The sequence below is a fragment of the Streptomyces sp. NPDC002125 genome (assembly GCF_053593715.1).
Genome location: NZ_JBSFDD010000029.1, coordinates 57672 through 113555, shown reverse-complemented (window position 1 = coordinate 113555; position 55884 = coordinate 57672). Strand labels below are relative to the sequence as shown.

The 55884-nt window shown below is 71.3% G+C and carries 50 protein-coding genes, 1 tRNA gene, 2 pseudogenes and 1 riboswitch (2 of these 54 running past the window's edge); of the genes and pseudogenes, 23 read left to right on the top strand and 30 right to left on the bottom strand.

Features of this window, described 5'->3' with window-relative positions; all coding sequences use genetic code 11:
• Nucleotides 1-1124: the 5' portion of an aldehyde dehydrogenase family protein gene (locus ACWCQM_RS34190; RefSeq protein ID WP_450918958.1), read on the bottom strand. The gene continues 325 nt to the left of window position 1, outside the view; 1124 of the gene's 1449 nt are visible here — the first part of the coding sequence; its start codon is at nucleotides 1122-1124; the stop codon falls past the left edge of the window.
• A gap of 203 nt (nucleotides 1125-1327) precedes the next feature.
• Between ACWCQM_RS34190 and ACWCQM_RS34185 the strand changes: the two genes are divergently transcribed.
• On the top strand, nucleotides 1328-1615 hold the full coding sequence (locus ACWCQM_RS34185) for a putative quinol monooxygenase (RefSeq protein WP_450918957.1): 288 nt from the start codon (nucleotides 1328-1330) through the stop codon (nucleotides 1613-1615).
• A gap of 62 nt (nucleotides 1616-1677) precedes the next feature.
• Here ACWCQM_RS34185 and ACWCQM_RS34180 read toward each other — a convergent pair whose 3' ends face one another.
• From ACWCQM_RS34180 to ACWCQM_RS34125, 12 genes are all read right to left on the bottom strand, one after another.
• Nucleotides 1678-2727, bottom strand: a complete 1050-nt coding sequence (locus ACWCQM_RS34180) for a methionine synthase II (cobalamin-independent)-like protein (protein WP_450918956.1) — start codon at nucleotides 2725-2727, stop codon at nucleotides 1678-1680.
• 3 nt (nucleotides 2728-2730) lie between these two features.
• Nucleotides 2731-3201 carry a GlcG/HbpS family heme-binding protein gene (locus tag ACWCQM_RS34175; protein WP_450918955.1) on the bottom strand — a complete coding sequence of 157 codons (471 nt, stop codon included), beginning with the start codon at nucleotides 3199-3201 and terminating at the stop codon, nucleotides 2731-2733.
• Nucleotides 3198-3989, bottom strand: a complete 792-nt coding sequence (locus ACWCQM_RS34170; RefSeq protein WP_450918954.1) for an alpha/beta fold hydrolase — start codon at nucleotides 3987-3989, stop codon at nucleotides 3198-3200. The genes ACWCQM_RS34175 and ACWCQM_RS34170 overlap by 4 nt, the downstream gene beginning before the upstream one ends.
• Nucleotides 3990-4019: 30 nt before the next feature.
• Entirely contained in the window at nucleotides 4020-4391 is a 372-nt protein-coding gene (locus tag ACWCQM_RS34165) for a VOC family protein (protein WP_073749176.1), read from the bottom strand.
• A 28-nt stretch (nucleotides 4392-4419) separates the two neighbouring features.
• Nucleotides 4420-5208, bottom strand: coding sequence for a fumarylacetoacetate hydrolase family protein (locus ACWCQM_RS34160; RefSeq protein ID WP_450918953.1), 789 nt, complete (start codon nucleotides 5206-5208; stop codon nucleotides 4420-4422).
• A 6-nt stretch (nucleotides 5209-5214) separates the two neighbouring features.
• Complete coding sequence (locus ACWCQM_RS34155) at nucleotides 5215-6663, bottom strand: NAD-dependent succinate-semialdehyde dehydrogenase (RefSeq protein ID WP_450918952.1); 1449 nt, start codon at nucleotides 6661-6663, stop codon at nucleotides 5215-5217.
• A gap of 37 nt (nucleotides 6664-6700) precedes the next feature.
• Nucleotides 6701-7624, bottom strand: coding sequence for a VOC family protein (locus tag ACWCQM_RS34150; protein ID WP_450918951.1), 924 nt, complete (start codon nucleotides 7622-7624; stop codon nucleotides 6701-6703).
• A gap of 158 nt (nucleotides 7625-7782) precedes the next feature.
• Nucleotides 7783-8694, bottom strand: a complete 912-nt coding sequence (locus tag ACWCQM_RS34145; RefSeq protein WP_450918950.1) for a LysR family transcriptional regulator — start codon at nucleotides 8692-8694, stop codon at nucleotides 7783-7785.
• Between the two features lie 176 nt (nucleotides 8695-8870).
• Complete coding sequence (locus tag ACWCQM_RS34140; protein WP_450918949.1) at nucleotides 8871-9827, bottom strand: sugar ABC transporter substrate-binding protein; 957 nt, start codon at nucleotides 9825-9827, stop codon at nucleotides 8871-8873.
• A gap of 33 nt (nucleotides 9828-9860) precedes the next feature.
• Complete coding sequence (locus ACWCQM_RS34135; protein WP_450918948.1) at nucleotides 9861-10874, bottom strand: ABC transporter permease; 1014 nt, start codon at nucleotides 10872-10874, stop codon at nucleotides 9861-9863.
• Entirely contained in the window at nucleotides 10871-12409 is a 1539-nt protein-coding gene (locus ACWCQM_RS34130; RefSeq protein ID WP_450918947.1) for a sugar ABC transporter ATP-binding protein, read from the bottom strand. Before ACWCQM_RS34130 ends, ACWCQM_RS34135 begins: the two co-directional genes overlap by 4 nt.
• A 38-nt stretch (nucleotides 12410-12447) precedes the next feature.
• Nucleotides 12448-13041, bottom strand: coding sequence for a carboxymuconolactone decarboxylase family protein (locus ACWCQM_RS34125; protein ID WP_450918946.1), 594 nt, complete (start codon nucleotides 13039-13041; stop codon nucleotides 12448-12450).
• Between the two features lie 186 nt (nucleotides 13042-13227).
• Between ACWCQM_RS34125 and ACWCQM_RS34120 the strand changes: the two genes are divergently transcribed.
• Complete coding sequence (locus tag ACWCQM_RS34120; RefSeq protein WP_450918945.1) at nucleotides 13228-13632, top strand: cupin domain-containing protein; 405 nt, start codon at nucleotides 13228-13230, stop codon at nucleotides 13630-13632.
• 536 nt (nucleotides 13633-14168) lie between these two features.
• On the opposite strand, the gene ACWCQM_RS34115 is transcribed toward ACWCQM_RS34120, so the two are convergent.
• The 7 genes from ACWCQM_RS34115 to ACWCQM_RS34085 form a co-directional block, all read right to left on the bottom strand.
• Nucleotides 14169-16382, bottom strand: a complete 2214-nt coding sequence (locus ACWCQM_RS34115) for a catalase (protein ID WP_450918944.1) — start codon at nucleotides 16380-16382, stop codon at nucleotides 14169-14171.
• A 183-nt stretch (nucleotides 16383-16565) separates the two neighbouring features.
• Nucleotides 16566-18599, bottom strand: a complete 2034-nt coding sequence (locus ACWCQM_RS34110) for a CocE/NonD family hydrolase (RefSeq protein WP_450918943.1) — start codon at nucleotides 18597-18599, stop codon at nucleotides 16566-16568.
• A gap of 34 nt (nucleotides 18600-18633) precedes the next feature.
• Complete coding sequence (locus tag ACWCQM_RS34105) at nucleotides 18634-19950, bottom strand: ATP-grasp domain-containing protein (RefSeq protein WP_450918942.1); 1317 nt, start codon at nucleotides 19948-19950, stop codon at nucleotides 18634-18636.
• 113 nt (nucleotides 19951-20063) lie between these two features.
• Nucleotides 20064-20690 (bottom strand): alpha-ketoglutarate-dependent dioxygenase AlkB, encoded by a 627-nt coding sequence (locus tag ACWCQM_RS34100; protein ID WP_450918941.1) that lies wholly within the window; start codon nucleotides 20688-20690, stop codon nucleotides 20064-20066.
• Nucleotides 20691-20759: 69 nt separating this feature from the next.
• Nucleotides 20760-21542 (bottom strand): phosphatase PAP2 family protein, encoded by a 783-nt coding sequence (locus ACWCQM_RS34095; RefSeq protein WP_450918940.1) that lies wholly within the window; start codon nucleotides 21540-21542, stop codon nucleotides 20760-20762.
• Complete coding sequence (locus ACWCQM_RS34090; protein ID WP_450918939.1) at nucleotides 21543-22496, bottom strand: YihY/virulence factor BrkB family protein; 954 nt, start codon at nucleotides 22494-22496, stop codon at nucleotides 21543-21545.
• Between the two features lies 1 nt (nucleotide 22497).
• Nucleotides 22498-24270 carry a diacylglycerol kinase family protein gene (locus ACWCQM_RS34085; RefSeq protein ID WP_450918938.1) on the bottom strand — a complete coding sequence of 591 codons (1773 nt, stop codon included), beginning with the start codon at nucleotides 24268-24270 and terminating at the stop codon, nucleotides 22498-22500.
• A 407-nt stretch (nucleotides 24271-24677) separates the two neighbouring features.
• Here ACWCQM_RS34085 and ACWCQM_RS34080 point away from each other — a divergent pair, with 407 nt between their 5' ends.
• From ACWCQM_RS34080 to ACWCQM_RS34050, 7 genes are all read left to right on the top strand, one after another.
• A complete protein-coding gene (locus ACWCQM_RS34080) occupies nucleotides 24678-25139 on the top strand; it encodes a DUF5709 domain-containing protein (RefSeq protein WP_450918937.1) in 462 nt (153 codons plus the stop codon).
• A 135-nt stretch (nucleotides 25140-25274) separates the two neighbouring features.
• Nucleotides 25275-25841 (top strand): DJ-1/PfpI/YhbO family deglycase/protease, encoded by a 567-nt coding sequence (locus ACWCQM_RS34075; RefSeq protein ID WP_450918936.1) that lies wholly within the window; start codon nucleotides 25275-25277, stop codon nucleotides 25839-25841.
• A gap of 251 nt (nucleotides 25842-26092) precedes the next feature.
• A riboswitch (TPP riboswitch) is annotated at nucleotides 26093-26187 on the top strand.
• Complete coding sequence (locus ACWCQM_RS34070; protein WP_450918935.1) at nucleotides 26178-27584, top strand: purine-cytosine permease family protein; 1407 nt, start codon at nucleotides 26178-26180, stop codon at nucleotides 27582-27584. Its footprint overlaps the riboswitch before it by 10 nt.
• A 63-nt stretch (nucleotides 27585-27647) precedes the next feature.
• The gene (thiM, locus tag ACWCQM_RS34065) at nucleotides 27648-28457 is read left to right on the top strand and encodes a hydroxyethylthiazole kinase (RefSeq protein ID WP_450918934.1); all 810 of its coding nucleotides are present in this window, start codon (nucleotides 27648-27650) and stop codon (nucleotides 28455-28457) included.
• Nucleotides 28454-29131, top strand: coding sequence for a thiamine phosphate synthase (gene thiE, locus ACWCQM_RS34060; RefSeq protein ID WP_450918933.1), 678 nt, complete (start codon nucleotides 28454-28456; stop codon nucleotides 29129-29131). Before thiM ends, thiE begins: the two co-directional genes overlap by 4 nt.
• The gene (thiD, locus tag ACWCQM_RS34055; RefSeq protein ID WP_450918932.1) at nucleotides 29128-29925 is read left to right on the top strand and encodes a bifunctional hydroxymethylpyrimidine kinase/phosphomethylpyrimidine kinase; all 798 of its coding nucleotides are present in this window, start codon (nucleotides 29128-29130) and stop codon (nucleotides 29923-29925) included. The genes thiE and thiD overlap by 4 nt, the downstream gene beginning before the upstream one ends.
• Before the next feature lie 305 nt (nucleotides 29926-30230).
• Nucleotides 30231-30971 (top strand): esterase/lipase family protein, encoded by a 741-nt coding sequence (locus ACWCQM_RS34050; protein ID WP_450918931.1) that lies wholly within the window; start codon nucleotides 30231-30233, stop codon nucleotides 30969-30971.
• Between the two features lie 63 nt (nucleotides 30972-31034).
• On the opposite strand, the gene ACWCQM_RS34045 is transcribed toward ACWCQM_RS34050, so the two are convergent.
• The 3 genes and pseudogenes from ACWCQM_RS34045 to ACWCQM_RS34035 form a co-directional block, all read right to left on the bottom strand.
• Complete coding sequence (locus ACWCQM_RS34045; RefSeq protein WP_450918966.1) at nucleotides 31035-31652, bottom strand: SUKH-4 family immunity protein; 618 nt, start codon at nucleotides 31650-31652, stop codon at nucleotides 31035-31037.
• A 66-nt stretch (nucleotides 31653-31718) separates the two neighbouring features.
• Nucleotides 31719-32809 (bottom strand): annotated as a pseudogene (locus ACWCQM_RS34040) (helix-turn-helix domain-containing protein); the annotation flags it as partial.
• Nucleotides 32810-32927: 118 nt separating this feature from the next.
• Nucleotides 32928-33497 carry a TetR/AcrR family transcriptional regulator gene (locus ACWCQM_RS34035; protein WP_450918930.1) on the bottom strand — a complete coding sequence of 190 codons (570 nt, stop codon included), beginning with the start codon at nucleotides 33495-33497 and terminating at the stop codon, nucleotides 32928-32930.
• A gap of 115 nt (nucleotides 33498-33612) precedes the next feature.
• Here ACWCQM_RS34035 and ACWCQM_RS34030 point away from each other — a divergent pair, with 115 nt between their 5' ends.
• Nucleotides 33613-34305, top strand: a complete 693-nt coding sequence (locus ACWCQM_RS34030; RefSeq protein ID WP_450918929.1) for an SDR family oxidoreductase — start codon at nucleotides 33613-33615, stop codon at nucleotides 34303-34305.
• 169 nt (nucleotides 34306-34474) lie between these two features.
• A complete protein-coding gene (locus ACWCQM_RS34025) occupies nucleotides 34475-35479 on the top strand; it encodes an NADP-dependent oxidoreductase (protein ID WP_450918928.1) in 1005 nt (334 codons plus the stop codon).
• A gap of 161 nt (nucleotides 35480-35640) precedes the next feature.
• On the opposite strand, the gene ACWCQM_RS34020 is transcribed toward ACWCQM_RS34025, so the two are convergent.
• On the bottom strand, nucleotides 35641-36033 hold the full coding sequence (locus ACWCQM_RS34020; RefSeq protein ID WP_450918965.1) for a MerR family transcriptional regulator: 393 nt from the start codon (nucleotides 36031-36033) through the stop codon (nucleotides 35641-35643).
• A 17-nt stretch (nucleotides 36034-36050) separates the two neighbouring features.
• Nucleotides 36051-37052: an MDR family NADP-dependent oxidoreductase gene (locus tag ACWCQM_RS34015; RefSeq protein WP_450918927.1), complete on the bottom strand. Its 1002-nt coding sequence runs from the start codon at nucleotides 37050-37052 to the stop codon at nucleotides 36051-36053.
• Between the two features lie 332 nt (nucleotides 37053-37384).
• Between ACWCQM_RS34015 and ACWCQM_RS34010 the strand changes: the two genes are divergently transcribed.
• From ACWCQM_RS34010 to ACWCQM_RS33975, 8 genes are all read left to right on the top strand, one after another.
• Nucleotides 37385-38185, top strand: coding sequence for a maleylpyruvate isomerase family mycothiol-dependent enzyme (locus ACWCQM_RS34010; RefSeq protein ID WP_450918926.1), 801 nt, complete (start codon nucleotides 37385-37387; stop codon nucleotides 38183-38185).
• A 169-nt stretch (nucleotides 38186-38354) separates the two neighbouring features.
• Complete coding sequence (locus tag ACWCQM_RS34005) at nucleotides 38355-39095, top strand: IclR family transcriptional regulator (RefSeq protein WP_450918925.1); 741 nt, start codon at nucleotides 38355-38357, stop codon at nucleotides 39093-39095.
• A 199-nt stretch (nucleotides 39096-39294) separates the two neighbouring features.
• Nucleotides 39295-41388, top strand: coding sequence for a hydantoinase/oxoprolinase family protein (locus tag ACWCQM_RS34000; RefSeq protein WP_450918924.1), 2094 nt, complete (start codon nucleotides 39295-39297; stop codon nucleotides 41386-41388).
• 14 nt (nucleotides 41389-41402) lie between these two features.
• Nucleotides 41403-43160, top strand: coding sequence for a hydantoinase B/oxoprolinase family protein (locus ACWCQM_RS33995; RefSeq protein ID WP_450918923.1), 1758 nt, complete (start codon nucleotides 41403-41405; stop codon nucleotides 43158-43160).
• 45 nt (nucleotides 43161-43205) lie between these two features.
• Entirely contained in the window at nucleotides 43206-44072 is an 867-nt protein-coding gene (locus tag ACWCQM_RS33990) for a DODA-type extradiol aromatic ring-opening family dioxygenase (protein WP_450918922.1), read from the top strand.
• Between the two features lie 17 nt (nucleotides 44073-44089).
• Nucleotides 44090-44416 (top strand): extradiol ring-cleavage dioxygenase, encoded by a 327-nt coding sequence (locus ACWCQM_RS33985; protein WP_450918921.1) that lies wholly within the window; start codon nucleotides 44090-44092, stop codon nucleotides 44414-44416.
• Nucleotides 44413-45384, top strand: a complete 972-nt coding sequence (locus ACWCQM_RS33980) for an acetamidase/formamidase family protein (RefSeq protein ID WP_450918920.1) — start codon at nucleotides 44413-44415, stop codon at nucleotides 45382-45384. The genes ACWCQM_RS33985 and ACWCQM_RS33980 overlap by 4 nt, the downstream gene beginning before the upstream one ends.
• A gap of 46 nt (nucleotides 45385-45430) precedes the next feature.
• Nucleotides 45431-46291: an alpha/beta fold hydrolase gene (locus tag ACWCQM_RS33975; protein ID WP_450918919.1), complete on the top strand. Its 861-nt coding sequence runs from the start codon at nucleotides 45431-45433 to the stop codon at nucleotides 46289-46291.
• A 99-nt stretch (nucleotides 46292-46390) separates the two neighbouring features.
• Here ACWCQM_RS33975 and ACWCQM_RS33970 read toward each other — a convergent pair.
• Both ACWCQM_RS33970 and ACWCQM_RS33965 read right to left on the bottom strand, forming a co-directional pair.
• Nucleotides 46391-46464: transfer RNA gene (locus ACWCQM_RS33970), tRNA-Pro, on the bottom strand.
• A gap of 50 nt (nucleotides 46465-46514) precedes the next feature.
• A pseudogene (locus ACWCQM_RS33965) lies at nucleotides 46515-49174 on the bottom strand (ATP-binding protein).
• Between the two features lie 107 nt (nucleotides 49175-49281).
• Between ACWCQM_RS33965 and ACWCQM_RS33960 the strand changes: the two are divergent.
• The 3 genes from ACWCQM_RS33960 to ACWCQM_RS33950 all read left to right on the top strand — a co-directional run bounded on the left by ACWCQM_RS33960 (nucleotide 49282) and on the right by ACWCQM_RS33950 (nucleotide 50895).
• Nucleotides 49282-49815 (top strand): DUF309 domain-containing protein, encoded by a 534-nt coding sequence (locus ACWCQM_RS33960; RefSeq protein WP_450918918.1) that lies wholly within the window; start codon nucleotides 49282-49284, stop codon nucleotides 49813-49815.
• Nucleotides 49816-49920: 105 nt separating this feature from the next.
• Nucleotides 49921-50343: a DUF350 domain-containing protein gene (locus ACWCQM_RS33955; RefSeq protein ID WP_267078644.1), complete on the top strand. Its 423-nt coding sequence runs from the start codon at nucleotides 49921-49923 to the stop codon at nucleotides 50341-50343.
• A gap of 63 nt (nucleotides 50344-50406) precedes the next feature.
• Entirely contained in the window at nucleotides 50407-50895 is a 489-nt protein-coding gene (locus ACWCQM_RS33950) for a hypothetical protein (RefSeq protein ID WP_450918917.1), read from the top strand.
• A gap of 27 nt (nucleotides 50896-50922) precedes the next feature.
• Here ACWCQM_RS33950 and ACWCQM_RS33945 read toward each other — a convergent pair whose 3' ends face one another.
• From ACWCQM_RS33945 to ACWCQM_RS33935, 3 genes are read right to left on the bottom strand one after another with little or no spacing between them, the layout of a single operon-like run.
• Nucleotides 50923-52224 carry an NAD(P)/FAD-dependent oxidoreductase gene (locus ACWCQM_RS33945; protein WP_450918916.1) on the bottom strand — a complete coding sequence of 434 codons (1302 nt, stop codon included), beginning with the start codon at nucleotides 52222-52224 and terminating at the stop codon, nucleotides 50923-50925.
• Entirely contained in the window at nucleotides 52221-53642 is a 1422-nt protein-coding gene (locus ACWCQM_RS33940; protein ID WP_450918915.1) for an FAD-dependent oxidoreductase, read from the bottom strand. The genes ACWCQM_RS33945 and ACWCQM_RS33940 overlap by 4 nt, the downstream gene beginning before the upstream one ends.
• Complete coding sequence (locus ACWCQM_RS33935; protein ID WP_450918914.1) at nucleotides 53639-55072, bottom strand: FGGY family carbohydrate kinase; 1434 nt, start codon at nucleotides 55070-55072, stop codon at nucleotides 53639-53641. The genes ACWCQM_RS33940 and ACWCQM_RS33935 overlap by 4 nt, the downstream gene beginning before the upstream one ends.
• Nucleotides 55073-55441: 369 nt before the next feature.
• Between ACWCQM_RS33935 and ACWCQM_RS33930 the strand changes: the two genes are divergently transcribed.
• Nucleotides 55442-55884, top strand: the 5' end (the start) of a protein-coding gene (locus tag ACWCQM_RS33930) for a hypothetical protein (protein WP_450918913.1). 565 nt of this gene lie beyond the right edge of the window; the window shows 443 of its 1008 coding nt (coding positions 1-443); its start codon is at nucleotides 55442-55444; its stop codon lies off the right edge, out of view.

The window sequence follows — 55884 nt, the reverse complement described above, 5'->3', positions numbered from 1 at the left end:
TCCCGGGTGACGTCGCCCAGGACGGTCGGGCGGACGTAGCAGCCGTGGGCGTACTCCTCGTCCTGCGGGGCCGCGCCGCCGGTCAGTACGGTCGCGCCCTCCTTCACGGCGCGCTCGATGTCCCTGAGGACGCTGTCGCGCTGGCCGGTGCTGACGAGCGGGCCGACACCGGTGGTGCCGGAGGCGCCGGGCCCCAGCCTGAGCGCGGCGACGGCGCCCAGGAGCAGGCGGGTGAACTCCTCGTACACCGGGCGCTCGACGAGGACCCGGCTGGTGGCGGTGCACCGCTGGCCCGCCTGTCCGAATCCCGCGGTCATCAGCGCCTTCACAGCGGCGCCGAGGTCGGCGTCGGCGAGCACGACGGTGGCGTTCTTGCCGCCCAGCTCGCCCTGGAAGCGGACGTTGCGGTCGGCCAGGGAGGAGCGGAGCCCCTCGCCGACGGAGTTGGAGCCGGTGAAGGTGACCGCGGCGACGCGCGGGTCGCCGAGCAGCGGGGCGGAGATCTGTCCGCCGCGTCCGGTGACGACTCCCAGCACACCGGCGGGCAGACCCGCGTCGTGCAGGGCGCGGGCCAGGTGGAGGGCGGACATCGGGGTCTCGGACGCGGGCTTGAGGACGACGGCGTTGCCGGTGGCCAGCGCCGGAGCCAGCTTGCGGGCGGGCGTGAGGAGCGGGTCGTTCCACGGCGTGATGGCCAGGACGATCCCGACGGGCTCGTGGTGGAAGCTCGTACGGGTGTCGGGGCGGGCGTCGTGGATGAGGGTGCCGTAGCCGTTGCGGGCCAGCCCGGCGTAGTACTCGAAGAAGTCGGCGGACTTCTGGACCTCGCCGCCCGCCTCCTGGAGGGTCTTGCCGTTCTCGGTGACCACGGCCTCCGCGATCGTCGCGGCCCGTTCCCTGAGCAGCCGGGCCGTCTCGTGGAAGATCCTGGCCCGGTCGAAGGGGCTGGTGCGGCGCCAGACGGCGAAGCCCTTCTCCGCCTCGTCGTAGGCCCGGGTCACCTCGCCGGCTCCCAGCGCGGGGACCCGGGCGACGGGGGTGCGCGTGTCGGACGGGTCGTGGACGTGCAGCCATGTGTCGGCCGCCACCCACTGTCCGCCGAGGAGGGTTTCCATGGTGCGCATCTGGATCATTGCTCCCGTTCGACCGCGGCGGTCCGCGGTGTGCAGAGGGGTCGGTGTGTGGTCGTGACGACAACACAGGAAGTACGGAGAGGTGACCAGGGCCGCGGCGGCAGACATTGCTTGCACGTCACGCACGGCCCTTCGGGCGTGCGTTGTGCTGGAATCGGCACGCTCGACGCCGTATCCGACAAGGAGAACGACCCATGGCTTTCGCCGTCATCGCCCACTACCGCTGTGAACCCGCCGACGAGGGCACGGTGCGCGCCGCGCTCCTCTCGATGCGGGAGCACACCCTGAAGGAGCCGGGGAACCTGGGGTACGAGGTGCACGCGGAGGTGGACAGCCCGGGCGCCTTCGTCCTGTACGAGCGGTACGCCGACCGGGCCGGTTTCGACGCGCACGCCGGGGCCGGCTACTTCGACGAACTGATCGTGCGGACGGTGCGCCCGCTGCTGACCGAGCGGGCCGTCACGTTCGCCGACGTCCTGTAGGACGGGGCCGGCGCTCCGGCTGCCGGGGCCGGCCTCCCGTGGGCGGCCCCGGCAGCCGTGTGTCAGAACTCGTTGCCCCAGCAGTAGCGGGCGAGCGTCTCCACCTGGATCAGCTTGCGGTTCTGGTCCTCGGCGTTCAGGAGCGGGCGGCCCGCGACGTCCTCGAAGCCGCGGGAGGGCGCGAGGGCCATGTCCTCCAGGTCCTTGACCTCGGCGGCGGCGTCGATCCGCGCCATCACCGTGTCGATCTCCTCGATCTCGGGGCTGGTCGCGTCGACCGCCCCCAGACAGGCGTCACGGTCCTCGGGCAGGGCCCGCAGCAGATCGAGTTCGGCGGCGGTTCCCTTGTCGTACGGCAGGATCCACCGGTCCACGGGGACGGCGGAGTACAGGCGCTCGGCCCTGGCCGTGTCCACCGCCTCGGGGGCGGCCCAGCCGGGCGCGAGGCCCATCCGGACACCCTCGGGGCGCTCCCCCGGCGGGACGGCCAGGGCTTCGACGGCGAGGGCGTCCTCGAAGGAGAGCGCGCTCTCCCCACCGCGATCGGCCGCCGTGTGGGCGAGCAGAAGCGGGTTGTTCAGCTGGATCAGCCGGACGCCCCGGGAGATGAGCAGCTGGATCTCGGCGCGGATGATCTCCGCCAGCGCCTCACCGAGCTCGCGGGCCGAGGCGGGGCCGCCCCGGCCCGCCGCGTCGGGGTCGAAGCAGGTGGCGGCGAGGTAGGCCGGCGAGGGCAGGGACGCCTTGGGGGCGATCAGCGTGAGCTCACCGATCCGGGCCGCCCAGTCCGCGAGCAGCGGGCCGTCGGCCTTGGGCAGGGACTCCGCGACCCAGCGGGCCAGACCGTCCGTCTCCTCGCCGGTGCGCCGGAAGCCGGACACCCCGTCGAGCACCGCGCTGCGGAAGTCCGCGCGTGGCATGTCTCCGTCGGTGACGACCGTGGAGCGCAGCCTGCGCTGGAAGACGACGGCTTCCTTGACCGCGGCGAGCTCGGCCTCGCGCAGCTCGGTGTCCGGTCCGCCGGCGGCGGCCCGGTCGCGGGCGGCCAGCAGAGCGGCCGGCCGGACCAGGCTGCCGTGGTGGTCAATGCGGTAGTTGAACGTGTCGGCCATGGCTCAGGCGTCCTTTCCGGCGGGCTTGCCGGAGACGCCCCAGGCGGCGAACTCCAGTTCGTAGCCGAGCGATTCGAGAACGTCGTCGGCGATCTTCTGGTCCTCGTCCGCGGTGCCGCCCGCGATGCCGAGGCCGCCGATGATCTCGCCGTCCTTCTTGATGGTCATGCTGCCCTCGGTGGCGAGGATGGGCAGCGCCGCGCCGGGCAGCTGGGAGAGCTGGGAGAAGAAGACGGGCTGGCTCTCCTGCCACTTCTTCAGCATCGTGCCGGGGCGCTGCATGACGGCGGCGGTGTACGCCTTGGCCCTGGCGATGTCCGGGGTGAGCGGGCGGGCCCCGTCCGGGCGGCGGATGGCCACCGGGAAGCCTCCGGCGTCCACGACGGCGACGCTCACGGCCTTCCCGAGCTCCTGGGCGCGCTTGTGGGCGGCGTCGATGATCTCTTCGGCGGCGGCCAGGGTGATGTTGCTCATGCTGCTTCCTTCGGGGCGGTGAGGGTGCGGCGCAGGTGGGCGAGGGCGGTGTTGTAGCGCTGCGGCGTCTCCCAGTACATGGAGTGCGGGGCACCGGGGACGATCTCCAGGTGGGAGCCCTCCACGAGTTCGTGGGCACGGGTCACCGTCTTCACGCTGAGCACCGCGTCCTTCTCCCCGGCGAGGAAGGCGACCTTGACGCCCGCCTCGCGGATCTCGTCCAGGCCGGGGCCGTCGGTGTCGAGGTTGCGCAGGTCCTGCATCGTGGCGACGTTGAACGTGCCCATCTGCTGGAAGAGGAAGGTGAGGTCGGCCCGCTCCCGCTGGAAGTCCCTGGTGAGCAGCCGGTCGATGACGGGCAGCTTGACGGCCTCGGCGCGGTCGGCCGCGGCCAGTTCCCTCAGCTCCGGGTGGCTGATCCCGCCGAGGGAGTGGCCGAGCACCACGGAACTCACCCGCTCGGGGCGCACCAGCCCGGCGCGGAGGGCGGCGACGGAGCCGATGGACTGTCCCACCAGCATGGCGTCGGTCAGGTCCTCCTCGTCGAGTACGGCGACGACGTCGCCGTAGAAGGCCTGGCCGTCGAACACGGTCTGCGGTGCGGACAGCTCCGTCCTGCCGAAGCCGCGCAGGTCGAGGGTGACGACGGTGAACTCGTCGCGCAGCGCGGCCACCTGCTGCCACCAGGCCGCGTGATGACCTCCCGAGCCGTGCACGAGGACGATCGCGGGGCCGCTGCCGTGGCGTTCGTAGTAGAGGGAAGCGCCGTCGGAATCGACGTAGGGCATGGAATGGATCTCCTTAGCGAGCGCTGCGGCTCAGTTGGGGCGCCTGCCGTGGAAGACCAGCTCGATCATGGTGTGGTCGGGGTCGTGGATGTAGCAGAACTTCGACTGGTTCTCGGGGCGTTCGATCGGGCGGGTGTGGCGGATGCCCAGCTCGGCGAGGTGTTCCATGAAGTCGTCCCAGTCGTCGACCTCGACGGCGAAGTGGTAGGGCGCCATCCGGTCCATCTCCTCGACCGGGGTGAAGTGCAGGTCGAAGTTGCCGCGGGTCATCAGCACGACGCGGGTGTTGGACTTCGGCATGATCCTCTTCATCCCGAAGACCTTGGTGTACCACTCGGCGGTGCGGTCGGGGTCGGTGGTGGGGAAGTTGACGTGGTGGATGTAGCGGGGTTCCTTGCTCACGGCGTGCTGCCTTTCGGGGGTGCGGTGGTCAGGGGCGGGTGCTCTCGGCGCGTACGGGATTCGACAGGACGCCGATCCCGCTGATCTCGACGTCGACGGTGTCGCCGGCCTCGATCTGGCAGGTGGACTCGGCGCCCATCCACAGGACGTCACCGGGGTGCAGGGTGAGGTGTCTGCTCATCTCGGCCATGTGGTCGAAGGGGTCGAAGACCATGTCGCCGGTCGGGAACGTGGCGCGGACCTCGCCGTTGACCCGCAGGGTCGTGGTCTGTGCGAGGGCGTCGACATCGGTCTCGATCCAGGGACCCATGGGTTTGAAGGTGTCGCTGTTCTTGCTGCGCCAGAACGAGCGGTCCTCGTGCTGCCAGGTGCGGGCGCTGACGTCGTTGCCGATCGTCCAGCCGAAGACGGCGTCCCGCGCCTCCTCGTACGTGGCGTGCCGCAGGGTCCGGCCGATGACGGCGACCAGCTCCGGTTCGGCCTCGAACCTGCCGCGGACCCCGGCGGGCTTCACGATCGCCGTGCCGTGGCCGGTGAGCGCGTTGTTGGCCCGGTAGCCGGGTTCCGGGCGTACCGGCACGACCCCGGCCTTGTCGCCCAGCAGCCGGGCGTGATCGATGTGGCGCGGGTAGTTCATGCCGACGGCGTAGAAGACGGGCGGGACGACGGGGGGCAGCCAGGACGCCTCGGCGAGCGGGATCGTGCCGATGACCGTGGGGTCGCCCTCCAGGGGCGAGTCGGAGAGCAGGCGCACCGCGTCCTCCTCGACACGGCCCCACACCGCCCGTCCGCCGATGGAGACTCGGGTGTACCGCACGGCGGTTCAGCCGGCCAGCAGGTGGGAGACGCGCTTGGTGACCAGGTAGGCGTCCAGTCCCTCGGGGCCGCCCTCACGGCCGTAACCGCTGGCCTTGACTCCCCCGGACGGCGCCTCGTGGACCGATCCGCCGCAGTGGTTGAGGGAGAGGATGCCCGCCTCGAACTCCCGGGTGAGGCGCTCGGCGGTTGCGGTGGAGCGGGTGAATCCGTAGGCGGCGAGTCCGTAGGAAAGCGCGTTGGCGATCCGCAGCGCCTCGCCGAGGTCGCTGAACGGGACGATCGGCGCGATCGGGCCGAAGGGTTCCTCGGACATCAGCGTCGCGTCGTCCGGTACGCCGGTGAGCACGGTGGGGGCGTAGAAGTAGCCCGCACGGTCCAGGCGTTCGCCTCCGGTGCGCACCTTGGCTCCCTTGGCCACGGCGTCGGCCGTGAGCGCCTCGACGGCCTTCAGCCTGCGCTCGTTGGCGAGCGGGCCCATGGTGACGCCCTCGTCGAGCCCGTCGCCGACGACGACCGCCTCGGCCGCACGGACGAACTCCTCGGTGAAATCCTCCAGGAGGCTCTCGTGCACCAGGAAGCGGCTCGGCGAGGTGCAGACCTGTCCGGCGTTGGCGAACTTCGCGGCGGCGGCGCGGCGGGCGGCGGCGACGGGGTCGGCGTCCTCGCAGACGATGACCGGGGCGTGACCGCCGAGCTCCATGAGGGAGGGCTTCATCTCGGCGCCGGCCGCGGCCGACAGGAGCTTGCCGACGGGCACGGAGCCGGTGAAGGCGATCAGCCGGGTCGCCGGGTGCTTGATGAGGTGGCCGGAGACCTCGGCGGGCTCGCCGAACACCAGGTTGAGCGCACCGGCGGGGACGCCCGCGTCCTCGAAGCAGCGGACCAGCTGCACGGCGGTGCCCGGGGTCTCCTCGGAGGCCTTGATGATGATCGAGCATCCGGCCGAGAGGGCGGCGGCGATCTTGCGCATCGGGCCGCCCGCGGGGAAGTTCCACGGGGTGAAGGCGGCGACCGGGCCGACGGGCTGGCGGCGCACGGTGAGCAGGGTGCCCTGCTCGGAGGGGATGACCCTGCCGTAGGCGCGGCGGGCGTCGTCGGCGTCCCAGCGCAGCGCGCCCGCGACGCGCTCGGCCTCGCCGCTGGCCTCGCGCAGCGGCTTGCCCTGCTCCAGGGTCATGATCCGGCCGACCTCGTCGCTGCGGGAGACCAGCAGGTCGGCGGCCTTGTGCAGGATCGCCGTACGCTCGGCGACCGGTGTGTCGCGCCAGGCGGCGAAGCCGGCGGTGGCCGCGTCGGCCGCGCGGTCGAGGTCCGCGGCGGTGGCCAGCGGTACGTGCCCGATCACCTCTTCGGTGGCCGGGTTGAGCACCGGCGCGGTGCGTCCGGTCTCTCCCTCGCACCATTCGCCTGCTATGTACATATGGATGGCGGGGTAGTCGTGATGCGTCGTCATGGGTGCGTCAGCCCTCTCACGCTCGGCGGGTGGGTGGTCAGGAGGCGGGGTCCCCGGGTGTGTCACGGGAACTGCGCAGGGTCCAGATGTGGTGCGGCGGCGTGGTCTCGTGGACGCGTGTCCCGTAGGAGTCGTCGACCCGGTCCATGTCCGCCGCGTACTCCACGCGGCCTCCGCACGGTGCGTGGATGAACCGGAAGACGTTGGACCCGACGGTGTGCCTGCCGAGCCTGCGGGCTTCCGTCCACCCCTGGGCGATCATGTGGTTGCCGCCCTCGATGACGTCGTCGAAGCCGGGTACCTCGTAGGACACGTGGTTGACCCCGGCCCGGTCGGGACGGTGGCACAGCAGGAAGTTGTGCTGGTCGTCGTCGCCCTCGCACTGCATGAAGGTGCCCATGGGCTTGACGATGTCGGTCGCCCGGAAGCCCAGCCGGTCGGTGTAGAAGGCGACGGCCCGCTCCTGGCCCTCCTTGGGGATGTTCAGGGCGACATGGCACATGCGCAGCGGCCGCACCTGGCCCACGGGGCCGAGCGACTCGTTCCAGCGGCGCACGCTGCCCGACACGTTCGGCCGGCGTACCTCGGGCACGGGGAGTTCGCGGGGTCTGGCCAGGGTGAGGCCCAGGCCGAAGCCCGTCTCGTCCACGCTGTGGTGGGTCCCGTCATCGGTGGTCACGACCTCCCGGTCGGCCGCGACGGCGGTCACCAGCGTCTCCAGCCGCTCCGGGGTGTCGACGCCCCAGACGACCTCGCGGATGGTCGGCGACGCCTCCAGCGGCTGCGGCAGCGACGGGTCGGGGACCGTGTCGAGGTGCAGGGTCTGCCCGACGAGCGTCTCGAACGTGGCACGCTCACCGGTCCGCCGCACGAGTGCGAGACCGAAGTCCTCGAAGAAGCGCACGCACCGGTCGAGATCGTCGACGCCGTAAGTCACCGATTCGATTCTCTGGATTCCCATGAACTCCTCATTTCGCGGACAGCGTCCGTTAAATCTGCGCGGACGCCGGCTCAGCTGATCGTAATTTCCCGTTCCGGGCGCCTCAACGGCCCCTGATCACGGATGCCGCAATCGTTTGTTGCGCAGCCGGTCGCATGCGCGGGCGGCGCGCTCCCTCTTCATCCGGTGATCGCGGCGATGGGATTGCTGGAGAACCACTGGGTGAGAAAGTCCAGGAAGACGGTGACCTTGCGCGGGGTGTCCTGCCCCGGGCCGTAGATCGCGTAGAGGGGCCGGTCGGGCACGGCCAGTTCGGGGAGGAGTACCTGGAGCGCCCCGGAGATGAGGTCGTCGTACGCCGGCCTCTGCGGCAGCAGCGCGATGCCGCGGCCGTGCAGGGCAGCCTTCTGGAGCGCGATGTAGGAGTTGGACGAGAACGCGACGTTACGGATCTTGTGCAGGGTGCTCGCGTGTCCGTGCCCGATCCGCCAGACCGGGTCGTTCACATGGACGAGGCAGTCGTGCGCCGCGATGTCGTTCGGGTGGGAGAGCGTGCCGTGCTTCTCCAGGTACTCCTCTGACGCGCACAGCACGAACGGGAGCGAGGATACCTTCTTGAGACGGACGCTCGAATCCCGTAGATCCCGGGTGTGAAAGGCAACGTCGAATCCGCTGTCGAGGAAATCGTAGGTCCGGTCCGACATTCCGCCGAGTTCGAACCGCACGAGTATTTTCGGATGCGCGGCGGAGAATGCCGCGATGGCGTCCCCGAGGTCCAGGCTGCCGATCCATTTGGGGCAGATGATGCTGAGGGAACCCTCCGCCCTGTCGTGCCGCTGGGCGATCGTGGAGTCCTCCGCCTCGATCTCCTCGAGTATGCGTGCGGAGAACTCGGCGTAGCGCAGGCCCGGTTCGGTGAGGCTCACGGAGCGGGCCGTGCGGTTGACCAGCCGGACGCCGATCTGCCGCTCGAGTTCGGCCACATGGCGCGAGACGAGCGATCCCGAGGAGCTCAGCAGCTTGGCGGCTCCGCTGAAGCTGCCTACGTTGGCGACGGTCACGAAGCTTCGCATCAGAAGCAGACGGTCCATGTTTCCTCCGGCCCCGTCACGGCCGGAGGCGCCTCCGGCCGTGTCAGGTGTGATGGGTGCGGTCGAGCGTGGGGGCCCTTGTGCGGTTCGTACGGATGGGCGTGGGGCTCCAGGTGCGGGTGGTGCGGCCGAGCGGGGCGCGGGTGTCCTGAATCACCGGCGCCGTGGGCCAGGGGTCAGGACTTCTTCTCCTCGGCGGAGCAGTACTGCGGGGCGCTGCCGGCGTTGTCGGCGGTGATGAGGCTGATCGGCGTCATCGCGATCTTGTCCGTCTTCTTCTTGTCGAGCAGCGCGATGGCGTTGGTGATGGCGATGCGGCCGGTCGTCATCGCGGAGTTGGCGACGGTCGCGGCGAAGCGTCCGTCCTTGACGGCGGCCACACCGCGGTCCGTTCCGTTGACCGTCACGATCTTCACATCCGCCTTGGCGGCCTGGAACGCCTTGAGGGCCCCGAAGGCCATCTCCTCGTTCGCCACGAAGGCGTACGCGAGGTCCGGGTGGGCCTGGATCATGTTCTCGGCCACGTCCTGTGCCTTGGCCGCGTTGAACATGCCCGGCTGGTTGGCGACCACCTCGACGTTGTCGGGCAGCGCCTTGGTGAAGCCGTTGACCAGCAGATCGGACGCGGCACCGGGAGCGCCGGCGATCACTCCGGCCTCGGCGGGCTTGCCCGCCGCGTCCTTCTCGACCCAGCCGGCGTCCAGTTCGCCGACCTGCTTGAGGTCGACGACCACCGCCCCGAGGATGTCGGTGGGGTCGTCGGTCACCACGGACGTCAGGAAGATGGGTATGTTCGCGCTCTTGGCCTTGGCTATGTCCCCCTTGAGCGCGTCGACGTTGACCGTCTGCACGATGAGCGCGTCGACGTTGCGCGAGATCATGTCCTCGATGTTGGACAGCTCCGTACCCGGGTTCTGGTGGGAGTTGGCCGTGTAGAGCTTGGCGTCCTTCGCCTCGGCGGTGTCCTTGATGGACGCCTGGAGACAGGTGTGGAACTCGGTGTCACCACCGTTGACGAAACCCAGCGATACCGCTCCGTCGTCGGAGGCACCGGCGCCGCAGCCGCTCAGGACGAGAGCGAGTCCGGCGGCAGAGGCGGCAGTGGCTCTGCGTGAACGAGCAGAAAGGGTCATGGGTCGGGCCTTTCGATGCGTACGGGAAGAGGGTCAGTGCGGTGAGGACTTCTTGTGGAGCTGGTTGGCGATCGCGGCGATGAGCAGCACGGTGCCGACGGAGATCTGCTGGAAGTAGCTGGACACCTGGAGGAGGTTCAGCGCGTTGGCGACGACGCCGAGCAGCACGACTCCCAGGCAGGTGCCGATGATCGTTCCGTAGCCGCCGGCGAGCATGGTGCCGCCGATCACGACCGACGCGACCGCGGTGAGCTGGAGCTGGAGGCCGCCGGTTCCCGGGCTGCTCGCTCCGAGCCGGGACAGCAGCATCAGCCCGGCAAGGCCCGAGAGGGCGCCGGCCAGACCGTAGAGGACCAGCTTCTGCCGGTTGACGTTGATGCCGCTGAGGCGGGCGACGTGTTCGTTGCCGCCGATCGCGAAGGCGTCCCGGCCGAAGACCGTGAACTTCATGACCAGACCGACGGCCACCAGGACCAGGATCGCCACGATCAGCAGGTTGGGCAGGCCGAGGGTCTTCTCCGAGCCCAGCGCGGACAGATGGTCCCCGATGGAGACGCTGAGTCCGTTGAGCACCAGGAGCGCGACACCGTCCAGGAGTGTGGCGGTGGCGAGGGTCGCCACGAAGGGTGCCACGTTGGTGTAGGTCACGACGATGCCGTTGACGAGCCCGATCGCCGTGGCCAGGATCAGCGCGACGACCACGGTGAAGACGGTCGACCTGCCGTCCGCCAGGAACTGCGCGGCGACGGCGGTGGTGACGGCGGCGTTGCTGCCCATCGAGAAGTCCATGCCTCCCGCCGTCATCAGCAGCGTGAGCCCGGCGGCCAGCACGGCGACGACGCTGACCTGCCGGAGGACGTTCACCAGGTTGACCGACGTGGCGAAGGAATCGGTCTCCACCCCGGCGAACACGATGACGACGACGAGTACGGCGATCAGACCGGCGTGCGGGATGCCGCCGAGCGTACGGAAGGGGCCGGGTTTCCGGGCGTCGCCCTTGGCCGTGGTCCTGGTGCCGGGTGACTCCGGCGGAGCGGTGAGGCTCATCGGGGTTGTCCTCCGAGGGCGGTGGCGACGAGTTCGTCGTGGGTGATGGCGTTGACGTCGTGCTCGGCGACCACACGGCCGGCGCTGACGACGATCACGCGGTCGGACAGGCGCATGACCTCCTCGGCGGACGAGGAGGCGAGCAGGACGGCCACACCCCGGGAGGCGAGTTCGTCGATAGTTGCGTGGATGTCGGCTATGGCTGCCACGTCGACACCGTTGGTGGGGTCTTCGAGGAAGCAGGCGACGGGCGAGGTCTCCAGCCACTTGGCCAGCAGGACCTTCTGCTGGTTGCCGCCGGAGAGGCTGCCGACCGCGGGGTTACGGGTCAGTGAGACGACCCCGTAGCTCTGCCTGCGCGGTGCGGCGCGGCGGGTCATGTCGGACCAGCGCTGGAGCCGGCGCCTGCTCAGCCGGTCGGTGGCGAGCATGAGGTTCTCGTCCAGGGACAGACCCGGGATCAGCCCGAGGGCACGGCGGTCGCCCGTGACACAGCGCAGGCCGCTGGCGAGGGAGCGCGAGACACGGCCGAACGGAACTCCGGTTCCGCCCACCTCCAGCTCTCCGGCGTCGGGCCGGCGGCGGCCGGACAGCAGGTCGAACAACCGGGACTGCGCGTCGCCCGCCGGGCCGAGAACACCCACGATCTCGCCCTTGCGCACCCGAACACCGAAGTCGCGGATGTCCCTGCCGTGGGAGAGACCACGCACCGTCAGGGCCACCGTCGGTGCGGGCGCGGGCCGTTCGGGGCGCCGGGACACCACGTCGCGGCCCACCATGTGGCGGACGAGTCCGGCCGAGTCGGTCTTCGACGCGGGTCCGCCGTGCACCACGGCCCCGTCGCGGAGCACGGTGACGTGGTCCGCGAGGGAGAGGACCTCGTCGATGTAGTGCGAGATGTAGACGACGGCCACGCCCTCGTCGCGCAGGGTCCGCACCAGGTTCCTGATCCGGTCCGCCGCCGCCGCTCCCAGGCACGCCGTCGGCTCGTCCAGGATCAGCACCTTGCCGCCACGCCGCACCTCACGGGCGACCTCGACCATCGTCTGTTCGGCGACGGTCAGTTCGCCCGCGGTCCGGTTCACGTCGATGTCGATGTTCAGATCGAGCAGGGCTTGGCGGGCCTGCCGTTCGACCGACTTCCACGACACGACGGAACGCGAGGCCGGGAGGTCACCGAGGAGGATGTTCTCGGCGACCGTCAGCGCCATGACCAGCTCACGGCGCTGCGGGACCGTGGAGATGCCGAGCCTGCGGGCCGCGCGCGGGGTCAGCCCCGACTGGCTCGTACCGCCGATCTCGATGGTGCCGCTGTCCCCCTGGTGTGCCCCGGAGAGGAGCTGGACGAGGGTGGACTTCCCGGCACCGTTCATACCCATCAGGGCGTGGACCTCGCCGGCGTGGATGTCCAGCGAGACACCCTTGAGAGCCACGGCCCCGCCGAAGCTCTTCGTGAGGTCGCGGATGCGGACCACCGGCTCGGAGACCGGCCGGACCGTGGTGTCCGGGGACCCAAGAGCAGTCGTGGCAGACACGTCCTCGCTCCCTTTCGTACGTGGCTCGGGACGGGCTGTCACGGCTGGGACCGGTCCCCGCCGCCGGTGACGCGCCCGAAGCCGCGGATGTCGGGGAACGGGGGCTCCCGGTCGGCCTGGAGGTCGACCTGGAAGGCGTTCAGGCACATGCCGAGCATGGTGAAGTTGCCCAGGGAGCCGATGGTGTCGACCAGGCCCTGCGAACCGAAGTGCTTGTGGGCGCGGGCGAAGGTGTCGTCCGAGACGAAGTGGGTCTCCAGCAGCTCCTGGCAGAACGCGTGGAAGGCGGCGTCCCCCTCGTCCTCGAAGACCGGCTCCCGGTGCTCGGCGATGGCCTGGACGGCCTCCGCCGGAATGCCGGCCTCGACGGCGGCGGCCACGTGCGCGTTCCAGGAATACTGCGCGTCGAAGTGGCGCGCGGCCATCAGCAGGGTCAGTTCACGCAGATGCTTCGGCAGGCTCGAATCGAATCGTACGAAGGCACCGAGCGATTCCACCCGCTCGCACAGTTCGGGACTCTGCAGCCACACCCGGAAAGGCCCGCGGACGCCGCCCCGGCGCGCAGTGATCCTGGCGTGAAGTTCCTGCTGATGCTCGTTCATTTCTTCGGCGGCGAGTACGGGGATTCTCATGGGAGTCGAATGCCTTTCTTTCGGTGACACGAGCGGTTCGACCGTGTAACGGGAGCCGACCGTACCCCCGTGTCGCCGAGGCTCACCCTCCTCGGAATGCAAGGTAAAGCTGCACGCCGGATGCCTCTCATCCACCGGTCCGGCACCTAACGTCGGACGACGCACCGACTTCGAGAGGGATTCCGCATGACAGTCATCATCAAGACCGCTTCCGTCCGGCTTCTGGACCGAGGGGGTTCGATCGTGACGACCCCGCTGGTCACGACTCCTGCGTCGGACGGCAAGAATCTGATCACCAGCGGAATGAGCGTGTATCCGGTGGGTTCCGGGGCCCCGATGCACTCGCACAACTGCGACGAGCACGTGACGGTCCTCGAAGGCGAGGCCGAGGTGCTGGTGGAGGGAGAGGTGACCCGGCTCGAACGGTTCGACACCACGTACATCCCCTCCCCGATACCGCACCTCTTCCGGAACGTCGGTGACACTCCCCTGCGCATCCTGTGGGTCTACACGTCGGGAACGGTCACACGGACGTTCACCGAGACGGGCGTGACCGTGGAGCACCTTTCGGCCGCGGACCAGATGGCGTGACGGCGGGGCGGGGCCGCCCACGGCAGGACTGCCGGCCAGGCATGACGTGTACGGCGCCGCCACTGCCACCGGAAGGACGTGCGGGCCTATGAGGGGCGCCGTTCCCCCGCACTCGACGGTCCGTCATGCGATGGGCGGGACGAGGCAGCGGGCCGGTGAGTCGTACATGTCCTGCTCCTCGATCATGCGGCCGGTCGGCCTGCTTCACGGCACCGGCCGCCGCCGGCCCCGTACCGTCCGCACAGCGGTGCGCCACACCTGCCGTCGGCACACCACGGCCCCGGCAGGGTTTCGGAGCGTGCACGACGGGCGTCGGCTTCTTGGCGGGACCGTAATCCCGGACAGCGGATGTCGGCAAGATGTTTTGCGAGATTGTTGATGTGAGGCGGGTGCCGGACCGGCCCCCTCGTGCCGCCGGAACATCCCTGGTCAGAGGATGGGAGCCGCCGACGAGGCCCCGCGGCGCCCGGACAGGCCACCGGCGGCACCCGAAGTCCTCGGGTGCCGCCGGTGGCGGGTTGTGCGGTGCTCGCCGGTCAGAGCGTGGCGGGAAAGCGCTCCCAGACCCGGTGTCCGCCCAGGAGTTGCCCGACCTGCTCCAGCACCTCGGTGCCGGAGCCGCCGCTCACCACGCCCGGCGCGTCCTGCGGCACGCCCGCCGCCGAGAGGACCGCGTCGCCGCCGGCCCAGGCGCCGATCGCCTTGGCGTGACGGTACGCCTCGTCCAGCAGGAGGAGCAGCCGCGGGTCGGTGGCCCTGCCGCCGGCCCCGGCCTTCGCGTCCCGGGCGCCGATGGCGTCGGCGCCGGCCGCGGGGGCGCCGGCGAGGAGGACGGCGTCGAACTCGACCGAGCGCGCGGTGGCGAAGGTGCGCTGGACGGTGATGGGGTCGCCCCCCGCGTCGAGGACACCTCCGGCGGGGGCGATGACCAGGGGCACCATGCCGGCTTCCTGCACGGCGTCGCGTACGGCGCGGACACCGTCCAGGTCGGCGTCCTTGTCCGCGACGATGCCGATGATCCGGCCGTCGACCGGCCAGACGCCGCCGACCTGCGACAGAGCGGGGCTCGGGTCCGGGTCGGCGAGCGCCCCGTCCGCCTGCGGGGCGGGGAGGCCCAGGCCGGTGGCGACCTGCTCGCACAGCTGGGTGTCGATCCGTGCGAGCACCTTCAGGGCACGCTCCTTGATCGCCTGCTCGTAGCACTTGCCGAGCTCGAAGGTGTAAGCGGCGACGATGTGTTCGCGCTCCACGGGCGTCATGCTCAGCCAGAAGAGGCGGGGCTGGCTGAAGTGGTCGTCGAAGGACTCGGGGGCCTCACGCACCTTCCGGCTCGCGGCCACCTCCGCCGGCACCTCGACGAAGGCACCGGTGTCCGCGCCCGCCACGAACGGGCAGCCGCCGTCGAGGGAGTTGGGCCGGAACGGTGCGACGCCACGGTGGACGGCCGTCTGGTGCATGCCGTCCCGCAGCATGTCGTTGACCGGAGCGTGGGTCCGGTTGATGGGCAGCTGCGGGAAGTTGGGGCCGCCGAGCCGGGTCAGCTGGGTGTCGACGTAGCTGAACAGCCGCCCCTGGAGCAGCGGGTCGTTCGTGACGTCGATGCCCGGCACCATGTTGCCGAGGTGGAAGGCCACCTGCTCCGTCTCGGCGAAGAAGTTCGACGGGTTGGCGTTGAGCGTCATCAAGCCGATCGGCTGTACGGGTGCGAGTTCCTCGGGGACGATCTTCGTCGGGTCCAGCAGATCGATACCCTGGAACATCTGCTCGGGGGTGTCCGGGAAGGTCTGCACGCCCAGCTCCCACTGGGGGAAAGCGCCGGCCTCGATGGCGTCCGCCAGGTCCCTGCGGTGGAAGTCCGGGTCGACGCCTCCCGCGATCTGGGCCTCCTCCCAGACCTGGGAGTGGACGCCCAGCTTCGGCTTCCAGTGGAACTTGACCAGGGTGGAGGCACCTTCGGCGTCGACGAGCCGGAAGGTGTGGACGCCGAAGCCCTCCATCATCCGGTACGAGCGCGGGATGCCCCGGTCGGACATGTTCCACAGCGTGTGGTGCGTCGCCTCGGAGTGCAGCGTCACGAAGTCCCAGAACGTGTCGTGGGCGCTCTGTGCCTGCGGGATCTCGCGGTCGGGGTGGGGCTTCCCCGCGTGGATGATGTCGGGGAACTTGATGGCGTCCTGGATGAAGAAGACCGGGATGTTGTTCCCGACCAGGTCGAAGACGCCCTCCTCGGTGTAGAACTTCGTCGCGAAGCCACGCGTGTCGCGCACGGTGTCGGCCGAGCCCCGCGAGCCCAGCACCGTGGAGAACCGCACGAAGACCGGAGTCTCCACGTCCTTGGCCAGGAAGGCGGCCTTCGAGACCTGCGCGGCCGTCCCGTATCCACGGAACACACCGTGGGCGGCGGCACCGCGCGCGTGGACCACGCGCTCGGGGATGCGCTCGTGGTCGAAGTGGGTGATCTTCTCCCGCAGGTGATGGTCCTGGAGAAGGACGGGTCCGCGGGGCCCCGCCTTCAGGGAGTGATCGGTGTCGTAAAGCCGCGCGCCCTGCGCGGTGGTGAGGTAGGCACCGCTCTGTGCGGTGCGTGCGGGGTCCGCACCGGTGGGCTGGCCCGTGGGGCTGACCGTCTCGGGGCCGCTCTGGTCGGGCTTGGGCGGGAGCGGTTCGCGCGGTTCCGTCGGCTCCTCCGCCGACGGGGGGAGGCTTGCGGGTGCGCCCGGGATGGGCTGATTCCCTTGCTTGTCCGTCACTTCTCGTCCTCCTGGATGTGGAGCCCGTCACCGGACCGGCGTACGGATTCGTCCGACGCGCCGCTCGGCCGGGCACAGGTCATACCTGCCGCGCCCCGGCTGCCTGCCACGGCGAGTCCCCGGCCGTCACTCGTTCGGCAGCGTCCGTCGGGGTCCGTGGCGTCCTAGGCGGGGGCGGGGCGGTCAGACGTTCTCGCGCGGGATGCGTTCGTTCCACGTCCGGGAGAAGACCCTCCGGCCGTCCTCGTATCCGTCGAGCGTGGCGTCCACCTGGAAGGTGTCCTTGTCGGAGCTGAGTACGGTGCGTGTCTCGACCCGGACGTCCCAGTCGGTGCGGCTGAAGCGCATCTCCCAGGCCGACTCGCCGCGTAGGGAACCGAAGTCCTCGCCGGTCCAGCTGTACGTCTCGTGGGCGCGCAGACCGGTCTCGATCCCCGTGTCCTCGTGCCGCTGCCGTCCCCTGTCCTTCACGATGTCGAGCACCGACCGGTAGTCGACCAGATCCCTGGCCACGGTCCATGCCTGCTCCGGCTCACTGAGCCGGGTGACGGCGGGCGGCGCGCACCCCTCGGGCTCCCCGAAGGGGCGCAGGGCCATGTCCTCCGGTACGTCGGAAGGCCGCACCGGCAGGGTCAGCGTGCTGCCCTTCTCGTACACGCTGAGCAGGACCGGTTCCGGAGCGGGCCAGACGAGCGGCCAGTACGAGGTCGACAGCGAGAGCCGGATGCGGTGTCCGGGCGGGAACGCCTGCGCCACGCTGTGGAGCGGTACGCGCACCCGGTACCGCCGGCCGGGTTCCAGAGCCTGCGGGGACTCCTCGCTGTCGCGGTGCGTGAGGTTGAGCACCCCGTAGGTCACCCGCGTGGAGCGCCCGTCGGGTGCGACGTCGGACACCCTGGCGTTCAGCTGGGCGACCGGCGCGTCCGCGGCCACCTCCACCTCGACGACGGGGGCGCCGAGGATCTCGACGCGCTCGGCCAGGGGCTCGGTCTGGAAGACGAGGGAACCGCCGTCCTCCTCGCGCTGGTCGTAGGGCAGGTCCGGCGGGGCGTTGTAGGAGGCCCATTTGCCGGCGAACTGCCCGACGGACAAGGGTGACTGCACCGTGTGGACCCGGTCCTCCCGCTCCTCCGCCGGCTCCCCCGGATTCCCCAGTGCCCCTGCGCGGAGCGGGAAGACCGTCTCTGCGACGTCCGGCGAAGGCCAGGACGGCGCGCCGATCCAACGGCCGGGCCGTTCCTCGTACGAGGTGGAGGGCGGGACGCTCTCCTGCATCCAGGCGCGGAGCATGGGGCCGTCCATGACGCCGTTGTCGACGCCCTTGAGCCAGTGGTCCCACCAGCGCACCACTTCCTGGAGGTATCCGATGGCGGGTCCCGGCTCACCGAGGTGCGGCAGCTTGTGCGACCAGGGCCCGATGAGGCCCTTGCGCGGCACGTCGACCCGGCTGAGCAGCCTGGCCACGGCGTTGGAGTAGCCGTCCGCCCAGCCGCTGGAGGCGAGCACGGGGCAGCGCAGGGCCGAGTAGTCCTCGCTGAGGCTCGCGTGGCGCCAGTAGTCGTCACGCTGCTGGTGACGCAGCCACTCCAGGACCCAGGGGCGGGCCGCCTCCAGGCGTTCCCGCCACATCTCGCGCCAGCGTTCCCCGACCACCGCCGGGTCCGGCGGACAGGTGGCGTAGGCGAACATGGTTCCCGCCTCGGCCAGGTTGTCGGACAGCATCGCGCCGCCGAGGTAGTGCATGTCGTCCGCGTACCTGTCGTCCGTGAACGAGGCGATGCAGATGGCGCGCAGGCTCGGTGGCCTGCGGGCGGCCGCCTGGAGTGCGGCGAAGGCTCCCCAGGAGATGCCCATCATCCCGGTGTTCCCGTCGCACCAAGGCTGCTCGGCGATCCACGCGAGCACCGACTCGGCGTCCGCCTGCTCCTGTTCGAGGTATTCGTCGAGCAGCACGCCCTCCGACTCCCCGGTCCCCCGCAGGTCGACGCGGACGCACGCGTATCCGTGTCCGGCGATGTACGGGTGGTGGATGGCGTCGCGGGAGGCGGTGAGGTCGTTCTTGCGGTACGGGATGTACTCCAGAACGGCCGGTACGGGTTCCGCGTCCGACGCGGTGGGACGCCAGATCCGGGCGGAGAGTTCGATCCCGTCCGCCATGGGGATGGTGACGTGCTTCTCTTCCTGGATCGCGCAGGGCAGTTGATCGACGTGACGCATGCCTGGGCGACCTCCTTTCGTGGTGCTGTGCGGTTCACCGGGTCTTCGTGCCGCGGCCTCCCGGTTCCGTCTCGTCGAAGGTGAGCCCGAGGGCGGCCACGCTCCGGTCGAACTTGCGGCGGAGGTCCTCCTCGTCGTCCCCTCCGGTGAAGATGTGTGCCACCTCGTAGCTGTAGCTGTCCTGCTGGGAGACGGTGGAGAGCTTCTGGCCCTCTTCCGGTACGACGTCGATGCGCACGCCGGGTATCTCGCGTTCGATGGCGGCGATCCGCTCCGGGGTGGGCACCTCGTGCACCTTTCCGTCGCCGAACCAGCGGTAGTACCACTTCGCGGCCATCGCGTACCGGCCCAGACCGCCGGGCAGCGCGGGGTCGCGGCCCAGGGCGAGGCTGATCATCCGGTGGTGGTTGGGCGCCCCGTCGACGTAGTCGAAGAGTTCGGCGTGGGACTGGGAGTGCCGGGGGTTGATCTCCAGCAGGCTGATGTCACCGGTCTTCGGGTCGTAGAAGTACTCGATGCTGAAGGTGGCCGACTCCATGCCGATCTGCCGCATGGTCCGTTCGCTGACCTCGTGCAGCTTGCGGATCACCGGCGGGGGAAGGGTGCTCGGGTACTGGTGGCGCAGGAAACAGGGCGACGAGGGGTAGTTGATCGAGTCCAGCACGCCGTAGACGTGTGCCTGGCCCTTGTAGACGTAGCCTTCGACGGCCACCTGGATGCCGGTCATCGCCTCCTCGGCGAGACAGACCTGGCCGCCGACGCCCCGCATCTCCGGCGGGAGTTCGAGCAGGTCGAGTACGGAGTCGAAGGGCCTGCCGACCCGGCCGATCCCCGCCTTGATCTCGTCGACGGCAGCGCGGAACTCGGTCATGTCCGAGACTCCGAAGGCCAGTTCGGACGAGTAGGCGAGGGCCGGCTTGAGCCACATGGGGAAGTTCACGCCCTCAGGGGGCTTCGGGTCGTCCGCGTCCAGGTCCACCCTGCCGAAACGGGGGCAGGCATCGATGACCTTGCGCTGTTCGAGCCTGCTCCAGTACTTGTGCTCGCACTTGACGACGGATTCGAGGCTGGTCGTCCGGACGCCGTACTCCTTGCCCAGCATCGGGACCAGGGTGCTCACCGGGAAGTCCCAGTAGCCGACGATCGCGTCGATGCCGCCCTCGTGCGCGTCGAGCACGGCCCGGGCGCGGTCCATCAGGGCGGGCACGGACACCTCGCCCTCCTGCAGTTCCTCGACGGTCAGCAGCCGGTGGAACTCGTACGAGCCGGCGTCGGGGACCGCTTCCAGTGTCCGCAGGTTGGCCTCGTCGAGTCCGACGACGAAGATGTTCTTGCGCTGCCCTTGGGGCATGGGGATGTCCCTCCGGTAGGAAGTGTTGCCTGCCACCACACCGCCTGCCCGGAGCAGCTTGCGGCATGCGGGGCGCCGTCGCGGAGCGGGGTGCGGACCGGCGATCTCCCTGGTCAGCGCACTCCGCGGGGCCGGAACTGGACGCTGATCCGCGGCCCCCGGGCGTGCGCCGTCTTGGGGATCGCGTGCTGCCACGTGCGCTGGCAGGACCCGCCCATGACGATGAGGTCCCCGTGGCCGAGCGGCGTGCGCACGGTGTCGCCGCCACGGCACGGGCGCAGGAGCAGGTCGCGCGGGGCACCGAGCGAGAGGATCGCCACCATCGTGTCCTCGTGGGAGCTGCGGCCGTGCAGGTCGCCGTGCCAGGCGACGCTGTCGCGGCCGTCCCGGTAGTAGCAGAGCCCTGCCGTGACGAAGGGCTCGCCGAGCTCGTCGGCGTAGTGGGAGGAGAGCGCCTCTCGGGCCTCGCGCAGCACGGGGCTCGGCAGCGGGTCCCCTTCGCCGTAGAAGGCGAGCAGCCGGGGCACGTCGACCGTCCGGTCGTACATCTGGCGGCGCTCGGCCCTCCAGGGGACCTCCGCCGCGAGTTCCGCGAAGAGCTCGTCGCCGCCGCCGAGCCAGCCGGGCAGCAGGTCCGTCCACGCGCCGTCACCGAGGACCGTCCGGCGCAGCCCGGTCAGGGGGCCGAGGCACGGGCCGTCGGCCTGGTCGAAGAGCGAACCCTGGAGATGAACAGACATGACGACAAGTCTACCCACTGATTAGAACAAACGTTCCCTTAGCTCACGGGGACGGACCTGTGCGTGCCGTCAGCCGGCGCCGGGGTCCTCCGGGTCGTCGTCGCCGCTCAGCTCCGGTTCCAGTCCCTCGGCCACCTCGCTGCGGCCGAGGCCCGCGTCCGCGCGCCACGCCTCGAAGGACCAGCCGGTCAGGGCGACCACGGCCAGCCCGAGGGTCCAGCCGCCGATCACATCGCTGAACCAGTGCACGCCCAGCGCGACGCGGGTGAATCCGACACCCAGCACCGAGACCACGGCCACCGTCCAGAACAGGGGTCGCAGTCTGCGGTGCACCATCGGCAGCAGGACGAGCAGCAGGATCGCGAACGAGGTCATGCCGGTCATCGCGTGACCGGAGGGGAACGAGAAGCCGGGAGCGTGCGCCACCGGTTCCGGCAGGGCGGGCCTCGCCCGCTCCACGACGACCTTCACCAGCAGCCCGGTCAGGCCTCCGGCCACGGCGGTCACGGCCGACCACGCGGCGAGCCGCCAGGCACGGCGGTACAGCAGCCACAGGGTGAGCACCGCGACCGCGGCGCGCAGGGTCACGGGGTCCCAGACCACGTCCGAGAGGAAGCGCAGGGTGCCGGTCCACGCCGGGTGGTCCAGGGCGGCCCGGTTCAGCCACCGCGCGGCGCCCGCGTCCAGGCGCCGCAGCGGGTGCCATCCGCTCTCGACCAGGACGAGCAGGAGGCCGAAGAGGACGGCGGCCACGGCGGCGACGGCGGCGGAACCGAACAGCCGGATCCCGAATCGCCGGTCGGCGTCACGGCGCCTCGGTCGCAGGGCGGGGGCAGGGGACCGTGCGGGCATTCAGGCTCCAGGGTCGGGTTGTACGGGTCCGGGCCGCTTGGCCCGGACAGCCTCCAGCTGGGCCGCGAAGGAGAGGGCCAGGAAGAGGGCGATGGAAGTGAGATAGGCCCAGAGCAGCAGGGACATGAAGGCCGTGAGCGGCCCGTAGACGGTGTCGAAGGACCCACTGACCTGAAGGTAGAGGCTGAGCAGCCAGGTCAGCGTGGTCCAGAGCACGAGGTAGACGGCGGCGCCGAAGGCGAGCCAGGTGTAGCCGGGCTGCCGCCGCCGTGGCGAGCGGCGGAATATCGCGCTCGCGGAAAGGAGCACGAGGGCGACGCCCACGGGCCAGCGCAGCAGGTCCCAGGCGGACCGGGCGCCGGGACCCAGGTCGTACACCTCGACCACCGCTGCCACCAGGTCGCGTCCGGCCACCATGGTGACGAACCCGAGGCCGAGCGGAATGCCGGCGGTCAGCGACATCACCAGCCCTCGCAGGTACTTCAGGTGGAAGACCCGGTCGCGCTCGACCCCGTAGATCCGGTTGGCTCCGCGCTCTATCTGGCACATGGCCGTCGTCGTGTTGGCCAGCGAGAAGACGAGCCCGAACCAGAGCGCCACCTGGGCTCCCTCGTCGGCGTTCCGGCGGCTGCGGTCCAGAGCGTCGTCGACCACTTCGGCGCTCGGCCCGGCCGTGATCCGCTGGATCGTCAGTTCCGCGACCCGCCCCAGGTCCTCGGTGTGCAGGGCCGTCGACAGCCCGACGAAGGCGATGACGAGCGGCACCACGGCCAGCACGGTCTGCAGGGCGAGGGCGCGGGAGTGGCTGAAGCCGTCGGCGTAGCGGAAGCGCACGAAGGAGTCCCGCAGCAGCGGCCAGCGGCCGTATCGCCTCAGGGTGGCCAGCGCCTCGTCACCGGAGAGCTCGCTGCCGATCATGTCCCGTGTCTGCGGGACGCGAGTGGCGGTTCCCATGTCACTCCCCCCGCACGGGCAGCAGGACCGTCAGCGCGCCGGGCACGACCCGGGCGGTGAACTGCCGGCCGGGTGGCACCGGGTCCCCGTCCAGCTCGCGCGGCTGGGGCGCGTCGAAGCGGATGTCCGCGCGGCGGAACGTGAAGTACTCCACGGAACGGGAACCCTCGCCGCCCTTCCTGTCCGCGTCGCGGCGCAGCAGCGAGACGACGGCGCCGAGCCAGCCCGCCGGTCCGCGCGGATCGAGGATCAGCAGGTCCAGCAGACCGTCGTCCGGCCGGGCCGCCGGTACGAGCGCCGCCCCGCCCTGCACCTTGCCGGTGTTGGCGATGAGCACCATCCGCGCGCCACGGCGCAGGGGCCGCCCACCGTCCAGACTCACTGTCAGGCGCATCCGTGGGGCGCGCAGCTCGCGCAGGCCGCCGACCACGTACGCGGGCCAGCCGAGCACGGCCTTGGCGCGGTCGCTGGTGCTCTCCAGCATCGCGGCGTCGAGCCCCGCCCCCGACATCACGGTGAAGTGCGCCGGGGCGATGCCGTCGCCCTCGATCAGGCCGAGGTCGATCCGGCGCGGGGCTCCGCCCAGCGCGGCGGCCAGCGCCTCGGCGGGCTTGACCGGCAGGCCCAGGTTGCGGGCGAGGAGGTTGCCCGTGCCGCAGGGCACCACCACGAGCGGTACGCCGGTGCCGGCCAGGGCCTCGGAGACCGCCCGCACCGTCCCGTCGCCGCCGCAGACGACAAGCAGTGTGGCCCCCGCGCGTACCGCGCCGGCCGCCTGGCCCGCGCCCGGGTCGTCGGCCGTGGTCGGGAGGAACTCCGCGGCCCGGTGGCCGTGACGCTCCAGGACCTCGCGCAGGGCGGCGCGGTCGCTCTCGTCGGTGACGGTGGGGTTGAAGACCACCGCGGTACGGCCGGGCGCCTCGCCCTGCGGCGCTTCGGCTGCGGGCCCCGTGAGCGGCGCCTCACCGGACGGGGCGGGCGCGGGCACGTGCGGGCCCGCCAGGAGGGCCCTGCCGACGATCAGCAGGGACAGCCCGCCGTTGAGCAGGCCTCCCGCGATGTCCGTCGGATGGTGCATCCCCCGGTAGGCCCTGGCGATCCCCACCAGGACCGGCACGATCAGCAGCAGTACGGCCACGGGCCGGCGCCACGGCCCCTTGGCCCGGCGCAGGACCAGGACGGCGAGACCGGCGTAGAGCGCCGTCGCCGCGCCGGTGTGGCCTGAGGTGTAGCTGGAGGTGGGGGGCGAGGCGTCGAGGCGCTCGACGTCGGGCCGGGTGCGGTCCACGGCCTCGGTGATGAGCAGGAAGACCAGGGACTGGAGCGACACGGCGACGGCGAGGAAGACCGCTTCCCTCCACCGGGGCAGCCTCGGGACCACGAGGAGCACGAGACAGCTGAGGAGGGTGCCGGCGACGACGGTGGCCGTGTTGCCCGCCTCGGACACGACGAGGGAGAGCGTGTCGAGGGTGCCGGTGCGTGCTCGCTCCAGGGTCCGCGCGACCGCGTCCTCGGACGTCATGGGCCACACATGGGCCCCGGGCCCGGTGACGAGGAGGCCGAGGCCGACCATCAACGCCGCCTGGCACGTCGCCGCCGAGGCGATGATTCCGGCAGCTCGCCCCATGCCCCCGGCTGTCCCGGGTGCGGGGCGAGAGGCTTCCGCCGTGGGGCGAGAGGCTTCCGCTTCGTGCGGCTCGGCGGAGCCGTGAGGCAGCACCACTTCGGGTGCCCCGGGGAGGGCTGTGCGTCTTTCCGGTATGCCGGTGGGCATGGCGTTCCCCTCGTTCCTGCGGTCTCGGCCGCGAGTGGGACCGGGGCGGCCCGCCCCGGCGTTCGCCGTCTGCCCCCTCTGCGCGCGGGCAGACCTGTCGCCGCGCACCGCCTCCGCGCCTCCTCGCCGCGGCGGCCGTCGTCGCCCGGTCGCACCGGCCGGATATCGGTCATAAGCTGCCGGGGCCGACCGGTGGCGGCCCGCACCGGTCTGACCAGGCCGTCTGCCCGGCTCCCCGCCTGCGGGCGACGGAGCGTGCGCGGCGGACGAGCGGAATGAGCACGGGCGAAATCCGGCCGGTCCGGATCAATGACCCGGGCTCGGGTGGGCAGGAGAGCGGCGACGCCGTACGACCCGGGAGTACGGGCGACGGCGTATGCGGCATACCTCGACGGAAGGAGCAGCCGGTGTCGGACGCAGGACGCGGAGACGACGTCTACCAGCCGGAAGGATCGGACGCGGACAACCGGCCGACGGACGAACTCGATCCGGAGAACGTGATCGACGAGCCCGGTCTCGACGACATGCTGGACACGGGGTACTCCCCGCCGGAGAAGCCCCTCGGCGTGTCGAAGTACGGCACGACCGGTGAGGAGCAGCGCGAGGGCGAGTCCCTCGACCAGCGCCTCGCGCAGGAGCGGCCCGAGGAGGATCCCTTCCTCGCGGACCGGACCGAGGACGAGCCCGAGGACAACGGCCCGGAGGAGGACGACGCGGGGGACGAACGAGCCGGACGCGTCGCGGCGGCCGAGGACTCTCTCGCCGCCCGCAACAACAGGGTGCTGGGCCGTGACGTGGGCATCGACGGGGGCGCGGCCTCCGCAGAGGAGGCTGCGGTGCACATCCAGGAGGACGGGACCGGGTCCTGACCCGGGCCCTGCGGCCGAGCTCCGGGCGCCCCTGACCTGCGCGTCCGGTGCGCCGGATGCATATACCCGCTGATCAGGGGAACGTCACGGACGCGGGCCACGACCCGGTGGCCCCCGGAGGAAAGGTGACAGGCGATGACCGACAACGACGTGAAGAACCGGAAGGTGCTGGCCGTGGTCACCAACTACGGCGTGGAGCAGGACGAGCTGGTGGTGCCGGTCGAACACCTCCGCGGGGCGGGAGCCCAGGTGGACGTCGCGGCGGTTTCGACGGACGACATCGTCACGCTGGTCGGTGACAAGGATCCCGGCAAGACGGTCCGCCCCGACCTCACCCTGGCCGACGCCGTCCCCGGCGACTACGATCTGCTGCTCGTCCCGGGCGGCACCCTGAACGCCGACACCCTGCGTCTCCAGGACGGCGCGAGCGGGATCATCCGCTCCTTCACGGAGTCCGGACGCCCGGTGGCGGCCATCTGCCACGGTCCCTGGGCCCTGGTCGAAGCGGGTGTCGTCCCCGGCAAGCGGCTGACCTCGTACGCCTCGCTGCGCACCGACATCCGCAACGCCGGCGGCGAGTGGACCGACGAGCCGGTGGTGACCGACGGCGCGGGCGGCTGGACGCTGATCACCTCGCGCAATCCGGGCGACCTGGAAGCCTTCCTCGGCGAGATCGACAAGGCACTCGCCGCCCGCTCCTGAGGAAGTGCGCGGCGACGGCCGGTGGCCCGTGCCGTCGGCACCCTCTCTGATGCCGTGGATCCGAAGGCCGGGGCGCAGCCGCGCGGGCGCCCCGGCTTCCGGCTGCCCCCACACGGGCCGGACGGCCCCTCACACACGCCGGACGGCCCCCTGACCGTCCGGTGTCGAGCGGTCCGCCCCGCTCCCGGCTCCTCCCGGAGTACCGGTCCCGGCGACGTGGGTGCCGGAGGGATGGGGCTAGTCTGTTCGTCGTACCGGACACGGGGTGCCCCATCCGAGGGCTGAGATCACACCCGTCGAACCTGAACCAGTTCGTACTGGCGGAGGGATGTCTCCATGCCTTTGACGCATGTTTCCGGCGGGCTGCCCGCCGACAGCCGCCCGGCCGTCTTCGACGGCCGCATGCCGGCGGCCCCCGGCGACCTCCGTGTCGAGTCGCACGGCATCGAGCCGGTCCCCGAGAGCAACCGTTACGGCGGTGCGGGGCGCCTGTTCACCGTGTGGTTCGCCCCCAACCTGACCATGACCGGCGTGTTCACCGGCACCGTCGGCATCGCCCTCGGACTGGACTTCACGGCCGCGCTCACCGCCGTCGTGCTGGGCACCGTGATCGGCGCGGTGCCGACCGCCTACCTCGGCACCTGGGGCAGCCTGACCGGCGCCGGTCAACTTCCGCTGGCCAGGCTCGCCTTCGGGCGGACCGTGGCGGTGCCCGGCGTCCTGCAGTGGCTGTCCTCGGTCGCCTGGGACGCACTGATCGGGCTGTTCGGCGGGGACGCGCTCGCGCGGCTGTGCGGCTGGCCCTTCTGGCTCGGCGTCCTGGTCATGATGGTGGCTCAGGGCGCTCTCGGCGTCCTGGGCTACGAGGCGATCCACCGGCTCCAGATCATCATGACCTTTGTGCTCGCCACCGCGTTCGCCCTGATCGCCTGGCGGCTGCTCGACGGCGTCCCGGTGGCCGGCAGCGGTACGGCGCACGGCGCCGACAAGGCGGGCGCGTTCGTCCTGACCAGCACCATCGCCCTGAGCCTGTCGCTGTCCTGGGCTCCGTACGCCAGCGACTTCAGCCGCTATCTGCCCCGCACCACCTCCCGTACCCGCATGTTCTGGTGCACGCTGCTCGGCCTCGTGGTGTCCTTCGTGGCCGTCCAGGCGATCGGTCTGTGGGGCGCTTCGGTGCTGACCGACCAGACGGCTGCGGGCGTCGACGAACTGCTGGGCGGTGGTGCGCTGGGCGCGTTCGGGCTGCTGGCCGTGGCCCTGGCCGCGCTGTGCAGCAACGCCATGAACGACTACAGCGGTTCCCTGGCCCTGCAGACCGTCGGAGTCCGCATTCCCCGGCCGGCCGCCGCCGCCCTCGCCGCCGTGCTCGGCTTCCCCCTGGTGCTGTGGATGCACGCCGCCGACACCACGGCCCGCTTCCAGAACGTGCTGCTGTTCGTCGGCTACTGGATTCCCGGTTTCGTGGCGATCGTCGTCGTGGACTGGCTCGCACGGGCCCGGGCACGCGGCGGCGCGGCGGTCGACCTGGCCGCCGAGACGGCGCGGCCGCAGCCGGGATGGCCCCCGTTGCTGGCGTTCGCCGTCGCCTTCGCCGCGGCGGTGCCCTTCATGGACACCAGCCTGTACGTGGGCCCGGTGGCGGCGGCTCTGCACGGCGCCGACCTCTCGTACTACGTGGCCTTCCTCGTGGCGCTCGCCGTCTACGCGCCGCTGCGGCTGCGCGCCCGCGCGCGGGCCTGACCTGACGGCCGCCGAACACCTTCTCCTCGTCCTCTCTCCTCTCCCCCGACGGAGCGACAACGCATGCCCCCGACATCCGCCGATCACCCCTTCCTCGCCCCGCGCTCCCTCGCCCGTGTGCGGGCCGACTCCCCGCTCGTCCAGTGCCTCACCAACACGGTGGTCACGGGCTTCACCGCCAACGTCCTGCTGGCGCTGGGCGCTTCACCTGCCATGGTCGACATCCCGGAGGAGGCCGGCCCCTTCGCCCGGATCGCCTCGGGTGTCCTCGTCAATCTCGGCACCCCGCACGCGGAGCAGCGCGTCGCCATGGCCGAGGCGGCGCACGCGGCGGCCTCGGCGGGTACGCCGTGGGTCCTCGACCCGGTCGCGACAGGCGCGCTGCCGGTGCGGACCGCACTGGCACGGGAACTGCTGGAGCTGCGGCCGACCGTGATCCGGGGCAACGCCTCCGAGATCGTCGCGCTCGCGGGCGCGGGCGGTGGCGGACGCGGTGTGGACGCGTCCGACAGTGTCGAGGCCGCCGAGGACTCGGCGCGCGAACTGGCGCGTACGGCGGGCTCGGTGGTCGCCGTCTCCGGGCCCGTGGACTTCGTCACCGACGGGGTGCGCGATGCCCGGACAGCCAACGGCGACGCCCTGCTGACCCGGGTGACCGGGGGCGGCTGCGCGCTGGGGGCGGTGATGGCGGCCTTCGCGGCCGTCGAGGAGGACCGTTTCGCCGCGGTGGTGACCGCCACCACCGCGTACACGGTCGCCGCCGAGCTCGCCGCGGGGACCGCGTCGGGGCCCGGCGGGTTCGCCGTCGCGTTCCTGGACGCCCTCGACGCGCTCGACGAGGCGGAGCTCACCGCGAGGGCGGCGCTCTCATGACCCGGACCCCCGTGGATCTGTCGGTCTACCTCGTCACGGACGCGGCGCAGTGCGCGGCCCGTGGCCGGAGCGTGGCCGAGACCGTCGCCCTGGCCGTGGCCGGTGGCGTCACCGCCGTGCAGGTCCGGGAGAAGTACGCCGCGGGGCGGGAGTTCCTGCGTACGGTCCTGGAAGTGGAGGCCGTCCTGCCCGAAGGGGTGGCGCTGATCGTCAACGACCGGGTGGACGTGTTCCTCGCCGCCCGGGCGGCGGGCGCACGTGTGACGGGCGTACACGTCGGCCAGTCGGACCTGCCGCCGGCCGCCGTACGCGAACTGATCGGGGAGCACACGGTACTGGGCCTGAGCGCCGCCACCCCGGGGCAGCTGCGCGCCGCCGCCGAGGACGCGGCACGCGTCGACCACGTCGGCATCGGCGCGCTGCACACGACCCGTACGAAGGCGGACGCCCCCGCCGCGCTCGGTCATGCGGGCTTCACCCGTCTGGCCCGGATCAGCGCGCTGCCCGCCGTGGCCATCGGCGGGGTCACCCCGGCCGACCTGCCGGTCCTGCGGGCCGCCGGGGCGGTGGGGGCCGCCGTCGTCTCAGGGATCTGCGCCGCCGAGGACCCCCTCGCGTCGGCACGCGCGTACTCCGGTGCCTGGAACCACGAACGAGAGGAGAGCCGCGCATGACCGCGCCGCCCCGCGTACTCACCATCGCCGGATCGGACTCCGGCGGAGGAGCCGGAATCCAGGCCGACCTCAAGACCATGCTGGCGCTCGGGGCCCACGGGATGAGCGTGCTCACCGCCGTCACCGCCCAGAACTCCCTGGGCGTGCAGGGTGCGTGGGAGATCCCCGTCGAGGCGGTGCGCGCCCAGTACCGCAGCGTGGTCGACGACATCGGCGTCCAGGCGGTGAAGACGGGGATGCTCGCCTCGCCCGCCCTGGTCACGGAGGTCGCCGAGCTGCTGGCGGACTCGGCGGCCCCCGTCGTCGTGGACCCCGTGAGCGTCTCCAAGCACGGCGACAAGCTGCTCGCCGACGAGGCGCTGGACGCCGTACGGAACGAGCTCCTGCCGGTCGCGACCGTGGCCACGCCGAATCTCGACGAGGTCGCACAGCTGACCGGCATCGTCGTGACGGACGAGGCGGGGATGCGCCGGGCCGCGGCGCGACTCCTCTCCTACGGCCCGCGCTGGGTGCTGGTGAAGGGCGGTCATCTGCCGGGCGAGGCGGTGGACCTGCTGACGGACGGCGCGGAGGAGCACTGGCTGCGCGCCCCCCGCCACGACAACCGCCACACCCACGGCACGGGCTGCACCCTCGCGTCGGCCGTAGCGGTGGGCCTGGCGCAGGGCCGCCCCGCCCCCGACGCGGTGCGCCGGGCGAAGGACTACGTCACCGCCGCGATCGCGGCGGGTTTCGCACTGGGCGCCGGCATCGGGCCGGTGGACCACGGCTGGGGCATCCGCGGCCGGAACTGACGCTCGGAGGCCTGGCTCGCCCAGATGATCGGCCAGCAGAACCCCTGCTCGCCGTCGAGAACGACTCCACCGCGCCGGGCGCCTTCGCGGTCCAGGCCCCGGACGACGGCACGGCCCGACAACCGGCGGCGGAGCGTGCGCGGCCAGGGCCTTGCGCCGGCTCCCGCCGAGGGACGGACGACGGCTCACCGGCGCCTGACGGCCCCGGGCACACTGGTGATTTCACCGATGGCCCCCCGCGCCCCGCCCCACGACTCTGGTCGGGTCAAGCACCCGCATCCCCGCATCCTCGTCTGGAGGGCTCCATGCGCCGTCGTTCCCCTCGCCGGCTTCTCGGCGTTCTCGCGGCCGTCACGGTCGCGTTCACCCTCTTCTCCTCAGCGACGACGGCCGGCGCGGCCGACACCGCGACCTCGGCTTCCCCGGGCACCTCCACCGCGGCCGTACAGCCGCTGTCGACCAGCACTCCGGTCGTCTTCGTGCACGGCTACACCGGGAACGCCTCCAACTGGGTCACCGGCATGAGTGTCTTCCAGCTCAACGGCTGGTCCAGCTCCAGCCTGTTCGCCTACGAGTACAACTCGTACGGCAACAACGTCACCAACGCGCAGGGCCTCGCGACCTTCGTGAACAACGTGAAGGCGCGGACGGGCGCGAGCAAGGTCGCCATCGTCAACCACTCGATGGGCGGCCTCGTCAGCCAGTACTACCTGAAGGTGCTGGGCGGCAACACGAGCGTGAGCCACCTCGCCTCGATCGCCGGCGCCAACCACGGGACCACGTTCGCGAGCGCCTGTCTCGTCTACGTGACCTGTCAGCAGATGTACCCGGGCTCCTCGTTCATCTCCCAGATCACCTCGGGCGACGAGACACCGGGCGACACCAAGTACGCCACCTGGTACTCGGCCTGCGACGGCGTCATCATCCCGTACACCAGCACCCGGCTGACCGGCGCGACGAACAACAACGTGCTCTGCCAGACCCACATCGGCTTCCTGGCCGACACGGTCGTGCTGGGCCAGATCGCCCGCTTCGTCGCCTCCTGAACCGGCGCGCCCCCGAGACCCCGGGCCCCTGCGGCCCGGGGTCTCGGTGCGTCCGGCCTCCGGTCACCCGTACAGCCAGCGTGCTCCCGGGCTGTCGCCCCTGAAGCGCTGACCGGCGGCGATCTCGTCGCCGACGACCGACCAGACGGTCTCGTCGTCCTGGAAGGGAAGCGGGTCGACGCGGCCCGTCTCCTGACGGATGCGCCCGACCTCACGCTCCAGACGCTCGAACCCGGCTTCCTCGTCGGCGTCGTCGCCACCGAAGGTGAACTCGTCGAGCAGTCGCTGGAACCGCAGGGCGACCTGGACGAGCGAGGAGACGTCCGAGTGGAGTTCCCGCGCGGTCTCCTCGTCGGGGTCGAAGGCGTACACCTGCCCGGAACCGGGGTCGAGGGCGAGATGGGCGTTGAGCAGCCAGCCGATGACGGGCCATTCACCCGCGCCCTCCGGCGCGTCCTCGAAGTCCTCCACGTCGACGAGGTCCCTGACGAGGGACAGCCACCCGGATTCCTCGTCGGGCTCACGCAGCAGGACGGTCCCGCCGGGGACGCCGACGGTCTGGAGCAGGCGGGCGCCCTCGGTGTCCGCGGTGGAGGGCGGAAAGGCACCGCCGGGCAGGACCATGAGCCGGGCCTTGCCGAAGATGCCTGCGAGTCCGTCGCGGGTGACGTCGAAAAGCACTGCCTGAACTCCGAACTGTGTGGCGGCACGGGCGCCGTGGGACCTTGAATGGAAACGGACGCCGCAACGGCGTCGCGGACCGAGGCTCTTCACCGCTCCGGCCGCATCCCCGGTGTCCGTGTGGGCCCGGGCAACGTCCAGCAACAGCCACGTACGCCACGACGGCGGGGTGTCCTTGCTCAGCCGCATTCCCTTGGCGAGCGCCAGGGCGTCGTCCGGGTGCCCGTACTGCACGGCGAGACGGACGCGTTCGATGCGCACGGAGGACGGGCTGAAGACGCTCACCATGCGATTGTCACTGCCCGCGGGCAGCTTGGAGACGCGGGCGGCCTCTTTCTCCGCTCCCGCCATCAGCTCCGCCGCACGCTCGTATTCGCCGCTCCGTGCGGCAGAGGTGGCGGCGCTCATGGTCAGCGCACCCCCCACCTTCAGCCCGTCGGCTGTGTCCGTGCGCCCCGCTCTTCGATCGCCTCAGCCGAGCGAAGAGCGATTCCCAGGGCGTCCTCCAGACGGCCTTGCCGCTGGTAGGTCCACGCGACAGAGTTCACGACCATGGGGACCAGGAGCGGGTCCCCGGACTGCTCCGCCGCGCCTATGGCCCGCTCCAGGCTCGTCAGGGCAAGGTCTGTCTTGCCCATACGCACGGCGACGTGTCCGGCGAGTTGGAGCGCCTTGCTCAGGGCTGCAAAACCGGCGTTTCGGTCGTCACCGTCCCCGGACACAGTGGCGGAACGCGCGTCGGTGATCAGGCCAGGGAGGCTCTTCATCACGGAGTCGAATTCAGCTGCGTGATACTGCGACCACCCGTCTGCGATCTGCTCGCGCAGCCGGTCCAGAGAGAAGTCCGGGCCGGTCGGTTCCGGCGGTGGCCCCCACAGCACGGGCATGACGGCCCGGCGTACGGCGACGAAGCGCGGGCCGTCGCTCTCTCCGCCTGCCGTGACCGCCGGAGGATCACCCAGCAGTGTCGTCAGCTCCACGCCCAAGCCGTCGGCGAGAGCGTGAAGCGTGGGCAGGCGTGCCGAGTGCTTCCGCCGTTGTTCGAGCTGACGGATCACATCGACGGACACACCGGAGCGCCCGGCCAGCTCTTCCTGCGTCAGGGAGGCCAGCCGACGCAGTCGGCGCAGCGTCTTCCCCAGGTCTTCGTCTGCCACGCTGCCACGCTGCCACGCTGCCACGCTGCCACGCTGCCACGGTACGCTGCCGTTCTTCGCAGGTGGTTGAAGTGTCTGCCGATTCAGCTCCCCTGCGGCTCGATCGCGTGACGCACCCTCAGGTGGTCGCCCGACCTTCCGTCAAGGCCGCGTGCGCGGCTGCCAGGATCTCCCCTGAGAGCGGGGAGCCGTTGGTGGCCCTGGACAGGACCAGCGCACCGAACAGGGTGCAGAGGCGGACAATACCGTCCTGGTCGTCACTGGCGAGGAAATCGGCGAAGTCGGCCACCCCCTCCGCGTAGACGCGACGAGCCTCGCTCCCCCCACCCTCGCGCGCGATGTCGGTGGCGAGCGCGGCGACCGGGCAGCCGTGCGCCGGGTCGTCGCGGTGCTCAACGGAGAGGTAGGTGTCCACCAGCGCCTGCTGGGCGGCCTCTCGTTGCCCGTCATGCCGCTCGAGCCCGGCGCCGTGGCGCTGGGTGAGCTCGGCGAAGGCGTGGGCGGTGGCCTCGTCGACGAGCGCCTCCTTGGAGGCGAACTGCTTGTAGAACGCGCCGTGGGTCAGACCGGCGGCCTTCATCAGGTCGGCGACGCTGACCTGCGTGCCCTGCTCCCGGAACAGCCGGGAGGCGGTGTCCACTACCCGCCTGCGATTCTCCTCCGCCTGCGCCTGCGATACCCGGCCCATGAGCACCTCCCATTTGGATGTCGACTGGCATCTATCGTAGACCCATGTTTAGATTGGATTCATAATCTAATCTGTTGCGGGCGGCCGACGGCACCCGCCAGAACCGGGAGCGGGCATGGAACTGAAGAACACGGTCGCGGTCGTCACCGGCGCCAACCGAGGGCTCGGGCGACACCTCGCGGCGCAGCTCGTCGAGCGCGGCGCGAAGGTCTACGCGGCGGCCCGACGCCCCGAGACGGTCGACCTGCCGGGCGTCACCCCGCTGCGCCTCGACGTCACGGACCAGGAGTCGATACGGGAGGCCGCCCGCGTGGCGTCCGACACGACTCTGCTGATCAACAACGCGGGCATCTCCACCGGCGCGAGGCTGGTGGGCAGCAGCCTGGACGAGGTACGTCGCGAGATGGAGACCAACTTCTTCGGCCCGCTCGCCGCGACCCGCGCCTTCACCCCCGTCATCGAGGGCAACGGCGGCGGCGCCGTACTCAACGTCCTGTCCGCCCTGTCCTGGTTCCACCCGGCAGGACTTGGCTCCTATGCGGCTTCCAAGGCGGCCGCCTGGGCGCTGAGCGACGCGACCCGGGAGGAGCTGGCACCGCGCGGGATCACCGTCTCGGCGCTGCACGTCGGCTACATGGACACCGACATGGCCGCAGGTGTGCCCGCAGGTCAGAAGGTCGCCGCCGCCGATGTCGCGGCCCAGGCCCTTCACGGCATCGAGAACGGCCTGCCCGAGATCCTCGCCGACGAGACCAGCCGGAACGTCAAGCAGAGCCTGTCCGCAGCACCCCAGCCGACCGCGGGCTGACGCCCGCCCCTCCCCCGGATCGCGCCGGTGGCCTGATCGCCGGACGCGGCCGGGGGCACCGTACGCCCGCAGCGCCCCCGGAGAGACAACTCAAAATGGTTCTTACCGGGATGATCCCTGACCGAACGCAGACCTCGTCCCCATGGACGGGACAGGAACGGAGACGACGATGAGGGCTCTCATGGTCGAGAAGTACGGCAGCGAAGCCGGGATGCGTGCCGCCGAACTGCCCGACCCCCGGGTAGGGGCCCACGACGTCCTGGTCAAGATCCACGCGGCGGGCGTCAACCCGCTGGACTTCAGGATCCGCAACGGGGACTTCAAAGCGTTCATGCCTTACCGTCTCCCGCTCGTTCTGGGCAACGACCTCGCCGGTACGGTCGTGCGGGTCGGCCCGTCCGTCACCCGCTTCGCGGTGGGAGACGAGGTCTACGCCCGGCCCGACAAGGACCGCATCGGCACCTTCGCCGAACTCATCGCCGTCCATCAGGACGACCTGGCAGCCAAGCCGGCCACCGTCACCATGGCCGAGGCCGCCTCCCTGCCCCTGGTCGCACTGACCGCATGGCAGGCACTGGTCGAGCGGGCCCACGTACAGCCGGGCCACAAGGTCCTCGTCCACGCGGGCGCTGGCGGCCTCGGCTCCATCGCCGTCCAGCTCGCCAAGGCGCTGGGCGCGCACGTGGCCACCACCGCCAGCACCGCCAAGGTCGACCTGGCCAAGGACCTCGGCGCGGATGTCGTCATCGACTACCGCACCCAGGACTTCGAAGAGGTCCTCGACGGCTACGACGTCGTACTCGACAGCCTCGGCGGTGAGAACCTCGCTAAGTCCCTGCGTGTACTGAAGCCCGGGGGCACGGCCATCAGCGTCGCGGGCCCGCCCGACCCGGCCTTCGCCCGTGAACTCGGCCTGAATCCGTTCCTCCGCCTGGCCATGACCGCCCTCAGCTACAAGACCCGGCGCGACGCGAAGCGCCACGGCGTGACGTACTCCTTCCTGTTCATGAAGGCCAGCGGCGACCAACTGCGAGAACTCACCCCCCTCATCGACGCCGGAAAGGTCCGCCCCGTCGTCGACCGCGTTTTCCCGTTCGACGAAACCCTCCAGGCCATGGAGCACGTCGAAAAGGGCCGCGCGAAGGCCGGGAAAGTCGTCGTCTCCATGACATGAGCGCGGGCACAGCCCAGCCGGACGCCGAGGCAGCCCGTCACAGAGAAGCCCGGCCCCCACACCGGGCGGCCCTCGATGGTGACCGGAAAAATGCCCTGGAGAGGGATCGGGCCGGTCGCCGCCCGGCTGATGCTGTCCCGTGGCTGTGGATCGTGGGGGCACTAGGGTCCTGATCCGGGGCGCGGACGTTGCGCCTCTCCTGCGGCTGCGGCGAGTCCCTGCCGCAGGTGTGTGAGGCGGGCGATCTCGGCGTCCAGGACGGCCAGACGATCGGCGACCACGTCGCTGAACTCGCCAGGACGGCCATCGCAGGACGCCGACGGCCCATCCTGGACGAGGACGTCCAGGCGGTGGGCGCGGCGACGGATGTCTTCCAGTGTGAGGCCCAGATTCAGAAGGGTGCGGATGACTTTCACACGGGCCACCGCGGTGGAGTCGTACTCACGTTGCCCGGACGTGGTGCGGGGCGGCGACGGCAGGAGGCCGCGGGCCTCGTACAGGCGCAGGGCACGTGGTGTGGTCCCCGCCGCCGCCGCTGCCTCGCCGATCCGCATGACCACGCCGTCCCGTCCTACAACTCCACGACGGACGCCCCGAAGGAGCGCCCGGCCATCAGTGCGGGCAACGCCCCTGGGGCGCTCTCCATTCCGCGGACCGGGGTGTACGGGAAACGGATGTCGCCCGCCCGCAGCCAGGCTCCGAAGCGGGCCTCCCACTCCGCCTCGACATCCGGGTGGTCCACGCCGCTGTATCCGGCGATCGTGATGCCCCGGGTCAGCAACCGGTAGCTGTCGAGCTCGGTCGGCGCGCTCCCGCCGGCCCGGTCCGGGGACAGCTGACCGTCCAAGGCACCGACGAGGGCGATCCGGGCGCCCCGGTTCGCCGCGTTCACGGCAGCCGTCAGCTGTTCGCCACCCACGGTGTCCAGGACGACGTCGACGCCGTCCGGTGCCGCCTCGGCGAGTTGGCCGGCGAGCGAGGTGGCCCCGCGCAGCACGACGGCGTCGTAGCCGAGTTCCTTCTCCAGGCGCTCGGCCTTGTCCCGTGAGCCGGTGCTCCCGACGACCCGGGCAGCGCCCAGCAGCCGTGCGATCTGGCCCGCCATGGTGCCCACGGCACCCGCGGCTCCGGTGACGAAGACGGTATCGCCCTCCCGGACCCCTGCCAGCCGGGTCAGCGCACCGTACGCCGCTGAGCCCTGGGCGAGATGAGCCACCGGGCTGGGCAGGATGCCGTCCAGCAGCCGGCACTCGGCAGCGGCAGGCGTCGCGTATTCGCGCCAGCCCTGGAGGTGCAGGACCAGCCGCCCCTTCTCCAGGGCCCCATCGACCACCTCGCCGATCGCGGGCCCGAACAAGGTGTCGCCGGCCTTCAGCGGCGGCAGCGGAACGTCACGCGTCTCGCCCCCGATGAGGGTACGCAGACCGGGAAAGACGAGGAAGTGGGTGTTGCGCACGAGCACATGGCCGGCCTGGGGCAGCGGAACAGGCGCCTCCGCCAAGGCGAAGTCGTCCGCGGTCGGCAGTCCGTCCCGGCGGCGGACCAGGCGTACCAGGCGATGAGTTGCGTTCATGGCCGGACGCTAAACCCTGACCCACGGGTCAAGGGCAAGGCTCAGCGCCAGGAAAGTCGCCGAACGGCTCGGACCACGCCTCACACCGGTAACCGTCCGACAAGAGCAGCGCTGCGGCCGCTGGTAACCATCGCAGGTCAAGGGCACCAAGCGAGCGGGCCGCCAGGTTTCTGCTGTTGAGGAGATCCGCTCCCTCGTCGCCGCGCGTGTCCCGGCCGCCGACGATCGCGCCTGCCGCATCGGCCCGAGCCAAGGACGACGTGCGCGATGGCCGACCGGCGGCGACCGCGAAAGCGCTGTCCACCACCGGAGCACGGTGGTAGACATCCGGCGTGGAGAAGAATCTTGAGTTTCCCGACCTGTTGCCACTGATCGATGAACGGTCGGCCGCCTTCCGCGCCGTGGTCGCCACCGCGCCCCGTCTCGACGTAGAGGTGCCGACCTGCCCCGGGTGGACGTTGTTCGATCTGGTGAAGCACCTGGGCGGAGGAGACCGCTTCTGGGCCGCCATCGTCGGCGCGGGGCCCGCCGACGCTCCCCCGGCCGAGGCCGTCGCGGCGCGCGCCGCGCTGGAAGTGCCGCAGGAGCGTGAGGCCCTGCTGGCCTGGCTGGACGCGTCGACGCAGCTTCTGCTGGGCGCCCTGCGCGCGGCGGGACCGGAGAGCGGTTGCTGGACGTGGTGGCCCGCGTCGCAGTCACCGCGGACCGCCGGCGGCACCGCCCGGCACCGGGTCCAGGAGACCGCGGTGCACACCTACGACGCCCAGCTCGCAGTGGGCGCCCCGCAGCCGCTGCCGGCCGGGTCGGCACTCGACGGTGTGGAGGAGTTCCTGTTCACCGTCTGCGGAACGCCCAGTGCCTGGCCGCACAAGGCCACGGCATTCGACTTCCACGCCGCCGAGGGCCGCTCCTGGCGCCTCACCGTCGACGGCGATGGCGCACGCACCACCCGCATACCCGCGCCCGCCGCCGCGACCGGCGAGGACGCGAACGCGGCCGGCGCCTCCGTCCACGGCACGGCCGGTGAGCTGGTCCTCTACCTGTACGACCGGATCCAGGCCCACTCCTTGCAGGTTGACGGGGACGCAGGGCTGCTCGATCTGCTCCGCGCCTGGGAGCCGGAGGAGAAGTAGGACGTGGCGGGGGCGGTCGGCCGCGCCTCGAGCCGGCGGGGTCCGGCCGGTGGCGCAAGGTTCCCGATGACCAGCTGACCGGTCGAGGACGCCGGTCCCCATGGAGCCTGGCAACAGGAGGGGTCTTCGGCCGCCGTATCCTGTCGATCATGCAGGGAGAGGCAGCGGCATGATCGACGGTCTTGAGCGGGCCATGAAGATCCTGGATCTTTTCTCCTCTGACGCTCCCGAGCGCACGGTCAGCGAGGTGTGCCGCACGCTCGACCTGCCCAAGACGACGACCTGGGACCACATGCAGGCCATGGTCGAGCTCGGCCTGCTGCGGCGCACGGGCCGTGGCCGCTACCGGCTCGGCTGGCGTGCCTTCCAGCTGGGGCTGCGCGCGCGGATGACCTCGGAGATCTCCGAGCCGGCCTGGGTGGAGATGCGGGCCCTGGCCGCCGCCCACCACCAGACAGTTCAGCTGTCGTCGCGGCACCACGGCGAGGTCGTCTACCTGGAGAAACTCGCGCCGCACGACGGGGTCCGGCTCAACGCGACCCGGGTCGGCGAACGCCTCCCGGCGTACTGCACGGCACCCGGAAAGATGCTGCTGGCCTATCTGTCGGCCCGCGAGCTGCGCACCGTCTACGGCGAGGGCCCGCTGACCCCTCTCACGGACCGCTCCCTCACCACGCTCCCGGCGCTGGAAGCGGAGCTGTCCACGGTGCGTGAGCACGGATACGCCCTCGACGCGGAGGAAGCCGTCGAGGGCGTGTGCTGTGTCGCGGCGCCGGTCGGCAACCGGCACGGGGACATCACCTGGGCGCTCAGCATGAGCTTCCTCGCCCATCGCCTGCCCACCCATGGGGACGTCTACGCCCGCGCCGTGGTCGAGGCTGCTCAGCGGCTCTCCGAGCGCGCTCCGTGACCTGCCGACGGTTGTTCGGCTGAGCCGAACAGTTCGTTGTCGGCGCCTGTACGAGGGGCTACGGTCCTGGAAACACCGCGCCTTCCTGTAGGTCCCGAATTCGGTTCGCGCCGGCCGCGCCCTTCGCGCGATTCCCTTTCGCGTCGATGTGCGGCCTCTCCGGCGTGCCCATTCGGTTCACAGCAATGGAGTTTCCTCGATGACGAACGCAAGCAAAAAGTCGAGCCGGCGGATCGGAATTGACATCGGCGGCACCTTCACCGACCTCTTCGTTGTCGAAGAGAATGGCGAGTCCCGCATCTACAAGTCGCCGACCACCCCGCACGATCCGTCCGTCGGTCTGCTGAACGGTCTGACCAAGGCCGCCGACAGTTTCGGGGAGTCGCTGGAGGACTTCCTCGGGGCAGTGTCGACGATCGTGCACGGCACGACGATCGCCACCAACGCCGTGCTGACGCACCAGGGGGCGAAGACCGGTTTCGTGACGACACACGGCTTCCGCGACCTGCTGAACATGCGCCGCGGCATCCGTGAGCGGCAGAACGACTCCAAGTACGGGCCGCCGCTCCCGCTCGTCCCCCGCCAGCTCATCGCGACGGTCCGTGAGCGCGTCGACGTGTCGGGCAACGAGGTCGTGGCCCTCAACGAGGACGATGTCCGCGCGGCGGCGCGGTATTTCCGTGAGCAGGGCGTCGAGGCGGTCGCCGTCTCCTATTTGTGGTCCTTCGTGGACGCCACGCACGAACAGCGCACCGCGGAAATTCTGCGCGAGGAACTCCCCGGCGTGTTCGTCACGATATCAAGCGACGTGGTGCCCCAGATCCGCGCCTACGAGCGGCACAGCACGACCGTGCTGAATGCTTTTGTCGGACCCAAGCTGCAGAATTACCTGGCGAACATCGAACGGCAGTTGGCGGACCGGGGATTTTCCGGGACGCTGCTCATCGTGCAGTCCAATGGTGGTGTGATGTCGCCGGAGATCGCCAGCAATTCTGCGGTCAACGCGCTCATGTCCGGTCCCGCGGCGGCGCCCGGGGCGGCCCTCCAGTACGCCCGTCGGCACGGCGCGGAGGATGTCATCGCCGTGGACATGGGTGGCACCAGCTTCGACGTCGCCCTGGTGCGCGGCGGCGAGTCGCTGCTGACCGGTGACAGCGAGATCGCCGGGTACCGGGTCGCGCTGCCCATGCTGGACATACACACGGTGGGCGCGGGCGGCGGTTCGCTGGTGTGGGTGGACTCCGGGGGCATCCTGCGGGTCGGCCCGCAGAGCGCCACCGCCAACCCGGGCCCCGCCTGCTACGGCCGCGGCGGCGAGAACCCCACGACCACCGACGCCGACCTCCTCATGGGCTACCTGAACCCGGACATGTTCGGCGACGGTGCCTTCACCCTGGACGTCGATGCGGCGCGCAAGGCCGTCGAGGAGAAGGTCGCCAAGCCGCTCGGCCTGTCCGTCTCCGAGGCGGTCGAGGGCATCTACCGCGTGGTGAACGCGACCATGGCCGAGGCCGTCAGCGCGGTGTCGGTCAAGCGCGGCGTCGACCCCCGCGAGTTCACCGTGGTGGTCGCGGGCGGCGCCGGCCCGATCCACGCCGTGCCGATCGCGCAGGAACTCGGCATCACCCGCATCATCGTGCCCCGCGAGTCGTCGGTGTTCTGCGCCGTCGGCACCCTCCTCACCGACCTCAAGCACCTGTACGCCCGCACCTTCGTCTCCGACATGGACACCCTCGACCTGGACCGTGTCGGCGAGCTGTACCGGGAGATGCGCGACGAGGCCGTCGAGACATTGCGCTCGGAGAACGTGGCGGACGACGCGATCGACCTCGTCTTCAGCGCCGACGTGCGCTACATCGGCCAGTTCACCGAGATCGAGGTCCCTCTGGCGTTCGACGGCGAGCTGACCCAGGAGTCGGTCAAGCAGCTGGTCAGCGACTTCGAGGCGAAGCACGAGGCCCTCAACGGGTACGCCATGCCCGGCGAGCCCACCGAACTGATCAACGTACGCCTCACCTCCCTGGGACGCACCGCCAAGCCCGCGCTCGCCGACGAGCTCTCCGCCGGCGCGGACCCGAGCGCAGCCCGCAAGGGTGCCCGCGAGGCGATCTTCTCCGGCCGGACCGTGCGCACCGACGTCTACGACGGCCTCGCGCTGCGCCGCGACAACCGCGTCGTCGGCCCCGCCATCATCGAGCAGCCCACGACCACCGTCGTCCTCATCGAGGGCTACGCCATGACGGTGGACGCGCAGGGCAACTACGTCATCGAACCGGCGCAGCAGCCGGCCTGAAGGGAATCGAGCAGATGACACAGACACAGACACCTTCCGCGTCCAACCCCATCCTCGTGGCCGTGATCGGCAGTGCCCTCGACGGCATCACCAGCGAGATGGGCCAGACGATGCTGCGCACCTCGCGTTCGCCGATCTTCGTGGAGGCTCGCGACTTCGCAACCTCTCTTTTCAGCTCGGACTGCCGGCTGCTCGCCCAGACCCACTACATCCCGGTCATCGGCGGGGCGACGCCGTTCGCCCTGCGCGCCATCGCGGAGTTCTTCGGCGACGACGTGCACGACGGTGACGTCTTCATCCACAACGACCCGTTCAACGGCGGCTCGCACCTGCCCGACATCACCATCGCCCGCCCGGTCTTCTGGGACGGTGAACTCGTCTTCTGGGCCACGACCAAGGGGCACAACGTCGACGTCGGCGGTGGCGGTGTCGTCGGGTTCAACCCCGGCGCGCGGGACGTCCAGGAGGAGGGCATCGTCATCCCGCCCACCCGGGTCGTCGCCAAGGGCGAACTGCGCCGCGATGCCTGGGAGTTGATTCTCTCAAACGTCCGGATGCGGGCATTGGTGGAGAGCGTTCTGAACTGCCAGATCGGTGCCACCGCCATCGGCGAACGCCGACTGAAGGGCCTGCTGGAGAAGTACGGGCCCCGGACCATCGGCGCCGCCACCGACGAGCTGCTGCTGGCGAGCGCGCGCCAGGTCCGCGCCGAGATCGCCAAGATCCCCGACGGCGAGTACAGCGCCGACGCGCTGCTCGACAACGACGGCATCGACCGGGACCGCTCGTACCGGGTGGCCCTGACGATCAAGGTCGAGGGCGAGCACCTCACGTTCGACTTCAGCGACAGCGACGAGCAGGCCAAGGGCTTCATCAACAGCACGATCGCCAATACGGTCGCCTCGGCCCACCTGGCTCTCTTCGGCTGCATCGACCCGGACATCCGCTACAACGCCGGTGCCATCGAGCCGATCGAGGTCATCGCCCCGGCGGGTACGCTCACCAACCCGCACGCCCCCGCGCCCGTCGCGGCCTGCACCGTCCCGACGTGCGAGGCCATCGCCTCGGCGGTGTGGGTGGCCCTGTCGAAGGCCGTTCCGAGCCGGGCGCACGCCGGTTGGGCGCGCTGGTGCACGCCCGCCACGATGGGCATGAACCCCCGAACGGGCCGTCCTTTCGGCGATCTCCACTTCCTGGGCAAGGGCGGCAGCGGCGCCACGGAGGGCTTCGACGGCTGGGACCACCTCTCCCCGTCGAACACGCTGGGCGGGCTGCGCGCCCCGGACCCCGAGCTGCACGAGCTGGACACCCCGTACCTCCTGGAGGAGCTCGAATACCTCCCTGACAGCGCGGGCGGCGGCCAGTGGCGCGGTGGTCTCGGCGTGCGCTACCGCTGGCGGGTCCTGGCCGACGGCATCACCTGTGCCACGTACGGCAGCGGCTTCATGCCAGAGACCGCGCCCGTGGGGCTGCTCGGCGGGCGCTCCGGGATCGTCCAGCGGCTGACGCTCACCCGGCCCGGCGCCGAACCCGTCGAGGTCGACTCCAACTCCTTCTACACCCTCAACAAGGGCGATGTGTTCGAGGTGATCGCGAGCGGTGGCGGCGGGTTCGGTGACCCGCGACTGCGCCCCGCCGAGCTGGTACTGCACGACGTACGCGAAGGCGTCGTCTCGCTCGACGCCGCGCGCACCGTCTACGGCGTCGCCATCGACGCGGACACCCTCGACGTACGCGAGGACGAGACCCGGAGTCTGCGCGCCGCGGTCTGACCGGCACACCCCCGCCCGCTTTCGACCAGCAGAGGAACCCCCACCATGGCCCACATCAGCCTCGCCGTGGCCGCGAGCCACGCCCCCGGCCTGATCGGCATGTTCGATCAGGCGCCCGAAGCATCGCAGAAGATGGTCACCTCCGCCTACGGCTCCCTGGCCCGGCAGATCCGCGAGACCGAACTCGACGTGATCCTCATGGTGGCCAACGACCACATGGCCAACAACCGCATCCGCGAGTACCCGGACTTCGTCGTCGGGATGGCGCCCGAGCACCGCGGGCCGGCCGAGTTCTTCAAGGACTGGCTGGGCTGCGGCGAGTACCGGATCCCGGGGCGCCCGGACATCGCGGAGAAGGTCCTCAACGGGCTGAACCGGCGCGGCGTTCCGGTCACGGCGACCCGCGAGAACCTCAACTTCGACGACAACATCTCAGTGCCGGTGGTCAAGACCGGGATCGAGGCCAGCGGCGTCCCGATCATCCCGATCCTCCAGAACGTCACGGTCCCGCCCTTTCCCGACCAGCACCGGTGTTACGAGATCGGGCAGCACCTCGCCGACCTCGTCGAGCACGACCTGCCGTCCGATCTGCGGGTCGGCCTCTTCGCCACCGGCGGCATGAGCCACGAGCCGGGCGGCGTGCGGGACTTCTGGATCGACGAGGAGTTCGACAACTGGTTCCTCGGCCTGCTCGCCGACGGCGACCACGAGAAGGTGCTGTCCGAAGTCACCCTGGAGCGCCTCGACCAGGCCGGCATCGGCGGGACCGGGGAGCTGCTGAGCTGGATCCTCGTCATGGGCGCGATCGGCGAGCGGCCCTGCGACGTCCTCGGCTACACCGCCTGGGACAAGTGGCGCTGCGGCATCGGCGCGGTCAGCTGGGACATGACGTCGGCGCCGGCCGGTCGCTGAGAAGGGATCGAATCACCATGAGTCTGGAAAGCATCAACCGCGCCCTGGTCTCGCACGATCTGGTGCAGGATCTGAAGTGGAACGCCGTCCTGCGCGACGAGTTCGTGCGGGACGAGGCGGCCGTGCTCGACCGCTACGAACTGACCGGGACGGAACGCACGGCGATCGAGGAGCGGGACTTCCGCACCCTGTACGACCTGGGTTTCCACCCGTACCTCGGGGCGCAGTTCGCCCGGATCCTGTTCGCCAACAACAAGTCCGGAGCCACCAGCGCGGTGCAGCACCTGTTGGCGTCGATCCGCCGTGAACCGCTGGCGGGCCCCGCCGAAGCGGGTGGCGCGTGACGCGGGAGGCCGCCGCGTCCACCGCCCGGGGAGGTCGTGTCCACGACCTCCCCGCCGGTCCCGGCACCGTACGGGTCGGGGTGATCGACCCCGCCGCCCCGCCGGTGCTCTCGGTCGACTCCGGCGACGAGGTCACCCTGTCCACCTGGGGGCACTGGGGCAACCGGGTCACCCCGGACACGGTCATGGCGGACTTCCCGGCGATCAAGGCGGCGTTCCCCGACGCCCTGGGGCCGCACTCCCTCACCGGCCCCATCGAGGTACGCGGGGCCCTGCCCGGTGACACCTTGGTGGTGGACGTGCTGGCGCTCACGCCCGCGGCCCACGGCTTCAACCTGGTGGTGGCCCACCCCCGGGGCCGGGGTGTGCTGCGCGACCGGTTCCCCGAGGGGACGATCCGGCACTTCGAGCTGGACCGCGCCACCATGACCACCACGCTCGGCGGCAAGGTGCGTGTGCCCCTTAAGCCGTTCCTGGGCATCATGGGGGTGGCCCCGGCCGAGGACGGTCCGCGGAGCACGGTGGAACCCGGTTGCTTCGGTGGCAACATGGACCTGTCCGCACTCGTCGTCGGCGCCCGGCTGCGCCTGCCCGTCTTCCGTGAGGGCGCCGGTTTCTACTGCGGTGACGGTCACGCGGTCCAGGGCGACGGCGAGGTGAACCAGACCGCCATCGAGACCGGCATGGACCATGTCCGGCTGCGATTCACGGTGGAGCGCGGTGCACGGCTGCGTACGCCGCGGGCCGAGACGGAGAGCCACCTCATCTCCACCGGTTTCGGCGAGAACCTGGAGGACGCCGCCCATGACGCGGTGGACGACCTCGTGAACTGGCTGACCGACGAGGGCCTCGACGAGGACGAGGCGTACAGCCTCTGCTCCATCGCCGCGGATGTCCGCGTGACCCAGATGGTGAACAACGTCGTGGGCGTGCACGCGGTCGTCGAGAAGCTCAGCCGGTGCCCGTGAACCGGTGCCCCGCCCGCTGCGGGACACCCCGAGGAAAGGAACAGCCATGACCACCGGCGAGATCCCGGAGTACACCACCGACGCCTTCTTCGGCCTCGAAGACCGGTGGCTGCCCACCGCCGACGGCGAACTCACCCACTACCACGAGGCCGGCGAAGGCACTCCGATCCTCTTCCTGCACGGCTCCGGGACCGGCGTCACCGCCGCCGCCAACTGGTGGCTCAACCTGCCCGACCTCGCGCGCCACGGACGCTGCGTGGCCGTCGACTCGATCGGTTACGGCCAGACCGTCGTGGCGCCGGGCACCGCGTACGGGATCCGGGAGTGGGGGCGGCACGCGCTGCGCGTCCTCGACGCGCTGGGCATCGGCAAGACGTGGATCGTCGGGAACTCGATCGGCGGCTGGGTCGCCCTGCAACTCGCCCTCGACGCCCCGGAGCGCATCCTGGGCATCGTGTCGATGGGCACCGGAGGCGCGAAGAAGACCGCGGCGCTGGCGGGCCACGCCAAGCCCGAACTGTCACCAGCCGGCATCCGCCGCACCCTCGAGCAGTTCGTCGTGGACAAGGAACTGGTCACGGACGAGCTGGTCGAACTCCGCTATCAGGCGGCGATGAACGACAGCGCATCGAGCCGCTTGGAGGAGGTCGTGACAGCCCGGGACCGCGACCGCGACGCACTGCCGCTCGACCTGGCCGCCCTCGCCCACGTCGACATCCCCGTGATGTTGATCCACGGGACGCAGGACGTGGTCATCCCGGTCTCGCGGACGTGGGAACTCCTGCACGCCTTGCCGAACGCCGACGCACACCTCTTCAGCCGGTGCGGCCACTGGTCCCAGGTCGAACGCGCCGAGGAGTTCAACGAGCTGGTGGGCCAGTACCTCCGCAGACACTCGGGTCGCTGATCGGGCGCTGCCGGAACACAAGCACGAATGGTCCCCAAAAATGATCAGGGGCCGTTTCAGATCTCTCTGAAACGGCCCCTGATCTGCGACTCTCTCGAGTCGGGACGACAGGATTTGAACCTGCGACCCCTTGACCCCCAGTCAAGTGCGCTACCAAGCTGCGCCACGTCCCGCTGCGTTTCCTCCCGGTGTTCCCGGGTGGCCGCGCAGGACAAACATTACCTCACTCCGAGGACCGCATCGACGCCCCCACCTGCTGGGCGCGCGTCGCCAGGCCCTCCGCGCCGCAGGCGGTGGCGAGCTTCATGGCTCGGGCGAGCTCGCGTCGGGAGCGGATCGCCTGGCCGTACTCGAAGCGGGCCAGGGCGTGCTCGTAGGCGGACGGGGATGCCTCCAGGTGGCGTACGGCCTCGGCCCGCAGGTGGTTGGCCTCCTCCTCGTCGGGCGCGAAGAGGGCGACGCAGCGCAGGGCCTCACCGATGGCCGTGTTCGTGCCGAGGCGTTCCGCGTGGACGCGGGCCCGGGTGGCCAGCTGGGCGGCGCGGACCGGGTCGGTGTCGGCCAGGGCGCGAGCGAGGTCGCCCGCCCAGGGTGCCCAGATGTTGTTGAAGCGGCCGCGAGGTTCCAGTGCGGCTCCCGCCGACTCCAGCTCGGCCACGGCCTCCTCGGTGCGGCCCTCGGCCAGGAGCAGCCGTCCGCGTACGCACGGGGCGTCCGGCAGGACCATGGCCGTGGGGTACGGCGGGCCGAAGGCGTAGCGGTCGGCGACCAGCCGGGCCTCCGCCGTCCTGCCCCGGGAGAGCAGGGTGTCGACGAGCAGACAGGTGGCGTCCCAGTGGATGGGCAGGCCGCTGCCCGCGCGGTCGGCGAGGCGCAGCCCCTCCCGCAGGAAACCCTCGGCCTCGGCGAGACGGCCGCGCCTGCGGTGGACGAGGCCGAGGAGGGTGTGGGCGAACGCGAGGTGCGCGCCGCTCCAGCCGGAGATCTCGAAGGCGCGTACGGCTTCGCTGAAGAGGGCTTCGGCGCGGTCGAGGCGGTCGGTGAAGGCGTAGGTGATGCCGACCATGGCGGGGAGTTCGAAGCCCCATTCGGAGTCGGTCCAGCCCAGCCCGCGTGCGGGGCGCCCGTCCACGAGGGCGCGTTCGCAGAAGTCCGCGATGAGCTGTGCGTCCTCGCCGCGCAGCATCGCGTCGAACGCGCGGAGGGTGAGCATGGCGCGCTCGGCGTTGTCGCGGCCCTTGAGGTGGTCGGCCGGGCGAGCCGGGCCGAACGGCCGGGACCGTCGTCCTCGGACTCCTGCATGCCCTCCCAGAGGAAGTGCGCGGCCTGGAGTCGCATCAGCCCGGGGCCGGGTGGCGTGCGGGACGCTTCGGCCGCCAGCGAGAGCGCCGCGTCCTTGAGCTGGTTGTTGTGGGACAGGGCGGAGGCGAGCCGGAAGGTGGCGTCGATCCGCAGCGCCTCGTCGAGTCCCGGCGTGTCGAGTGCGGCGCGCAGATGCTGCACCGTGGTGGCGGGCGAGGAGAGCAGCGTGGCGCAGCCCAGTTCGTACAGAAGTTCCGCCCGGTCGTGCGGACGCGGAGGCTCCTCCAGGGCTCGTTCGAGACAGCGCCTGGCGGCTTCCGGGGCGCCGACCGCGAGGTGCTGGCGTGCCGCCTCGCGCAGCTGCGCGACCAGCTCCTGGTCGTCGTCCGGGTGGACTTCGAGCAGATGGCGCGAGGCCGCCGCCGCACCGAGTCCGGCCTGGGTGATGGCCCAGGCGGCCCGTCCGTGCATGGCGGTACGGGTCGCCGGCGGGATGGAGCGGTAGACGGCGGTCGCGATGAGCGGGTGGACGAACTCCAGCGGGTCGAATCCGCTGACGATACGGGCGTCACGCAGCCGTGCCGTGCAGTCGGCGGCCTCCGCCGAGCTCATCCCGGCCAGGTTCGCGGCGAGCTCCTGGGAGATCTCGGTGCCGAGGACGGCCGCCGCCCACGCGAAGCGGTTGGCGTTCGTGCCCAGGCGTTCGAGGCGGGCGACGAGACCGCTGCCGCGTGCCGACGCGCCGAGCTCACGGAGCAGTCCCGCGGATTCCTCGACCGGGGCGAGCTCGCGGTCCTGTGCCTTGGCGACGAGCTCGACCGCCTCGTACGGGTTGCCGCCGGTGACGGCCCAGACCTCGCGGCAGAAGGGGTCGTCGGCGTGGTCGCCCAGCCCCGCGCGGACCAGCTCGGCCGTGGCGTCGGGCGTGAGGGCGCGCAGGGCCACCCTGATCAGCGCGGGGTGCCCCTCGGCGGCGGCGGCGCCGCCCGGGGTGCGGGCCATGGCCCAGTCGGCGTTGCGGTCGGCGAACTCCTGCGGGCGGTGGGCCTGGACGATCAGGACGGGCAGCTCGGAGAGCCGCGCGGTGAACCCGGCGAGCCAGGCGAGGGACTCGCCGTCCGCCCAGTGGGCATCGTCGATTATGAGGAGGAGCGGCCTGTGGCTGAGGCGGGAGGCGAGCCGCGCCACGACGAAGTCGAGGCCGTCCCTGACGCCCTGCGGGTCGGCCTGCGGGCCGCTCGGCTCGGCGAGGCCCAGTGCGGGCGCGGTGACCTCGAACCAGTCACCGAACAGGGCGCGGGTCTCGTCGGCGGGGAACCGGTCCAGCGCGGGCTGGAGGAGCTGGCGTACGACGTGGAACGGCACCGAGGTCACGGTCTCGCCGCCGCGCGCCGACCAGACGGTGCAGCGGTCGGCGGCCATCGCGTGGATCTCTGCGAGCAGGGCGGTCTTTCCGATGCCTGCTTCGCCGCTGAAGACGAGCAGCCCGCCGGCTGCTTGTCCGCCGCAGAGCCCGTCCACCGCCTGTGCGGCGGCGGCGAGTTCCGGTTCGCGCTCGTACAACGGCCGGGACGGCTTCATGCCTCCCCTTCCCAGGGTGTGTGCGGAGGGTTCCGAGCCTAGTCGCGCGCGGGTGCCCAGGGACAGCGTTCACAAGGTTCTCCGCAGGTGCGAGGCACAATCGCAGGGTGGACGAATCTCGCAGGGACCGCGACGAGGAAGGACGGGCGCGCAATGCGCGCCCCCGTGACGGGCTCGGGCGCCCCCTGCCCTACGGCGCTCCGGGGGTGGAGCGCCAGCCCGAGGGTGTGGTGCGCTCCCCCGGCGAGACCGTGCGTGAGGCGCAGCGGCTCCTGGACGCGGGGATGCCCTTCCACGCGCACGAGGTCCTGGAGGACGCCTGGAAATCGGGGCCGGACGCGGAGCGCGAGCTGTGGCGGGGTCTCGCCCAGATGGCGGTGGGGCTGACCCATGCCGCCCGGGGCAACGCGGCGGGCGGGGCACGGCTGTTGAGGAGGGGAGCCGCCGCCGTCGAGGCGTTCGGCGGGACGGATCCGCACGGGATCGGTGTGGGCGGACTGATCGGCTGGGCCCGGGAGTTGGCGGGCCGCGTCGACGCCCTGGGGCAGGAGAGCGCGGGTTCGGGGCACGGGGGCAGGTCCGTCGTGGACGCCGCGACGGAGGCCCCTTGGCTTCTGCGTGGGGACCGGCCCCGGAAGTAGGCACGTGCGTGCGATAGGTTTTGCTCCTTCCTGACAGCGTGTTCATCGCGCCTGTCACCGCACGTTCCCTTTTCCGAACCACTCGCTCAGGAGACGGACGCCCCGATGACCGACATCATCAACGGCCTCGGCCGTGCCACCGCATACGGGGCCCTCGGCGTCGTACTGCTCGTTCTCGGCATATTTCTGATAGACGCCCTGACGCCGGGCAAGCTCGGCCGCCAGATATGGGAGGAGCGCAACCGCAACGCGGCGCTGCTCCTGAGCTCGGCTCTGCTGGGCATCGGCGGCATCGTGTTCACGTCGATCTGGACGACGTACGAGGACTTCGGCAAGGGGCTCGCCTCTACGGCCTCGTTCGGGCTGCTCGGCCTGATCATGATGGCCGTCGCCTTCCTCGTCGTGGACCTGGTCACGCCCGGAAAGCTCGGCGCCACGCTGGTCGAGCGGGAGCCGCACCCGGCGGTCTGGGTGACGGCGTCCTGCAATCTGGCGGTCTCCGCCATCGTGTCCGCGTCGATCGCCTGATCGCGCCGGCCGATCCCTCGGTCCGGCGAACAACACCGTGCGCAGCCATTACGATCCGGCGTCATGAGCACTTCTGACCAGGACCAGGACACACGGCGGGACACACGGCCGGACGCGCGGCGGGACCCCCGGGACGAGAAGCAGGACACCCGGCCGGACGCCGGGCAGGCTCCCGAGCCCGGCACCGGACGGGACACACCGGACGAGGCACCCGACGAGGCACCGGGGAACGCGCCGGAGGAACCGGCGCGGGAGCCGGGCGCCGACGAGGTCTCCGAGCCCGCCGCGCACGACGAGAGACTCACGCCCCGTCAGGCGCGGCGGCTCCGTATCGTCCTCTCCTCGGTGGGCATGGCGGCCATGGCCGTCGTCCTCGCCCTCCGGATAGCCAGCCGCTCCTCCGTGCTCGTCGTCGGTGTCTACGGCCTCGCGCTCATCCTCTGCGGCGTGGTGATCGAGCTCAGCAGGAACGGCCGGACCCGGCTCGGCAGCTGGCTGCTGGGGATCGGTCTGGTGGCCGCGATCGGCGCCGACTGGCTGCTCATCCCCTGAACCCGGACCGCGTCCGGCTCGCGCAGGTCACAGCACGGTGATCCGCACGGACGCCCCGTCGGGGTCGACCTGGTCGAGCCAGCCCGCCGCCAGATGGAAGGGCCTGCCGGGAACCACGGGCAACAGCATTCGGCTGCGGTGGAGTTCGCGCCCGTCCTGGGTGACGACGAGCACCGGCCGGGACAGCCGTCGCGCGGTGCGCAGCACGAACCGGTCCCCCTGCGGTCGCGCGCCGTCCGGTCCCGTCACATTGGGGGCGATCCATCGCAGCGGCGCGTCCACGAGCAGAGGCCGTCTGCTTCCGGCCGGCTCCCCGGTGCCGGCCAGGTGGTGCAGCACGGGCACCGCCACGGCCCGGCCCTCCTGGGCCGCGGCTCCCGCGCGCTCGACGGCGTGCAGCAGATTGCCTGCCGCGAAGACCCCCGGCCGCGACGTACGGTACGCGGCGTCGTACGCGGGTCCCCGGGTCCCGGGATCCAGTTCGATCCCGCCGCGTCTGGCGAGCTCGTGGTCGGGGATGAAGTCGCCGGTCAGGACCACGGTGTCGCAGCGCAGTGTGGTCCTACGTCCGTCCTCGTGGCGCAGTGCAACCCCGGACAGCCGGGACCTGCCGGTGAGGCCGGTGACCGTGGCGCCCGTGAGCAGGGGCACGCGGAGGCTCCGGGCGCGGACGGGACGGGGCGGCTGGTCGGTGACGACGGCGACGATCTCCACCCCGGCCGCGAGCAGGGTGGCGACGGCGGCGCGGCCGACGGGCTCGTCGCCGACGACGACCGCGCTGGTGCCGATCCGCTGTCCGTACAGATGGACGGCCTGCTGGAGCTCGCCGGTGGTGTACACGCCGGCCGGCCGGGTCCCGGGGATCAGCCGGGCGCTGCGCGGCCGTTCACGGGCTCCCGTGGCGAGCACGACGGCCCGGGCGGTGACGCGTTCGAGCCCGCCGGGTCCGGTCGTCTCCACGGTGCGCGGCCCCGCCCAGCCGGTGACGGTGACCCCGGTGCGCAGGGCGGCTCCCGCGCGGACGGCCGCCTCGGCACTCCGCGCGGCGTACGCGGGTCCGCTGAGCCCTCCCGGGATGTACTCCGGTTCGCCCGCCACGGACCGGCTGTACGCGAATGCGCCGGCCGTCGCCCATGCGTAGGCCGACCGGTCGAGGCGCCCGCCGAAGCCGCCGTGGTGGCAGTGGCGGGGCACCCCGCCCGGCTCCTGCTCGCGTTCCAGGATCTCCACCCGGCCCGCGCCCGCCGTGGCGAGTTCGGCTCCGGCCGACAGGCCGGCCGGGCCCGCCCCGACAATCAGGACGTCGACCTCCCGTGCGGTCACGGTCATGGTCGCGCCTCCTCGAAGAGGGCGCGGACGGCCGCGCCGCAGTAGAAGCCCTGGCACCGGCCGCCACGGGCGCGGGTGCGCCGCCGCAGGCCGTCGAGCGAGTGCGGCGGGACGGTCGCGGACAGGGCGTCCCGGATCTCCCCCAGGGTGACCTGCTCGCAGTGGCAGACGAGGGTGCCGTAGGCCGGGTCCTCGGCGATCAGCTCCGCTCTGCGGTAGGGCCGGGGGAACGCCTCGCCGATGTTGGGCATCGTGAGCGGCGGGAGGGAGCGCGGGACGCCGGGCTCCAGACCGGTGGCGGCGAGCAGCCCGGTCACGTGCCGGGCGATCGCCATGGACGCGGTGAGCCCGGTGGAGCGGATGCCGCCCACGGCGACGTACCGCAGTCCCGGGTACTCCTGGATGCGGTAGTCCTCCTGCCCGGTGGCCGCGCGCAGGCCCGCGTAGACCGCGGTGACCTCCTCGTCGAGGAGCCGGGGCACGATCCGGCGTCCCTTCTCGCGCAGCAGGCCGAGACCACCGGCCGTGGAGCCGGTGTCGGTCTTGTCGTCGAGCTCCTCGGCGGTGGGGCCGAGGAGGACGTTGCCGAACACGGTCGGCGCGACGAGGACGCCTTTGCCGCCGGGGCCGGGGACCGGCAGGAGGATGTGGCCGACGAGGTCGCGTGCGAGCTTGTCGAAGACGATGAGCTGGCCCCGGCGCGGGGTCACGGTGAAGACGTCGTGGCCGAGGAGCCGGTCGATCTCGTCGGCGTACAGCCCGGCGGCGTTGACCAGGTAGCGGGTGCGCAGCGGCCCCCGCGAGGTGGTGAGGAGATGGCCGTCGTCGTCGCGGGTGATGTCCTGCACCCGGCAGTTCAGATGCAGGTGGACGCCCGCCCTGACGGCCTGGGTGGCGAAGGCGAGCGGAGTGGTCCAGGGGCAGATGATGCTCTCGTCGGGGACTTCGAGCGCGCCGAGCGCGCCGGGCCCGAGGTTCGGTTCCCTCGCGCGCAGTTCGTCGGCGCCGATCAGGCGGGCCGCGTGGTAGCCGTTGCGCTCCGCCTTGGCGAGGAGCCGGGGCAGGGCGGCGAGCTGCTGCTCGTCCCAGGCGACGAGGAGGGCGCCGACCCGCTCGACGGGGATGCCTGTCTCGGCCGCGTAGGCGGTGAGGAGTTCCTTCCCCTCGCGTACGAGGCGGGCCTCCAGCGAATCGGGTACGGCGTCGAAACCGGTGTGCAGGATCGCCGTGTTGGCCTTGGACGTGGCGTTGCCGATGTCGTCGGACGCCTCGACCAGGGCGGTCCGCAGCTCGTACCGGGCCAGTTCGCGGGCGATGGCCGCGCCGACGACGCCCGCGCCGACGACCGTGACGTCGTACGCCGTCCCGTGGCCGTCGTCCGGCTGCGGCGGGCCCGTCGTGGTGACGGTGACGGTCATGCGCGCTCCAGGAGAAGGTCCACGGCGGCGCGGAAGCCCGCGAGGCGCTCGGCCGCCTCGTCCGCGCCGATCCGTGGTTCGTAGACGGCGGAGGGCTGCCATCGCGGGACCGCCTGCCGCACCGGAAGCGTGGGGTCGAGCCCGAGCCGGGCCATCGCGCCGGCGCCCAGCGCGGTCGCGTCGGGCAGGGCGGAGACCTCGACGGGCCGTTGCAGCAGGTCGGCCTGGGTCTGCATGAGCAGGGCGGAGCGGGTCAGGCCGCCGTCGACCCGGAGCGCGGTCAGCGGTGCGCCCAGCTCGGCCGTGACGGCGTCGGCGAGTGCGACGACCTGCGCGGCGATGCCCTCGCACAGGGCGCGGACCAGATGGCCCGCGGTGGTGTCGAGCCCGAGGCCGGTCACGGAGCCGCGCAGGTCGCTGCGCCACCAGGGTGCGGCGAGACCGGCGAGCGCGGGTACGAAGGTGACGCCGCCCGTGCCGGGGACGGTGGCGCCGACCGGGTCGAGGTCGGCGGCTCCGGAGATCACCCCGAGGTCGGTGAGCCAGCGCACGGCGGACGCGGCCGTGTAGACCTGTCCGTCCAGGCAGTAGTCGGTGCGCCCGCCGAGCCTCCAGGCGACACAGCTGACCAGGCCGGTGGAGCCGGTGCTCGGCCGGCTTCCGGTCTGGGCGAGCAGGAACGCCCCTGTCCCGTAGGTGCACTTGGCGTTGCCGGGGTCCAGCGCGTTCTGTGCCAGGAGTGCGGCCTGCTGGTCGACGACGAGGCCGGTCAGGGGGATCTCGCCGCCGAATGCCGTGGTGGTGCCGACGGGACCCGCGCAGTCGACGACGGCGGGCAGCCGTTCGCCGGACAGGCCGAAGATCTCCAGGGCGGCGGGCGACCAGCCCACGTCATGGAGTGCGAGCAGCTGGGTGCGTCCCGCGGTGGCGGCGTCGGTGACGAACGCGCCCGTCAGCCGGTGCACCAGCCAGGAGTCGCTGGTGGTCACGACGCCCTCGCGGGTCAGCTCGCGGCGTATCCACGCCATCTTGGGCGCGGCGAAGTACGGATCGAGCGGAAGCCCGGTGAGCTCGCGCAACTCGGCCGCGTGCGGGGCGAGTTCCTCACACAGGCCCGAGGCACGCCGGTCCTGCCAGACGACGGCCGGGGTGAGCGGCCGGCCGCTCGCGGGGTCCCAGGCCAGCACGGTCTCGCCCTGGTTGGCGAGGCCCACCGCGGTCACGGGTTCGCCCGCCTCCGCCACGGCCCGCCGGCCCGCGTCGACGACCGATCCGAGCAGCTCGGCGGGGTCGGCCTCCACGAGGCCGCCTTCCCCGTAGCGCGGACGTACGGGCGCCGAGGCGGAACCGATCACGCCGCGCTCGGGGCAGATCACCAGCGCTTTGGTTCCGGACGTCCCCTGGTCGAGGGCGAGTACCGGTCCGGTCAATCGACGCTCCAGCCGTGCGGGCCGCCCGCTTCCGGGCGGAATGGTGATCACCTGGTCCAGCGGACCACAGTCGTGCAGTCCACGCCCCGCGTCAACCCTCGCCAGGCCATCCGACCATGAGGCCGTTGGGCAGATCAATGTCCTTCAGAGGTAACGCAGTTGAGTAAGATCCGCAAAGTCGCGAAGGGCGGGCGCGGAACCCCTAAACTCACCGCGCGAACACAACTTGACGATCAACAAGAGCAGTTCACAAATGAGCAACTCAACCCCCCACATTCTGAGGATTCATGACGTTAAGAATCTGCGCCGCGCCGCCGTGCCCGGCACACCGCCCCGCCCTCTCCGTGAGTCCAGGGCCGGGGCGCACACATGGCTCCCGGTGATTTCCGTCCGGTCTACCATCCCGCCGGGCACGACCACGCGTTACGTGTGGCGTTGCAGGATCTGAGGACCGGCCGCTGGCTCGCGATGCGGGACCTGCTGGAGAGCACGCCGGACTGGTCGCTGTGGACCCAGCGCACCCAGGTCCTCGCGGCCGTGGCGGCGGGCTCGGACACCGTGCAGGCCTGGCGGGCCGAGGAGCCGAGGAGTGTGGCCGCGGCCGTGATGCACGCCCGGGTGGTGGTGGAGCGTGCGGTACGCGCCCATCGTGAGAAGCACCCGCGCGCACAGGAGTTGTGGAACTCCGCGTGGGAGGGGTGCCGCGCCGCCGCGTACGCCTCACCCGAGGACCCGGTGCCCTGGGTCTGCCTGCTGGCGCTCTCACAGCTCGACGAGGGGCAGCGCCTGGAGGAGCACCGGCTTCTTCCGCC

Excerpts from the sequence above, each read along its gene's own strand:
- ACWCQM_RS34105 (WP_450918942.1), bottom strand. The coding sequence starts at position 19,950 with ATGCCCCAAGGGCAGCGCAAGAACATCTTCGTCGTCGGACTCGACGAG.
- ACWCQM_RS34095 (WP_450918940.1), bottom strand. The coding sequence starts at position 21,542 with ATGCCCGCACGGTCCCCTGCCCCCGCCCTGCGACCGAGGCGCCGTGAC.
- thiM (WP_450918934.1), top strand. The coding sequence starts at position 27,648 with ATGCCCCCGACATCCGCCGATCACCCCTTCCTCGCCCCGCGCTCCCTC.
- thiD (WP_450918932.1), top strand. The coding sequence starts at position 29,128 with ATGACCGCGCCGCCCCGCGTACTCACCATCGCCGGATCGGACTCCGGC.
- ACWCQM_RS34125 (WP_450918946.1), bottom strand. The coding sequence starts at position 13,041 with ATGAGAATCCCCGTACTCGCCGCCGAAGAAATGAACGAGCATCAGCAG.
- ACWCQM_RS34100 (WP_450918941.1), bottom strand. The coding sequence starts at position 20,690 with ATGTCTGTTCATCTCCAGGGTTCGCTCTTCGACCAGGCCGACGGCCCG.
- ACWCQM_RS34135 (WP_450918948.1), bottom strand. The coding sequence starts at position 10,874 with ATGAGCCTCACCGCTCCGCCGGAGTCACCCGGCACCAGGACCACGGCC.
- ACWCQM_RS33945 (WP_450918916.1), bottom strand. The coding sequence starts at position 52,224 with ATGACCGTGACCGCACGGGAGGTCGACGTCCTGATTGTCGGGGCGGGC.
- ACWCQM_RS34170 (WP_450918954.1), bottom strand. The coding sequence starts at position 3,989 with ATGCCCTACGTCGATTCCGACGGCGCTTCCCTCTACTACGAACGCCAC.
- ACWCQM_RS34070 (WP_450918935.1), top strand. The coding sequence starts at position 26,178 with ATGCCTTTGACGCATGTTTCCGGCGGGCTGCCCGCCGACAGCCGCCCG.
- ACWCQM_RS34140 (WP_450918949.1), bottom strand. The coding sequence starts at position 9,827 with ATGACCCTTTCTGCTCGTTCACGCAGAGCCACTGCCGCCTCTGCCGCC.
- thiE (WP_450918933.1), top strand. The coding sequence starts at position 28,454 with ATGACCCGGACCCCCGTGGATCTGTCGGTCTACCTCGTCACGGACGCG.
- ACWCQM_RS33975 (WP_450918919.1), top strand. The coding sequence starts at position 45,431 with ATGACCACCGGCGAGATCCCGGAGTACACCACCGACGCCTTCTTCGGC.
- ACWCQM_RS33940 (WP_450918915.1), bottom strand. The coding sequence starts at position 53,642 with ATGACCGTCACCGTCACCACGACGGGCCCGCCGCAGCCGGACGACGGC.
- ACWCQM_RS33955 (WP_267078644.1), top strand. The coding sequence starts at position 49,921 with ATGACCGACATCATCAACGGCCTCGGCCGTGCCACCGCATACGGGGCC.
- ACWCQM_RS34035 (WP_450918930.1), bottom strand. The coding sequence starts at position 33,497 with ATGGGCCGGGTATCGCAGGCGCAGGCGGAGGAGAATCGCAGGCGGGTA.
- ACWCQM_RS34015 (WP_450918927.1), bottom strand. The coding sequence starts at position 37,052 with ATGAACGCAACTCATCGCCTGGTACGCCTGGTCCGCCGCCGGGACGGA.
- ACWCQM_RS34075 (WP_450918936.1), top strand. The coding sequence starts at position 25,275 with ATGACCGACAACGACGTGAAGAACCGGAAGGTGCTGGCCGTGGTCACC.
- ACWCQM_RS34005 (WP_450918925.1), top strand. The coding sequence starts at position 38,355 with ATGATCGACGGTCTTGAGCGGGCCATGAAGATCCTGGATCTTTTCTCC.
- ACWCQM_RS33985 (WP_450918921.1), top strand. The coding sequence starts at position 44,090 with ATGAGTCTGGAAAGCATCAACCGCGCCCTGGTCTCGCACGATCTGGTG.
- ACWCQM_RS34110 (WP_450918943.1), bottom strand. The coding sequence starts at position 18,599 with ATGCGTCACGTCGATCAACTGCCCTGCGCGATCCAGGAAGAGAAGCAC.
- ACWCQM_RS34030 (WP_450918929.1), top strand. The coding sequence starts at position 33,613 with ATGGAACTGAAGAACACGGTCGCGGTCGTCACCGGCGCCAACCGAGGG.
- ACWCQM_RS34120 (WP_450918945.1), top strand. The coding sequence starts at position 13,228 with ATGACAGTCATCATCAAGACCGCTTCCGTCCGGCTTCTGGACCGAGGG.
- ACWCQM_RS34090 (WP_450918939.1), bottom strand. The coding sequence starts at position 22,496 with ATGGGAACCGCCACTCGCGTCCCGCAGACACGGGACATGATCGGCAGC.
- ACWCQM_RS34150 (WP_450918951.1), bottom strand. The coding sequence starts at position 7,624 with ATGGGAATCCAGAGAATCGAATCGGTGACTTACGGCGTCGACGATCTC.
- ACWCQM_RS34025 (WP_450918928.1), top strand. The coding sequence starts at position 34,475 with ATGAGGGCTCTCATGGTCGAGAAGTACGGCAGCGAAGCCGGGATGCGT.
- ACWCQM_RS34145 (WP_450918950.1), bottom strand. The coding sequence starts at position 8,694 with ATGGACCGTCTGCTTCTGATGCGAAGCTTCGTGACCGTCGCCAACGTA.
- ACWCQM_RS34155 (WP_450918952.1), bottom strand. The coding sequence starts at position 6,663 with ATGACGACGCATCACGACTACCCCGCCATCCATATGTACATAGCAGGC.
- ACWCQM_RS34020 (WP_450918965.1), bottom strand. The coding sequence starts at position 36,033 with ATGCGGATCGGCGAGGCAGCGGCGGCGGCGGGGACCACACCACGTGCC.
- ACWCQM_RS33950 (WP_450918917.1), top strand. The coding sequence starts at position 50,407 with ATGAGCACTTCTGACCAGGACCAGGACACACGGCGGGACACACGGCCG.
- ACWCQM_RS34185 (WP_450918957.1), top strand. The coding sequence starts at position 1,328 with ATGGCTTTCGCCGTCATCGCCCACTACCGCTGTGAACCCGCCGACGAG.
- ACWCQM_RS34050 (WP_450918931.1), top strand. The coding sequence starts at position 30,231 with ATGCGCCGTCGTTCCCCTCGCCGGCTTCTCGGCGTTCTCGCGGCCGTC.
- ACWCQM_RS33990 (WP_450918922.1), top strand. The coding sequence starts at position 43,206 with ATGGCCCACATCAGCCTCGCCGTGGCCGCGAGCCACGCCCCCGGCCTG.
- ACWCQM_RS34180 (WP_450918956.1), bottom strand. The coding sequence starts at position 2,727 with ATGGCCGACACGTTCAACTACCGCATTGACCACCACGGCAGCCTGGTC.
- ACWCQM_RS34085 (WP_450918938.1), bottom strand. The coding sequence starts at position 24,270 with ATGCCCACCGGCATACCGGAAAGACGCACAGCCCTCCCCGGGGCACCC.
- ACWCQM_RS34000 (WP_450918924.1), top strand. The coding sequence starts at position 39,295 with ATGACGAACGCAAGCAAAAAGTCGAGCCGGCGGATCGGAATTGACATC.
- ACWCQM_RS34175 (WP_450918955.1), bottom strand. The coding sequence starts at position 3,201 with ATGAGCAACATCACCCTGGCCGCCGCCGAAGAGATCATCGACGCCGCC.
- ACWCQM_RS33995 (WP_450918923.1), top strand. The coding sequence starts at position 41,403 with ATGACACAGACACAGACACCTTCCGCGTCCAACCCCATCCTCGTGGCC.